Genomic DNA, 57671 nt, shown 5'->3' with positions numbered 1-57671 from the left:
GTTCGGCAAAGTTTTTAGCTTTAAAATCCACGCAAACGGGCAGAGTTGCCTTTGAGAGAAGTTACTACCGAAAAGATTTAAGTTTGGTACAAAACTCTTCTCCAACTGCTACGGGCACGTATCATTTTTGGTTGGCGGTAAACGATGCCGACTTAGCTAACGACTCACACGGGGTTTTGTATGACCAAGCGTACACCAAAGTAAATATCGTCAATGGAACACCTTTTAAAATCAAGGACGGGTATAAGAACAAGTATTCCGCAGGGGAAAAAGTTACTTTTACGTGGGATGTAGATAATAATGTTTTTGCAAACGATAGTAAAGTACGTATTTTAATGTCGGACGATTTTGGTGAAACGTATAAATATACGCTTTTGGCTTCTGCTCCTAACAACGGAACAGCAGAGGTAACCATTCCACATATTACTTTGGGAAGGAAACCCCAATTCGGAACAATCACTTCTGGCTTGGGAATTATTAAAATTGAAGTAATTGACCATATTGCCCACGATATAACGAATAACAACCCTAATAATGGAGGTTTTGAAATTGAGGCTTCGCAAGTTACTTTTCAAAACACGCCCGAACCTACCATCGAGGTAAAAGAGGGGCAAATTCCTGAAAAAGCTGATGTTACAGCAGTTTCTACCTGTGGAGGCGGTTCGCAGCCCATAACTCCAACCTATCAGGAGGAAAAAACCGATACGCTCATCACCCGTACTTGGACGGCTACGGACAGTTGTGGCAATACAGCAACTTTTGTGCAGTATATTCACGTTCGGAAAAATACCCCGTTGTCTTTCGTTGGAGCACTGCCTGAAAGTCAAGTAATCTTGTACGGGCAAAACGTTCCTCAGGCGGCTACCTTAACCGTAAGCGGAGGTTGCCAAACCCCCGAGGTGAAATTTTCGCAAACCGAATTATATGGGCAATGCCTTAGAACCATCACCCGTATTTGGACGGCAGTCAGCCAATGCTCCGACCCTATTTCGCATACACAAATCATCAACGTTATTGACAACATTCCACCTGCCTTTATAGAGACATTGCCCGATGCCAACCTACACGTGAGCGATGAAAATCAAGTGCCAATGCAAGAAAATATTTTGGTGATTGATAAACTTTCCGAAAATAAAAGAAATGATGGGTATCCTTTTAACGCAGAAAAATTCGAAGAAAGGATAAAGGACGAGCAAGGACGATTGGTAAAAGTGATTTACCGATGGAGAGCCAATGATCTTTGTTATAATGTGGTGGAACATACACAAACCATAACCATAGGTTCGAACCAACAAGTAGCGTTTGCCAACTTCCCTGCTAATGTGAATTTATCTTGCGGAAAAGCCAAACCCCAAGCGGAAACCAAGTTACGAATTTCGGGTTGTGGGGGGACTACTGAAATTGCAGTAACCCATACCGACACCGAAACAGGCGATTGCAAAACAGGTAAAACCATCGAACGTACCTACACAGCTTCGGCTTGCGGGCAAACCATTTCACAAAAACAGACCATTACCATTGCGGGGGACAATGAAGCTCCTACTTTTTCGGGTACGCTTCCACAAGATGTTTCAATTACTGAAAATCAGGAAGTTCCTGTACAAGAAGAACTAACCGCTACGGACAATTGTTCGCAAAGGGTTCAAGTAGCCAAGAGCCAAGAGGAAAGGCAAGAAAGCGGAAATAAAATAATTATTTACCGATGGACGGCAACGGACGATTGCGGAAATGAAAAAAGGCACAGCCAAACCATTACCATCGTCCCCGCTCCGAAAAAAAGTTTTATAAATTTCCCTACGGACGTGAATTTATCTTGCGGAGAAGCCAAACCCCAAGCGGAAACCAAGCTACCAATTTCGGGTTGTGAGGGAACTACTGAAATTGCAGTAACCCATACCGACACCGAAACAGGCGATTGTAAAACAGGCAAAACCATCGAACGTACTTACACAGGAGAGGCTTGTGGGCAAAGCATTTCCAAAAAACAGACCATTACCATTGCGGGGGATAGTGAAGCACCTACTTTTTCGAGTACGCTTCCGCAAGATATTTCGGTTGTTGAAGGTCAGAAAATTCCTACACAGGAGGAGCTAACCGCTACGGACAATTGTTCGCAAAGGGTTCAAATAGCCAAGAGCCAAGAGGAAAGGCAAGAAAACGGAAATAAAATAGTTATTTACCGATGGATAGCAACGGACGATTGCGGAAATGAAAAAGGGCACAGCCAAACCATTACCATCGTCCCCGCTCCGAAAATAAGTTTTATAAATTTCCCTACGGACGTGAATTTATCCTGCGGAGAAGATAAACCTCAAGCGGAAACCAAGCTACCAATTTCGGGTTGTGAGGGGACTACTGAAATTTCGGTAACTCATACCGACACAGAAACAGGCGATTGCAAAACAGGTAAAACGATTGTGCGTACCTATACAGCAACCATTTGCGGACAAACGATTTCCCAAAAACAGACCATTACCATTGCAGGGGATAATGAAGTTCCCGTTTTTTCAGAAGAATTACCAAAAGATATTTCGATTAATGAAAATCAAGCAGTACCAACGCATATAAATTTAACCGCTACGGATAATTGTTCTGCTGTTCAAGTGACCAAGAGCCAAGAAAACAAGGTAGAAAACGGAAATAAAATAATTATTTACCGATGGACAGCAACAGACGTTTGTGGAAACGAAACAAAACACAGCCAAACCATTACCATTACTCCTGCACCGAAAGTAACTTTTATAAATTTCCCCGCGGATGTGAATTTGTCTTGTGGAAAAGATAAACCTCAAGTGGAGAGCAAATTACAGATTTCCAATTGTGATGGAACTACTGAAATTTCGGTAACCCATACCGACACAGAAACAGGCGATTGCAAAACAGGTAAAACGATTGTACGTACCTATACAGCAACCATTTGCGGACAAACGATTTCCCAAAAACAGACTATTACCATTGCAGGGGATAATGAAGTTCCCGTTTTTTCAGGAGAATTACCGAAAGATATTTCGATTACTGAAAATCAAGAAGTGCCAACGCAAGAAACGCTAAGCGCTACGGATAATTGTTCTGAAAAGGTTCAAGTGACTAAAAGCCAAGAAGAAAGGCAAGAAAACGGAAATAAAGTAATTATTTATAAATGGGAGGCTTCCGATGAATGTGAAAATAAAGTTCTTCACGAACAGAAAGTTACGATACGAAAAACTTCACAGCCCACACCTCCTTCGGGTGGAGTGCAACCACCTACAGGAACAGAGCCGACCCAACAAATAATTGTTTACAATGGTATTTCTACCGAGTCAGGTTCCGAGAATTACTTGAAATTTGAGCCTATCGAAAATTATAAAAATCTTCAAATTGAGATTTTTAACGAATTAGGTCAGAAAGTGTATGAATCGAAAAATTACCAAAAAAATGGCGAAGTTTTCCGAGGATATGCCAATGTAAAAGGAGTTTTCCGAAAAGGTAAACGTCTTCCAACAGGAACGTATTTCTATGTATTTAAATATCAAAACATTACAGGAGAATCTAACACAAAACAAGGATATTTATATGTAAGATAATATTATAATGGCTGTCCGAAAAAGTACATTTTAAACAAAAGTATATTTATAACACATTGATTATTAAGGATTATTTTTAAAATTATCAAAATTAGGCTTTTCGAACAGAATCCTAATTTTACAAAAATGATAAAACATGTTATATTTGCAAAAAAATAAATGAAATATGAAACATCTTGCCTTTGTACTCCTTTTAGTAGGACTTTCTCAGACTTTTGCCCAAACCGATACTTCGGGGAGAACCCTTCACCGAGCGACTCCCGAAATGAAAACCAAACTCCAACATACCAAACTCAAAGTAGGCTTTAACTTTGAGAATCAAACCCTAAATGGTGAAGAATGGCTCACGGCTTCGCCTTATTTTTATGCCACCGATAGCCTGATTTTAGATGCCAAATCAATGCTCATCCACGAGGTAAAACTCAATGACCAACCGCTGAAATATGCCTATGAAAAGGATTTTCTGAAAATAAAATTGGATAAAATCTATCAGAAAAACGAAAACTACACCGTGTACATTCGCTATACGGCACAGCCTGAAAAAGTCATTGAAAAAGAGGGGGCAAGAAGTGATGCCAAAGGCTTGTATTTCATCAATCCGAAAGGAGAAATTCCTGATGTGCCTACCCAAATTTGGACGCAGGGTGAAACCGAATCTTCATCGTGCTGGTTTCCTACCATTGATAAGCCCAACCAAAAAACCACGCAGGAAATTTATATGACCGTTCCCGATAAATTCGTGACCCTATCCAACGGGATTTTAAAATCTTCCGTAAAAGAAGCCAATCACCTACGCACAGACCATTGGGTGATGGATAAACCTCACGCTCCGTATCTCTTCTTTATGGGCGTGGGCGATTTCGCCGTAGTGAAAGACACCCCGTGGCGAGGCACTATTCCCGTGGATTATTATGTGGAAAAAGAATACGAATCGGTGGCAAAAAAAATCTTTGGTCACACGGCGGAAATGATGGAGTTTTACTCTAAAAAATTCGGATATGATTTCCCTTGGCAAAAATATGCACAAATGGTAGTTCGCGATTTTGTGGCAGGGGCAATGGAAAATACCACAGCGGTGAGCCACGCTGAGTCTGCCCATCAGCCGAGCGAAGTTTTGGCAGACGAAAACTATTGGGAAGCCATTATCGCTCACGAAATGGGGCATCATTGGTTTGGCGATTTGGTAACCACCGAAAGTTGGGCAAACCTTACCATCAATGAATCTTTTGCCAATTATTCCGAGTATCTGTGGTACGAATACAAATACGGAAAAGATGCCGCCGACTATCACCTCAACAATAAAGTGGGACAATACCGCCACCGCTCAACGGATTTTCTGAAAAATTTGGTGCGTTTTGGCTACAACGACAAGGACGATATGTTCGATTTGGTATCGTACAACAAAGGCGGTGCAATTTTGCATATGCTTCGTGATTATTTGGGCGATGAGGCTTTTTTTCAAGGGATTACAGATTTTTTGAAAACTTATGAATTCGGCACAGGAGAAGCCCATCAGCTAAGACTTTCCTTTGAAAAAGTCAGCGGAAAAGACCTCAATTGGTTTTTCAATCAGTGGTTTTTCTCTCACGGGCATCCTTTTGTAGCTGTAGAAAAAAATTACGATGCAAAAATGCAAAAAGTTCATTTGAAAATCATTCAAAATCAGGAGGAAGATGTGCTTTTTGAGTTTCCTTTGGAAGTGGATATTTATGAAAACGGAACTTACCACCGACACCAAGTTTGGGTGAAAGCTCAAAAGGAAAACGAATTTTATTTCTCGGCGAAAAACAATCCTAATTTGGTGAATATCAATCCGCGAGGTGTTCTTATTTTGGTAGAAGAATCGTACAAAACTCCTGCCGAATATACTTTTCAGTACCAACACGCCAAAGATTTCAAAAGCAGATGGCAAGCGGTAGAATTTGCAGAAGCCAATCAAGACAATCCGTTGCTAATGAGAGCGATAAAAGACCCTTTCTATCAAGTTCGCATTAAAGCCTTGAATGCTTTGGCAGGTCAGAAATTGAGCAAAAAAGAATTTGCCGAGATAGAAAAAACAGCCAAAACCGACCCTAAAAATTTGGTAAAATCGGCAGCAATGTGGACTTTGGCAGCAACCCAAAACCGAAAATATTTACCTGTTTTCGAAAATGCTTTGGGCGTACATTCGGCAGCCATACAAAATGCAGCACTCAACGGCATCGGCAAAATAGACCCTACACGAGCTAAAAACTTCCTATTAAAATCCGCTCCCGAAAATTTCACTTCCGACCAATTGGTTTGGGTATTTTCCGTAATCGTGGACAACAAAATGGAGAAATATTTACCGAAAGTGCTTCCGTACATCATTTATTATCCGTTCATAGAAAAGGACAACCCGAAACAAGCCGAAATTTTCCGTAAGGGCTACCTATGGGCGATGAGCTTAGACGATAAGGCTTTGGTAGAAATTATTGCCAAATCTTTCAGAGCGGCGGCTCCGTATTCCGATAAAGGTTCAGAAGCCAACAAAGCCACTATCAGAGTTCTAGACGAGGGCATCGCCGCCAAACGAAAACTCCCCCCAACCGCCTCCCTGCAACAACAAATACAGTTATTGGAAGAAGTAAAAGCCTTGTTTTAATTGGAAAAAAATCCTTGTATTAAAGGGATTTTGAAACAGCTTTAAAGCAACTTTAAACCAAGTAAAATGATTCAATGGAGCGACATCAAATTTTAAGGTGTTGCTCCATTTTTTTGATTTTTAGAAGTTTATGTTGAAAGGTGGTTTTTCTTCACTATTGAGAATCTAAATGATAAGATTCGGAAATACACCAAAAAGTGGTGGATACCTATCCAAAATTGGGGAATTGTTTTAAACCAAACTTTTTAACTTACACACTTTGAGGGATAATGTCTGAAATGCTCAATTACTTAACGCGTTTGTAAATGGATATTAAACCAGTTTTCTCATCAGATGTATCCTCAAAAAATTCAAAAGTATCATTATCTATAAATTTGAATCCAAAATCATTTTCTCCATACTGACTTTCTTCTTTATACCATCTATTGTAAATTCTACCATTTTCTATTCTGTATGATCCCTCCTCACTCATACATCTTCCACCTTCTTCATCATTTATGAAAAAATAAGTCGATACCTTGTCCGTAAAAACATATTTTGTACAACCATCATCTTTTACTTCTCGTGGGTCAATTCTTTTTCCGTCTTCTACTCTTTCTATTTTAACACATTTCCAAGTACCTACAAGACGAACATTTTCCGGTTGGGTGTCATCGTTATTTTTCCCACAAGAAATAGTTAACATACTCACGGCTATTAAAGCCAACATAAAAAATTTCTTCATTTTTGTTTGTTTTTAAATTATATGCAAAAATAAATCTCAATTTTGTTCTTTTTGGGTACAATTCGGTACAATGATATTCCTTTCAATGTTAATTGAATACCTTTGCAAAATCAAAACTAATGAATTAATGCAAGATTTGGAATTAGACCTAATTCTACAAAAAGAAGTAGAAAAAATATTTGGAAAAACAATTGATGATAAATTTGATTGCGAACAACTTTCGGCTCAGATAAGTACAGAGATTAATGAATATATTAGTTATCAGACAATTAGAAGATTTTGGAGGTTAATTGAAAGTAAAAATAAAGTTTCGTTGCAATCAAAAAATATACTTTGTCGTTATATAGGATTTAATGATTTTAGTACTTTTACCGAAAATATACGAAATAAACATACAGACACCTATAATTTTTCTTTTTTAGCTAATTGGCAAAATATAAACAAATACGATAATCCTCTTGATGATTCCGTTTATTGGCATAATAAATTGAGCCAAAGTTTTGCGTCGTTTGTGCTGACAAATCCGCCTATTTTTGAGGAATTTTCAAAAGTAATGAATAAAAATGAGGTAATCTTAAAGTATATTATATCGTATCACCCAATGTATGACAATCTTGCAAAGGAATGGTATTTTAGAGGATTAAACCTTTTTATCAGAAATGCAAAAGAGTTACATTATCATTTATTTTATGCAAATATCCAATTTATGAGATGCGTTTTAACTATGCAAAACAATGATTATAAGTATTTTGCTAATCAAATCGAGAATCTTTTGCCAAAAATCAGAGACAAATACGGTGTTATTTGGTCTTTGGAAGCGAGGTCTTTGAGTGCTTTACTTCATTATTATGATACATTAGGAGATGATGAAAAAGTCTCGCAATTAGAAAGAGAAATCCTAAATTTTGTACAAATCCATCGAAATCTAAAATTTGAAATTGACGACTACAAAATATTTGTTTTCTTTATCTCGGATATGCTAAACATATATGGTTTTCATCATTTGTCGCATCGTATTCAAGAAAAATATGTTTTTAAAGAATCGCCAAGTATTTTATGGGAAAATGGGTATGAAGAAGCAGGTAAAATAGTAAAAAGTTTGACCTTATTTTATCAGGAAAATTATACGGAGTCAAAAAAAATATTTCAAACCATCGATGTAAATAAATTAAATTTTGATTTCAAAAAATATTTTACGATTCAATATCTTCTATTGGCTTTTGGGTTTTGTCCTCAAAATAACAACACAAAACGCCATAAAATCAGAAAGCAGTTGACACAGATAATTGATGAAACAGGATTGATTTATTTCGAGGATTTTTTGAAAGGCACATTTGAAAAACACTCATTTTCGACTAAAACATAACAGCAATAAAATCAATATATTAAATACTTTTTAGAAATTTGTGCTGACAGGTGATTTTTCTTCCCGTACGAACCACATTTGACAAACCTTTCCCGAAGCGAAAGTTACAGGGCGTACGAACCTTATGCCGTGTTTTTCGGGCTTTATACCGTTAATCCAACCTAAATCAATACGACAAATAATCGGTTGGAGGGCGGTTCGCTCTAAGCGTTGTAAAGTTTGATGAAAAAGACATTTTTTGATGTGTAAAACATAACCAAATTCATCATCAATGGGGCGTTCAAAGTTAAAACTGCTTCCAAAGTAGGTTTGTTCTCTCATTTTTGACGACTGCACCAAAGATGCAAACGGATTTTCGGCATTGTCGAGCATTTTTTCCGTTCCTTCAACCACGAAATCGTAAGTGGGAGCGTTGATTCTTTCTTCCACCCATCGCAGGGCAGTTTTTTGGCAAATCCCAACTTCCAAAAAAGCTTCGTACAGCGAAACAACTAAAACCGCAAAGGACACATTTCCTTTATCTAAATCATTGTTTACAAATGATTTTACTTTTTGAAAATTTTCGGAAAATCGGATTTTAAAGATGTTTTCAAACTGCTCAAAAACGGATTTTTCTAACCAATTTTGTTTTTTGATATGCCGAAACGCCTCATTTTGTATCCACTGAAAAACTTCGTAAGGTGAGAGGCTATCTTTCTGATAATGTGTATTTTTACTTGCCATAAAATAAATTTTGTCCTACGGCAAAAGTATGGGGTTGGTGAGTGAAAAAAGTTGCGAAATGACAATTAATTACAATTAATTTATCTACACTTTATTTCCGCAATAAGGACAATAAGCATACATTTTTTCTAACTGACTAAAACATTTATCACACAAAATAATTTTATCAACCACTTGTTTGAGAGGATTGGTAGTCTGTACGGTATAAGAATCTGGAATTTCTTTCAAAAAACTGGACTCATTACCTTTTTGAGTAATTAGAAATAATTTATCTTTTGCTCTTGTTAAAGCAACATAAAATAACCGTCTTTCTTCTTCCATCAAGAGGTCGTGATTGGCTTTTTTGATAACTTGAAAAATTCTGTCTTCAAGCCATATATCTGGAAAACCACCATTACCTTCGGTAAGTCCAATAATAAAAACTACTTTGGCTTCTAATCCCTTGGAGGCGTGTATGGTTTTACCCTGAACATATATTTTATTATCTTTAAAATGATAGAAATAAGGAGAGAACATCTTGTTTCTTCGGTATAGGAATAAAATATCATCATTAGTCATACCTTCTTCTAAAAGTTCTTTTACTTTTTCAAAACAGAAACTGATATTTTCTTCTTCTGTATTTCCTGCAAAAACTACTATTTTGTGTTCAGATTTTTTAGAGGCTTGGACATCTTTATCTACTTTGAATTTATTATGTTTGATGACTTCATTACTTGCTCCTACAATATTTTGAGTACTTCTGTAATTTAGATTAAGTTTTATGGTTTTTGCATTCTCAAAATGTTTTTCAAATTCAATGATATAGCTTATATTAGAACCTCTAAAACCATAAATGCTCTGCCAGTCATCTCCTACACAAAATAGTTGAGTATTTTCAGTAAGTAATAATTTGATGAGTTCTACTTGTAGATTATTTACATCTTGAAATTCATCTACCAAAATATATTGATACTGATTCTGAAATTTGGCTATGATATCTTCATTCTTTTTCAGTAAAGAAATTGTTCTTAATATCAGGTCATTAAAATCAAGAAAAGATTTATCGGTACAATATTCATTATATCTTTTTACGATAGGAATTGCCAATTCGTAAAACTCCCGAACTCGCTCGTGCTGGTCGCCTTTTGCATTCTCTAAAACGGAGTCAATATCAATATTTTCAACCTTTATCATATCGGTTATACGCAAAACCTGTTGTACAAAGTCTTTTACTTCCTCCATATATCCATAAAATTCTTCCTTAAAATTAACCGAAATGGTTTTATTATAATCAATAGGAAGTCGATTTTTTACAATTTTATCAAGAGTGTGATTAAATAAGGCAGAATCTTGGGTCATTGGCTCAAAAGTTTTAACATAGAGGAGCTTACCTTTTTTAAATTGCTCTTCTTTGTCTTTCATCGGATAGCTTTTGTTGGAAATATGCTCTATGTATAAATTAGCCGCAGGAATGTAAAAATCAGGGTTGAAAGAAAAATCCTTTACATTTATAGTAGGTTCATATTCAAATTTGATATTATGCCGATAGAGCCAATCTGCTATGAATTGCTCTGATTTTGAGCTTACTTTGGTGCCATTGAGCGATGTAAAAAATTTTTCGTATTTTGGAATGTGATTAGAGTCAATCTCTTTTAAATGGATCTTATCAACAAGATAATCAAGTATATATCGTTTTAGTTTTAATAAATATTCCGCATTTTCACATTGTTCTATTACTAATTTATGTGCTATTTCAAAAGCGGATTCTGGTGCTGTTGTATGTGAGAATCCTTCATCGTTGTTCTGTTTTTCATCACCGATGATTTTAAATTTATTATCAAATTCCTTAACTCCCCAGTTTCTCATTACAGTATAGCAGAAACTATGAAAAGTTTTTATAGTGAGTCTATCAATCCAAGGATATTTTTTTTGTTGTAGAAATCGTTCTTTATCTTTTTCAGCAAGAGTTTTTCGTTTGTCAAAAAGTTGTTTTTCGTACTCGCCACTTTCATCAGCACAGATAATAAGTCTGTCTATCATTTCGTTAGTAGCATTTTTGGTAAAGGTAATAGCGAGAATATTCGAAGGGTTTACTCCTTTTTCTTCTATAAGATAAATAAGTTTTTGCAAGAGGGTTTTTGTTTTTCCTGAACCTGCTCCAGCTAATACTAATAGGCGTTTTTCATCACTAATTACAGCTTCTTTCTGCTTATCATTCAATGCACTTAAATCAACTTTTGGCTTCATTATATTTTGTTTTTTGGTGGTTAAATAAAGACAATTCCTATTTTTTGCAAAAATATAAAAAAGGTTGTACATTGTTTACATTGAAAAATAATTGCTGAAATAAATATTTTTTTTGAAAAATCAAAAAAATCTATTCACTCATCATCTCACCGCTCCTTCCTCACCCTACTCATCGAATATTTACTCATTCCGAGCATTGAGGCAAGGTCTTTTTGTTTTACTTTTTGAATAAAATCGGGGTGTGAGAAAAGAGCTTTGTAACGGTCTTTGGCGGATTGGTTTTGGAACAATTCTATGATTTTCGTTAGGTTTAAAATCGTTTCTTGTTGGTTGTAAAATAGAAACTTAGCAAACCAATCGTATTTTTCAATCAGTAAATCAATGTGTGCTTTGTGGATTTGCAAAACTTCGGTGGTTTCGGTAGCGATGATTTCGTATCGAGAGGGTGTACCTTTTATAAAACTTTCCAATTCCGTGAAAAAATAGCCTTCAAAAGCCACCCAACTCGTGCGTTCTTCTCCCAAATCATTAAAATAATAAATTTTCAAAACCCCTTGATTAACAAAATAATAATGTTTGCAAATACTTCCCTTTGATAATAAAATTTCGCCTTTCGCCAACGATTTTAAAGAGAAAAAATCTTCCAAATCCGAGGGGACTACGGAGCAGTTTGGAACTAAGGCTTGTATATAATTGATAAATTTTTCCATTGTTATCATCTGTGATATTGAGGTTTCAGCAAAAGTAAAGTGTTTTTGTTAGATACTGAAATATTTAATCTCTTGATTCCAAAACCATTCGAAACTTGATACCTTTGCAAAAAAAAGCTAATCGAAAAATGAATCTCCATACGATTTTTACGGAAAACTTTTCCTTGGGAAAGGAAATCGTTATCCCAAGAGGAGTGTTTTTAAAAACTCCCGATACGAAAGACACGCATATTTATCTTGTGAAAGAAGGGAGTTTGAAAATCGGATATTTTGTGAGCGAACTAATGCAAAAAGTTTCTCTTTTGACTCTCTATTGGGGCATCGCGAAACTGTACCTCGTACAAATTTCGGTAGTATCCGTTTTCGAGTTTCAAAAGTTCGTCATGTTTACCCATTTCTACAATTTTTCCTTTATCGAGTACAATGATTTTGTCTGCTTTTTTCACTGTTGTTAATCGGTGAGCGATGATGATGGAAGTACGTCCTTGAGTGATTTTTTCTGTGGCTTCCTGTATCAGTCTTTCGGAATGTGAATCGACGGATGAGGTGGCTTCATCAAGGATAAGTATCTGAGGTTTATTTACATAGGCACGAAGAAAAGCGATGAGTTGTCGCTGTCCTGCCGAAAGCATGGTACCTCGTTCTTTGACGTTATAGTGGTAACCGTTTGGCAATTGCATAAAGAAATCGTGTACTCCAATGCTCTTTGCAGCTTCGATTACTTCTGCTTCCGTGATATTCGTATTTCCGAGGGTAATATTGTTCAAAATACTGTCCGCAAATAGCAGTACATCTTGTAGTACGACTGCAATATGACTACGCAACGATGTTAACTGAACATCCTTTATGTTTGTATTGTCAATATAGATTGCCCCTGCTTTAATATCATAAAATCGATTTAACAGATTGATAATCGTACTTTTACCTGCTCCCGTAGCCCCGACGATAGCAATGGTTTCACCTTGTTGCACCTCAAAACTGATTCCATGCAAAATTTCCTCTCCTTCAACATATTCAAAGTATACATCTTCAAAACGTATTTGCCCTTTAACTTCTGTAAGAATTGTAGTACCATTAACTTCACTGTCTTGTGTCGATTCCAAAATTGCAAACACACGTTGCGATGCTATGATTCCCATCTGCAAAGTATTAAACTTATCGGCAATATGTCGCAACGGACGAAAAAGCATCTGTGTCAGTTGAATGAATAAGAAAATAGTCCCTAAATCAAAAGTACGTTCAGTAACAGCGTTATAACCTCCATACCATACAATTAACGCAATGGTTACGGATACCGCCAAATCCCCAACAGGAAAGAAAATAGAGTTGTACCAAATGGTTCGTAACCACGCTTTTTTATGTTTTTCGTTGATGGCTTTGAACTTGTCTAACTCGACTCCTTCTTGGGAAAATAATTGCAATATTTTGATTCCTGAAATACGTTCCTGCACGAACGAATTCAGATTTGCCACCTCTTTCCGCACTTCCACAAAGGCTGATTTCATCGATTTTTGAAACCAACGTGTCATGTATAAAATGAAAGGCATTGTAACAAAAGATATGAGTGCTAATCGCCAATCAATCACAAACATAACTACTGAAATCACTACCATTTTCAGCAGATCACTCACAATTTCAAACAACCCTGAGCTAAAAACCTCACCGATACGTTCCGTGTCATTCACCGTACGAGTAACCAACACTCCTACCGATGATTTATCATAGTATTTCATTTTGAAACCCAGCAAGTGAGCAAACAATTTTTTACGAATATCACGAATAACGGATTGTCCTGTCCAATTAGCAAAATAAGAAAATAAAAACTGAATGAACACCTCTAAAAGTAGTAGTCCTAATAAAATATAAGTAACAACCAACAACCCTTCATAATTTTTAGCCGTAATATAGTCATCAATAGCTATTTTTATCATATACGGTTGGGCAGCAGAAAGTATTGATGCCATTATGGCAAAAAGAGCTACAAGAAAAAACGTAAGACGGTAAGGTTTTACGAATTGATATAATTGTATTAAAGTTTGTTTATTATTTTGATGTATTTTTGACATTTTCTTACTTCATTTAAGAAATCATATTAAATAAGTTATCTTAAAATTTTGATTACAAGCTCTTTAAGTAAATCAGATTGTGACATGTTTACCGAACCAACTCCTTTACTTTTCATATCAATTTCTCGCAACTTTTCAATGATTCCACTGACAGTTTTCATTGGATAGTTCCGAGCAGCAATGTGATATTCTTTCACAAAATATGGGTTTTTACCGAGAACCTTTGCCACATTTTGGTCAGATTGATCCGTAAGTCCGTGATAAGCTAGTAATTCTTGAAAAAAAGTATAGAGTGTTCCAAGTGTAACCACAATTGGGTTATCTTTCGGATTATCAGCAAAGTAGTTAATAATACGCATGGTTTTCAACTCATCACGCTCACCTAAAGCTCTACGAAGTTCAAAATTGTTAAAATCCTTACTGATTCCTATATTTTTTTCAATTATCTCAGGAGTAATTTCTGAGTTTTGTGGTACAATGATAGCTAACTTATCCAATTCATTAGCTATACGACTCAAATCGGTTCCTAAAAATTCCACCAACATTTGAGTTGCTTTGGGTTGTATTGTGTATTTTTTTTCTTTTAACACTTCTGAAATCCAAGGAATTACGTCTTTTTCATAAAGTTTTTTACTCTCAAGAAGCACACCGTTTTTTGCTAAACTCTTAACAAGTTTTTTGCGTTTATCCAAAGTTTTGTACTTGTAGCACATTACTAAAACCGTAGTAGGTGTACAATTCTCAACATAAGGAACCAAATCTTCAATAGAATTCCCTAAATTTTGAGCTTCTTTAACTATTATTACCTGATGAGAAGCCATCATTGGGAAGCGTTTGGCATTATTCACAATATCGCTTACCGACACATCTTGCCCATAGAGTATCATTTGATTAAATCCCTTTTCATCTTCCGATAGTACGTTGTTTTCGATATAGTTAGCAATTTCATCGATGAAATAGGGCTCATCTCCCATTAGGAAATAAATAGGGGCAATCTGTCCTTTTTTTATATTTGCGATAATGGATTTAGATTCTTTCATTTGTAGATAAATAGTAGAGTGCAAAGATAGTGAAAACTTCTTCGCAAACCCTCGCTGATTTCTAAAAATGTATATTAGACTTCTAACAAAACAAAAAGGCCAACAAACAAAAGTTGTTAGCCTTTTTTATTATTCTTTCAAACTGATGATTACATCATTCCAGGCATTCCTCCGCCCATTGGTGGCATTCCTGCTCCTGCTTTCTCATCTTTTATATCAACCAAAGCACATTCAGTTGTTAAAATCATTCCTGCTACAGAAGCTGCATTTTCCAAAGCTACACGAGTTACTTTTTTAGGATCAATGATTCCAGCTTTGAACATATCAGCGTATTGATCTGTTTTGGCATTATATCCAAATGTGTCACGCGATGATTCCGTCACTTTAGCTACAACTACTGAACCTTCAACACCGGCATTTTCCACAATCGTTCTCAATGGAGCTTCCAATGATTTTGCTACTATTTGGATTCCTGTTGCTTCATCTGCATTCACAGGTTTAAGTTTTGCTAAAACAGATTTTGCACGAAGTAAAGCAATTCCTCCACCAGCTACGATACCTTCTTCAACAGCAGCACGAGTTGCGTGAAGAGCATCATCAACGCGGTCTTTTTTCTCTTTCATCTCTACTTCCGAAGCAGCACCAACGTAAAGAACAGCTACACCTCCAGAAAGTTTTGCTAAACGCTCTTGCAATTTTTCACGGTCATAATCAGAAGTTGTTACTTCAATTTGAGCTTTAATCTGATTTACACGAGCTTTTATTTGTTCAGCATCACCAGCTCCATTTACAACAGTTGTATTATCCTTGTCGATAGAAACTTTTTCTGCTGTACCAAGCATATCGATAGTTGCATTTTCAAGAGTAAATCCTCTTTCTTCAGCGATAACTGTTCCTCCTGTTAAGATAGCGATATCTTCCAACATTGCTTTTCTTCTGTCACCAAATCCAGGAGCTTTTACAGCTGCAATGCGAAGTGTACCTCTCAATTTATTAACTACCAATGTAGCTAAAGCCTCTCCGTCAATGTCTTCTGCAATGATTAACAACGGCTTACCTGATTGAGCAACAGGCTCTAACACAGGAAGTAAGTCTTTCATTGTGGAGATTTTCTTATCGTACAATAAGATGTAAGGTCTGTCCAATTCAGCAACCATTTTCTCTGAATCTGTCACGAAGTAAGGAGATAAATATCCTCTATCGAATTGCATTCCCTCCACCACATCTACGTAAGTGTCAGTACCTTTAGCCTCTTCAACAGTGATAACACCTTCTTTTCCTACTTTTTCGAAAGCAGCAGCAATCAACTCACCGATAGTATCGTCGTTGTTTGCTGAAATAGATGCTACTTGACGAATTTTCTCAGAAGAAGAGCCAACTTCTTTGGCTTGTTTTGCTAAATTCTCAACGATTTTTGTAACAGCTTTGTCAATTCCGCGTTTCAAATCCATTGGGTTTGCACCAGCAGCAACGTTTTTCAAACCTTCTTTAACGATGGCTTGAGCCAAAACAGTGGCAGTAGTAGTTCCGTCACCAGCCAAATCATTGGTTTTTGAAGCGACTTCTTTTACCATTTGAGCTCCCATATTTTCAAGAGCATCTTCTAACTCAACTTCTTTTGCTACAGTTACACCATCTTTGGTAATATGAGGAGAACCAAATGATTTACTAATAATTACATTTCTTCCTTTCGGACCTAAAGTAACTTTTACTGCGTTTGCTAATGCATCAACGCCACGTTTTAAGCCTTCACGAGCTTCTATATCAAATTTTATTTCTTTTGCCATTTTATTTCTTTGCTTTATGCAATAAGCTTTAAGCTAACTTATTGCGGATTGATTTTTTGTTTTAAATTGAAGATTTTACTCTTAATTTGATTGATGTTTTTTAGCAAACTCTCAGAAGTTTCTGCATCAATAAATTGTAAGTCTGTTGAAAGAATAACCAGATACTCTGCTTCAGAAGCAGAACCTAGAGCAATGTTCAAAAAGTGAGAAAACTCTTTATCAGAACTTCTTCCACATCCTTCACTAATATTTGTAGGGATTGAGGTAACAGCTCTGCGCAATTGAGATGTTATATTAAATAGTTCATCTTTCGGAAAATTCTTAGAGATTTTGTAAACTTCCAATACTAATTTATGACTCAATTGCCAAACATCATATTTTTTGAATTCTCTCATTGCTTACAGCCTATCGCCTATAGCTCTTCTTAGATAACAGCTAACACATCATTCTCTCTCATAATGAGATAATCTTTCCCTTCTAATTTAAGTTCAGTTCCTGCATATTTACCATAAAGGACTACATCTCCTACTTTCAAGGTAATAGGATTGTCTTTTGTTCCTGCTCCTACCGCAACCACAGTACCTTTTTGTGGTTTTTCTTTTGCAGTGTCAGGAATGATAATACCTGATGCCGTAGTGGTCTCAGCTACCGCTGGTTCAATGACAACTCGGTCAGCCAACGGTCGAATATTTACTTTTGCCATATTTTTATATTATTTTTGTGTTTAAATTTTATTTGCTTAAAGTCAGAAAGTATGCCAAATTAAAATATACTGACATAAAGTCAGTTTACTGCCCAAAACATTCCTCTCTTGATATTTTATTCAACTTCCTTAAATTCTGAGAAAAATCCGAAAAGCACCTTACAAAAATGCGAGGTGCTTGTAAAATAGATAAGACTTTTATACTTCTTTTAGTTCGCTGTTTCAGAAGTAGTTCCCGGTTGCTCTGAGCTGTTAGCAGGGGCATTCAAGATGTTATTTTCAATCGGAGCTCCGTCTAATAATCTTGAATCAGAATCTGTTCCTGTTTTGGACTGTAACAAAGTGTTAGCAATCAAAATCAAAGCTGCCAAAAGCGTTGCAAAAGTCCAAGTACTACGCTCTAAAAAGTCACCTGTTTTTTTAACTCCTCCAACTACTTGTGTGTTACCACCAAATGTTGAAGAAAGTCCCCCTCCTTTTGGATTTTGAACCATAATAACCAATCCAAGTAGCAAACATACTACTACGATAAGAACTAAAAAAATGTTGAATGCTGTCATTTTTTATAAATTATTTTGTTGTAAATTTTTTATTTTTTGTATTTGGGCTGCAAAGTAAGCACTTTTTTCTGGATTTTTCAAAATTAATATTTCATAAGCCTGAATTGCTAACTTAAATTTTCGCTGATTTACGTAAACCTGAGCTAATGTTTCGGTCATCAGTTGCTGTGGATCACTCTTAACTTCATCAGCTAAATTCACGTTTGATACATAATCTTTTGACGGCTCTATTTTAGGATTGTTTTCCAAAAATTTGTCAATGAGACGAAACTTTTCTGCTATCTTATCTTCCTTATTTTCAACCTGTTTGTCATGATCTCGTTGCAAAACCTCGTTTTCTTCGGAAATTTGCTCTATCCACTTAGGAATAGACTCAAATGGCTTGCCCGTTTGTTTGTTTTGTTCTTCTTGAGATGAAGTTGTTTTAGCCTCTTGCTTGGGGACGAAGGTTGGATTAAAATCTTCCATTTTCCCAAATGGATTTGCAAAATTTTGATCTTGCTTTTCATTTTTTGGAATTTGAGGCATAAAATTCGGCACATGTGAGAATCCTTCTTGTCGCTTTGGAGGATTCATTGACTGTGGCTGTTGTGGTAAAATCACTGGTTGAGACAGCGGAATTTCTTGTTGTGAGGGCTTAACTATCGATTGTGGCTGCTCAATTCTACGTTCAAACAATTGCCTTGTAAATTCTTGAATTTGAGTGTTTTTGTCTGTTGAATGAATAAAATCATATAAAATGGAACGGTCCAACACGTGAACCGATGCTAATTTTAGTGCTTTGGAATAACGGTAATCTCCTTGTGTATGCAACAACTTTAGTTGCAACATTCGAGCCGCTTGAAAAAATGGATATTCCTGCACGATGTTATCTAACTCGTGTGCTTGCCGTTCATTAATGGTATGCGGATTTTTTAATATTTCAACAAACTCTTTGACAGTCATTGCGTTACCAATCTGCTAATGAGGCGTTAAAGATATCCTGAGTGATACGTTCAAAAATTTCAGGGATGGCTGTTCCTTTTACGGCACTGAGTTGACTATTCCCTGGATAGTCATAGTAATGAGAAAAACGTTTTTCAAAATCTTTATTCTCTTCGGTGTTGTTTGTGAAACGCACATTAACCGAAATTGTCAATCGGTTTTGGGCTGCTGTTTGTTGAGCTGTTGCCGTCATTGGGGCAATACTGAAATCAATAATTTCGCCCTCGTAAACCAAATCAGCATTCCGATCGGTCAAAGACAAATTCGTCTGATTGTTAATCAAATCCTGTAGTGCAATAGTGAAATCCCTATCTAAGCCAGGCTCTACAATGGGAGCATCATTACGAAAAAAATTCACTTGAAAGGTTTTCGCGTTTCCAGTACTACCTCCCGTAAAATTGTAAATTCCACAGCTAACCATGGCTGTTAGACACAGGGCAAATATCAAAAACTTTTTCATCAATCTACCTAAATAAGTTTCGCAAGGTACACCTTTTTTTTAAATTACACAAGATGTAATGCAAAAAATAGGCGTAAAAAATAAGGATTCATAGTGTTTGTTTTACTTTTTGTTGTATTTTTGCAACTAACAATTATTCCTGAATACAAATCCATGTCACTTCAAAAACATACAACCTTATTTGTTCGTCTTCTGCAAAAAGTGTTTTTTTTGTTGTTTTTCGTTTTATTTTCACCTGGAGGAACGGCTCAAAATAAACAGAAAGAGTTGGAAGAACGCAAAAAAGCACTCATTGAACAGATAAAACAGATGTCTGTACTGCGTTCACAACAGGCAAAACAGCATAAATCGACCGTTTTGCAGATTGAAGAAACCAATGAAAAAATCCAGATGCGCTCACGCCTTATTCAAATTACACAACAACAGGCAAATTTACTGTCGAAAGAAATTGATGAAAACGAAAAACAATTGGGCTCACTCAAAAAAGATTTGGATTTTCACAAATCAGAATACGCTAAACTCATCGAACAATCGTACAAAAGCAAATCCTCTCAAAATCGATTGATGTTTTTATTATCGTCGGAAAGCTTTTGGCAGGGATACAAACGTTTATCCTACATGAAGCAATATGTGGATTATCGGAAGAAACAGGTTTTTCTCATTCAAGACAAGTCGAAAAGAATCAAGGAAGTAAACCAAAAATTGGTTTCGCAACACCAAGAGAAAAAGGTAGTTTTGGAGGAAAATCGGCAAGAACAACAAACTCTTAAAGGTGAAAAAAAACAACTAGAGGAGTTAGCAACAACCATACGCAAAAAAGAGCGTGATTATGAAAAACAAATCCGAGAAAAACAAAAACAAGCTGATGCAATTGACCGAGAAATTCAACGATTAATTCGCCTAGCCATTATCGAAGCAAACCGAAAAGAGCGAGAGCGATTAGCAAAAAACAACAAAAACGCGAAATCTTCATCAGAAAACGCGGTTTTTATGCTTACACCTGAATCAAAAAAAGTTGCTGATAGTTTTGAGGCTAATAAAGGAAATTTGATTTGGCCTGTGGTGAAAGGATATAAATCACAAGGCTTCGGGGAGTATAGCGACCCTGTGTACCCAAGTTTGAAACACTACAATAATGGGGTAACCATAGCTACTGAACCTGGGGCTGAAGCAAGGGTAGTCTTTGAAGGTGAAGTGTCTGCTATTCAGTCTATTCCAGGAAGTAATAAAGTGGTACAGGTACGACACGGAAATTATATAACCATCTATTATAACCTAACTGATGTATATGTAAAAAAAGGAGATAAAGTCAAAGCTCGTGATTTTTTAGGAAAAATATTCACCGACAAAAACGGAAAAACGGAAATGAAATTCTTCCTTTATAAAAATACAACTCGTTTAAATCCAGAATTTTGGATACATAAAATGTAAGAAAATGATAAAAAGAATTGTAAATAGAATTACTAATAATCCTTTTATTAAACTATTAAAAACTTCGGGAATGGAATTCATGGATGATAATTGCCTCAAATTGAGTGCATCACTGTCCTATTCTACCATATTTGCATTGCCCTCATTAGCTATTTTGTTAATCTCTTCCGTAGGACTGTTTCATGATTCCAGAGAGGTTTCGGATGAATTCTTCCTACAGATAGCCAATTTGGTAGGCGAAAAATCGGCAGAGCAAATACAAGAAGTCATATTAAACATGAACTTTGATGGGTCAAATCAAATTGCTTATTGGGTAAGTATTGGAACTCTGTTGTTTACCGCATCAGCTGTTTTTGCGGAAATTCAAAGTTCTATCAACTATATTTGGGAACTAAAGGCTAAACCTAAAAAAGGAATAATCAGATTCATTATCAATCGATTACTTTCTTTTGCCATGATTGGAGCCTTAGGGTTTGTACTATTAGTGAGCTTGATTATCAATACGGTCATCGACCTCCTATCTAGGCAACTTGTTAGATTATTTTCTGAAAATACGGTTTATATTGCTCAACTAATTAATGTTGGTATCGTATTTTTGATCGTGACAATCATCTTTAGCTTTATATTCAAAACACTCCCCGATGGAAAACTAAAGTGGAAAGATACGTTTATCGGCGCAGCTTTCACTTCTGTTTTGTTTATGTTGGGTAAATTCATTATTGGAAATTATTTGGTAAATACAGCTAAATTAGACGTTTACGGGGCTGCAGGTTCAATTTTAGTATTGTTGCTTTGGGTTTATTACTCAGCAATGATTCTCTATTTTGGAGCTGTTTTCACGAAAAACTACTCCGAGCAGTACGGAACTCCTATTGAGCCAAGCAATTACTCTGTACGAGTAATCATAAAAACGGAGGAAGTTACCTATGCAAAAGAGAAAAATAAATCAGCCTAAGGGAAATGACTTGAAGATTATCTTACCTTCTGCAATTGATCTGTGCATTTATTTTTTTTATAATCGGATGCTTTTGGGAGAAATGAGCCTTTCAAAGTCGGAAAAGTAAAATATTAAAAAAAACATGGTTATTTTATATACAATAAGTATCTACTTTTTAGGATTTATTTTGCATATAGTAGCATTGTTTAATCCCAAAATACGCCTCTTTATCAATGGAAGAAAGGATGTTTTTGACATATTACAGTCAAAAATAGCTAAAAATCAGGATTATGTATGGGTTCATGTTGCCTCTCTTGGTGAGTTTGAGCAAGGATTGCCTGTGATTAAAGAACTCAGAAAACATTATAAGGTTGTGGTGACTTTCTTTTCTCCTTCAGGTTATGAAGTACGGAAGAATAGTCCTGAAGCTGATGTGATTGTCTATTTACCATTGGACACACCTCGGAATACAAGAAAATTCATAGATATTATACAGCCCAAGATGGCTGTCTTCGTGAAATATGAGTTCTGGTATCACTATCTTATTACTCTGAAAAAGAGGAATGTACCTACTTTCTTATTGTCAGGAATATTCCGTGAAAAGCAGATTTTTTTCAAGCCTTACGGTGGCATGATGCGCAATGCACTACATTGCTTTAGCCATTTTTTTGTACAAAATCAAAAATCAAAACAATTATTACAATCGATTGGTTTTGAAAACATTACAGTTAGTGGAGATACACGATTTGACCGAGTTACTGAAATTCTACATCGAGATAATCACTTGGATTTCATTGAAAAATTTGTAGGTAACTCCCTCTGCGTGGTATTTGGTAGCTCTTGGGAAGAGGACGAAAGTATCTATGTGGATATAATCAACTCAGGCAAGGAAAACATAAAATATATCATAGCACCTCATGATATACATACTGAAAAAATTAATGCTTTACGAGAAAAAATACATCTGAAAAGCGTTTTGTTCTCTGAGAAAAAAGACTTTAACACATCTGATTTTCAAGTGTATATTCTAGATACGGTGGGTATTCTAACCAAGGTGTATAGCTATGCAGATATTGCTTATGTGGGAGGGGGTATGGGCAACAGTGGTCTGCATAATGTTTTAGAACCTGCTGTGTTTGGAATTCCAGTCATCATCGGGAAGAATTATGAAAAGTTTAATGAAGCTAAAGAATTGGTTGAAAAAGGTGGAGTCATTTCTGTAGATAGTAGTGAAAAACTCGAAAAAATATTATTCTCACTAATTGATTCTCCCATTAGACGAGCTGAGATAGGAAATATTAATAGAACATATATCCAAAATCAAAGTGGAGCAACTCAAAAGTTTATGAATTTCGTTAAAAAAAACATATGTAAATCAGATAGTTATAAAAATTAACACTTTTTAAGATTGATTTTTTTTGATTATTTGTTGCAGAAATCAAAATTTGTTGTACCTTTGCAATCGCAAATCAGAAATGAAAACAAATTCCTCCTTAGCTCAGTTGGTTAGAGCATCTGACTGTTAATCAGAGGGTCACTGGTTCAAGTCCAGTAGGGGGAGCGAATAAAGAAGCACTTACAAAAATGTAAGTGCTTCTTTATTTTTACGTGTGAAATACAGGCATGTTTGTCTAAAAAACTATTTTCAAAAGGACGTAATTTGCTTGTTTTGAAAGAGGTTATAAACTTCCAAAACTAAGCCTAGAATAGGTTATACGCATACATAATGTCCAACGTTTTTCAGTGTCTTTCAACGTCTTGTGACCCCGTTTTTCTCTTCTTTAATAATGCTTACAATCCCAAAAATAGTTTTTCGGCTTATGCAAGACATTTTTCAGCGAACACTTCTCAGTTCTATAAAATTCTTCTTCAAAAAGAATTGATGTTTTCAAAAAACATAAATAAATTATAGCGGTTTTATTGGGATTCTTTTCAAGTCATTTTCTTTTAAATGAAAACCTTTATGCTAAGTGATATTTTTTTATTTCAAAGAGAATTTGCTCCGATGTAGGAGTGTCGTGATGAGTGATTTCTTTCAAATAAAATCCGAAAATAAGTGAGTTTAGTTTTCTCATTGCTGAGAAGAATTTTTACTGTACTTTCTCTCTTTGAGGAGAATCTTTATCTTTTAGGAAAACAATATTTCTCATTCCCACAAATTCGTATGTAGTTCTTGATTTTAGGTGATACAACTCAATGGTTTGGTCATTAATTACTCCTAGTTCAAAAACCTCTGTATCGCGACCGTACAGCAAAATCAATCGCTTAACATCTTTAAAGTTAGTACTTTCAATGCGGTATGTTCCAAATCCGATTAAGTTACTGTTGTAAAGCGAATGTTTAGTTTCAAAGGCATATGCTCCTTTATTATTAAAAAAGAATAAAAAGTTTTCTTGATCAAACGGATTTTCTAATCCCTGCACACTAGTATGTGATTTTTGCCAAAATTCATACTCTTGCAGAAAATATGCGATATTATCGAAAAATAATTGATTGTAGTCAAATTTAGCTTTTCGGTAGCCGATCAATCGATATACTGCATCGGAATCCAAATCAATCAGATCAATTTCATTGGAAGATATTTGTACTACTTTGAAGTGGAAAACACCATCTCTGTCGTGCGAAATGGTCAGATGATCACCCGAAGTATTGTAACGACCAATCCTAAGACCATAGCCGTTCCCTATAGTGCCTAATCCTACCAAATTGTTATTTGCAGTCACTTCTGTGTTGTAATGAAATGTCATTGTAAAGGCACGGCTAAGCATCGGAATACGAGCATTACCCATTGTTTGATTAATATCAATATGCCACAAATCAAATGAATGTAAAAACTCATGCAAATGTAGTCTATTGTCGTATTTGTCGTCTACAGAGCAACTTGACAGAGTTAGTAACATTAAAATAGGTATGATGAATATTTTTTTCATATCACAACGTATTAAGTAATTCTTTCTTAAATCGTTATATCAATAGGTATGCCAAAGTTGGAGGTGATTATTTTTTTTTACAGTTCGCAAATCTATCATTTTTTTCGTATATTTGCCTATTACAATTCTATTTTTCATTACATTATGAAACAGTTTCGTTTTGCATTATCCTTGCGGAAATCAACTATATTTAAAACTTTCCTCTTTTTGGTGGCCTTAATTTTAATTGTCCAAGTGTTTCCAAAAAAAGCTAAATTTAAATATGAATTCCAGAAAGGTAAGCCATGGCAACATGAAACGCTCTACGCTCCATTTGATTTCTCTTTGAAGAAATCGGACGAACAAATCACAGCTGAAAAACGTGCAATAGAAGAGAAATCTGCGGTTTACTATAAAAAGGACACCACTGTTTTCCAAATTTCACAAGTAAAATTTGATGACAGAAAAAATCAGTACTTCCGGAATATTTCACAAGAGAAAAAAGAGAAGTTATTCAGCAAAGGTGCGGATTTTTTGAAATTTGCATATCAAAATGGAGTAATGATTTCTTCAGAATATGTCAAAGGAAGCAACCTAACAATGATTCAGCACAATAATGAAGTTTGTGAGTTGCCGATTGAACAAGTATTCTTTTTGGATGAATTAAATGCCAAAATCCGTAATTTTTTTGAAGAGAATGAATACGCTAATTTTACAGATACGTATTATGATTTATTTTTCGAAGTTCTGCAACCCGATATTAAAATTGATCAGAATTTCACACAAAAAGCCTTGGAGGAAAACCTTAAAGAAATTGTTTATACACGTGGATGGATAAAACAAGGTCAACTTATTATCGCCAAAGGAGAAATGATTGAGGGTGAAAAACTGAATGCTCTTAATTCGTTACAAGCTGAATATCAGTCAGAAAACTGGAATCAAAGCAACTACTATTGGTCGTTACTTGGCTATTATGTTTTGGTTGGGATGGTACTATTTCTAATGGGATTGTATTTGCGAATTTATGAACGCAAAATATTCAAGAACAACACTAAAATTTCAGTAATTCTGTTTAGTGTGTTGTCAATAATTTTGTTGGTAAGTTTCATCGCTCATCGGTTTCCAGACTACATTTATTTGGTACCTGTAGGGATTATTGTGCTGATTCTCAAGTCATTTTTTGATTTGAGAACGGTTATTTTTGTTTTTATAGTTACTGTTTTACTATTGGGCTTTGTTGCTCCAAATAGTTTCCAATTTATTGTAATTCAGATTATTGCAGCATTAACAATTATTATTACCCCAAAAGGACTACATTACCGATTGAATAGTTTTGTGTCGGCAGCTCTCATAACGGGAACCTATTTGATAACTTATATTGCTTTTCATTTTATCACAGAAGGAAGTTATCAGAATATAGACATTTCTTTGCTTACACTCTTTATTCTCAATGGGATAGGAATTCTTTTTTCCCAACCATTGACCTACATTTATGAAAAAGTATTTGGATTAGTGTCCGATGTTTCACTCTTAGAGTTGAGCGACACCAATTCCAAATTGTTACGAGAACTTTCCGACAAAGCACCGGGAACTTTTCAACATTCGATGCAAGTAGCCAATTTAGCTGAAGCCGCCGCAGCCAAGATTGGAGGTAACACTCTATTGGTTCGTGTAGGAGCATTATATCATGACATAGGAAAGATGCTAAATCCAATTTATTTTATTGAAAATCAAAAAACAAGCATTAATCCACATGATAAGTTATCTCCTTTGCAAAGTGCAAAAATTATTATTAATCACGTAACTGATGGTGTGGAATTAGCCCGAAAAAATAAACTACCAAAGCGAGTGATTGATTTCATACGTTCGCACCACGGAACAACACTCACGTACTATTTTTATAAAAAGGAACAAGAGCTGAATCCAGATTGTCAAGAAGCAGATTTTAGATATCCGGGTCCCGCTCCTTTTTCAAAGGAAACCGCTATTTTAATGATGGCAGATTCTGTTGAGGCTGCTACAAAAAGTCTCAAAAATCCAACTTACCAAATGATAGACGAGTTTGTAGATAAAATCATTAAAAAGCAATTGGATGAAAATCAGTTTGCTAACGCAGATATTACACTTAGAGAAATCGAAAAGGTAAAGCAAGTCTTTAAAAATAAATTAACGAACATTTATCACGTTCGAATCGCTTACCCAGAGTAGAAAGATTGTATCTCTTAGGAAATTTAGTAAACAAAAACGTTATTTGTATTTTTTTCAGGTAAGAACATTTTATTTTGCGAATAAGAATCTTTCTTCTATTTTTGCTTGCTTGAAAAATGACTATGGAAGATACAAATAAAAATCAAGAGCTACGCAGGGGACTGTCCAACAGACACATACAGCTTATTGCTTTGGGAGGAGCTATTGGCACAGGACTTTTTTTAGGTATTGGTTCAGCCGCTGTTCTGGCTGGGCCTTCCGTTATTTTGGGCTATGCCTTGGCAGGCATTATAGCCTTTTTCATTATGCGACAGTTGGGGGAGATGGTAGTTGAAGAACCAGTTTCAGGATCGTTCTCCTATTTTGCCTATAAATACTGGGGAAATTTTGCAGGTTATATCTCAGGATGGAATTACTGGGTGTTGTACATTTTGGTTTCCATGGCTGAACTCACTGCCATTGGTGTTTACGTCCGCTATTGGTGGCCCGAAATCCCGTTATGGGCATCAAGCGGATTTTTCTTCTTAGCCATAACGGCACTCAATTTAGGTTCGGTAAAATTATTTGGGGAGGCCGAATTTTGGTTTGCTATTGTGAAAGTAATCGCGATCATTGCCATGATTCTATTTGGAACCTACTTGCTTTTATCAGGTACAGGTGGAGCAGAAGCTACGGTTGAAAATTTGGTAAATAACGGTGTTTTTTTTCCGAAAGGATGGTTTGAAAAAACTGACAGTGGCTACCAAGGACTTTTAGCTGTGATGGCAATCATTATGTTCTCCTTCGGTGGGTTGGAACTCATCGGAATTACTGCAGCTGAAGCCGAAAATCCAGAGAAGAACATTCCCAAAGCTACCAATCAGGTGATTTACAGGATATTATTTTTTTACATTGGAGCGTTGATAATCCTTTTCTCATTAGCTCCGTGGGAAACTATTACCACGAACACAAGTCCCTTTGTGACGGTTTTTGATAATTTGAAAGGATTGAATTTCTCTCTTTTTGGGAAAGAACATTCGGTTACTCATTTGATTGCTAATACGTTGAATATTATAATTTTAACAGCTGCTCTTTCCGTTTATAATTCTTCAGTTTATAGTAACAGTCGTATGCTTTACGGGCTTTCTGAGCAGGGCAATGCACCAAAATTTTTGAAGCATCTGAGTAAAAACGCTGTTCCGATCCGAGCTATCATAGTATCGAGTTGCTTCGTAGCGTTGTGCGTTATCATCAATAAATTTGTACCTGAACAGGCATTTAATATTTTGATGTCGTTGGTAGTTTCATGCTTGATTATCAATTGGGTGATGATTTCATTTACCCATATAAAATTCCGAAAAGTAAAAAACCAAGAACAAGTAAAAGTTAAATTCCCATCAATTTTATATCCTTTTTCTAACTATGTGTCTATTGCTTTTTTGATAGCTATTTTAGGCGTGATGACCCTAACGGGGATGTTGCTTTCTGTGCTATTGATTCCAGTTTGGATTGGAGTTTTAGGACTTAGCTATTTTGTAATCAAGAGGTCGTCAGGTTCAACATCAATCATTGCTAAATGATCTAATTTGCTTATTTGTTTAAAAAACATCTTATAACTTTTTCCAAAATTAGAGAAAGCTATATGTATTTTTTCTTATCTTTGCCCTTATCGGCAATGGTTTTCACACGAATCATCTGTTAGTAATTCAAATTATTTTACAAACTCAGTGTGAGAATAAAAATATCCTATGAAAAAAGTAAAATATTATTACGACCCAGAAACGCTTTCTTACAAGCGTATTGCAAGTAAAAAGCGAACAAAGATTAGAAATATTACCCTTTTCTTGGTAGCTTCGGCTCTCTTTGGAGGGATTACGATGTTTCTGATGATAAATATGCGTTTTTTTTATACTCCTCGAGAACTTTCGTTGCAACGAGAAGTAAAGCAATATGAAACCCAATACCAAATCCTAAATAAAAAAATGGAACAAATGGAAGAGGTGTTAGCCAATATTCAGGAGAGAGACAACAATATGTACCGTTTGTATTTTGATGTAGCTCCTATTCCTGAAGAGCAACGAAAGAGTGGTTTTGGAGGAATAAATCGCTATGAACACCTTGAAAATTTCGACAACTCTAAGTTGCTTATTGCTACCACCAAACGTTTAGAAATTTTACAAAAGCAATTAGTAGTTCAGTCAAAATCCTTAGATGAAATTGCAGGGCTTTCTAAAGAGAAAGAGAAATTCTTAGCATCCATTCCTGCGATACAACCAGTTGATAATAAAGATTTAACACGAATAGCTTCTGGCTTTGGGTGGCGAAATGATCCTTTTACGAAAGCGAAAAAATTTCATAACGGAATAGATTTCACAGCACCCACAGGCACACCTATTTACGCCTCAGGCGATGGGGTTATCACACGAGCCGATGACGCTTCCTCGGGGTATGGAAAGCATATTCGTATTGATCATGGCTATGGCTACATAAGTCTTTACGCCCATTTGAATGACTACAAAGTTAAGGCAGGACAACGCGTTAAACGAGGAGAACTAATTGGCACAGTCGGTAATACGGGACGCTCACAGGCTCCTCACCTGCATTATGAAATCATTAAAGATGGAGAGCATATCAACCCGATACATTTCTACTACGGTAATTTGTCACCTGATGAATATGCCGAAATGTTGAGAGTTTCAACTCATGAGAACCAATCTATGGACTAAGTATCTTTATGGAAATAAATTTACCTGAAAAGTTGTATTACACCATAGGTGAAGTTGCAAAAGCCTTTAATGTAAACACTTCACTACTACGTTTTTGGGAAAAAGAATTTGGAATAATTAGTCCAAAAAAGAATCTCAAAGGAAGCCGAAAGTTTTCTGCCGATGATGTGAAAAAACTACAGTTGATATATCATCTGGTTAAAGAAAAAGGATTTACCCTTGAAGGTGCTCGTCAAAAACTGAAAGAAGGGCACGAGCAGGTTTTATCTAATTACGAAATCATTGAGAAATTGGAGCATATTAAACGCAGTTTAATTCGAATTAAAGAGGAATTGTAGCATGGATGTGCTTATCAACGGCTACTATAATTAGAGTGCTTTTTGGAAGCAAAACTTACATACTTCGTTGTCTCTTAGCTTCAAAAACTAATATGGCGGCGGCTACTGAAACGTTCATTGAGTCGATAACTCCTTGCATCGGGATGATTATGTTTTGGTTGGAATTGGATAGCCACTCTTCTGTAAGTCCTTCGTCTTCTGTGCCGACAACAATAGCAACTCCTTGATTAAAAGAAACTTCTGTGTAAGGTTTTGATGCTGAGAGAGCTGCACAAAAAATATTAATTCCTTGATCTCTCAAAAAATCTATGATTTCAGTAGTTGTTCCCATCGCGATGGTTGTTGTAAAAACGCACCCCACACTTGAACGGATGATGTTCGGATTATATAGATCCGTTTTCGGGTTTGCAATCAACACCGCATCAACTCCCGCTGCGTCTGCCGTACGTAACAGAGCGCCGATGTTCCCAGGTTTTTCAGGAGCTTCAGCAACTAAGATTAGAGGTTTTGTTTTTTTGAGGTGTAAGTCGCTCAATGAATGTGATTTAGCAATGGCTACAGCAATCACACCTTCTGTTGATGAACGATAGGTAAGTTTCTCGTAGACTTCTTTGGATATGCAAATGCACTCAGGGGAGGATTTGGTTTCCAGAAGTAGTGACTTCAGTTGGGCTTCCGAAAAAATATCTTGTTGAAAAAGAATCCTTTGTAAAGTATACCCACCCTTGATGGCCAATGTTATTTCACGAGTCCCTTCAATAACGAAAATACCTTCTTTTTTTCTGTTTCGAGATTTCTCTTGAAGCAAAAGTAATTGTTTAATTAAGCTATTTTGAGTGCTTGTTATCTCTTTCATAAGATGCTATGCTGTTTATTTCTTATTCATGTCCTATAACTAAATAGTAGTCCGAAAACGGAAGGGGTCATTTCAAATGTCAAAAACTCTAAATTATGATTATTTGACCATGCGTAAATCAATTGATATATTTTTTGTGAAGATAAAATCATTGATTTCCGTATTTTTAATTTCCGATGGAGTTCCATTTGATAGGAAGCGGTGCAAAGGTATGAAATATATTTTGTTTCACATTTCTAAAGTTGAATCACTATTTTTGCTATTTCTATTGTTTTTTCTATTTTTGTTGCTTTAAAACAGATATAATGAAAATAGCCATTGGGAATGACCATGCAGGTCCTGCTTACAAAAAAGCCATTGTAGATTATTTAGAAAGCCGAAGTATAGAAGTTATCAATTTCGGTACAGACACCTTTGACAGTGTTGATTACCCCGATTTTGGACATAAAGTGGCTGAAGCCGTGACTACCAAGCAAGTTGATTTAGGTATTGTCATCTGTGGGAGTGGCAACGGAATAGCCATCACGGCTAACAAACATCAGGGAATCCGATGTGCATTGTGTTGGACAAAGGAAATCGCAGCGTTGGCACGTCAGCACAATGATGCCAATGTGGTAAGTATTCCAGCCCGATTTACAGCCATTGAACAAGCTGTTGAAATTGTAAAAACTTTCATAGAAACTCAGTTTGAAGGAGGAAGACATACCAACCGAGTGAATAAAATTAGCTGTGCGTAACATACACCATACGTATATATTGTATGAAAAATTGGTTAGAACGCACAGAACTTTTGGTCAAATCCGAGGGAATTGAACGACTGAAAAAGGCAAACATTCTTGTTGTAGGTTTAGGAGGCGTAGGTTCATTTGCTGCTGAGTTTATCGCTCGAAGTGGTGTAGGTAAGATGACCATTATTGACGGAGACGTGTTTGATGTAACGAATATCAATCGACAGTTACCTGCCTTACAAAGTACCGTTGGTAAATCTAAGGCTGAGGTGTTGGCTTCTCGATTAAAAGATATCAACCCTGAGTTGGAGCTCACTGTTTTAACAGAATTTTTGTCCCCAGAAAGAGCTTTTGAAGTTGTTACCCCCGATTTTGACTACGTTGTAGATTGTATCGATAGTATTACCCCAAAGCTAAACCTAATTCTTTCTGCTCGAGCTAAAAGAATTAAACTCATTAGCAGTATGGGAGCTGGAGGAGCTCTTGATCCTTCCCAAGTGAAAGTCGCAGACATCCGAAAAACACGTGACTGTCCCCTGGCACGAAACATTCGAAAACGACTCAAAAAAGAAGGTATCCACTCTGGTTTTAAAGCAGTTTATTCCTCCGAAGTAGCTTCCAAAGATACTATGCAACAAACAGATGGTACGAATTTCAAAAAATCGTTCTATGGAACCATTAGTTATATGCCTGCTGCATTTGGTTTACATGCCGCTGCTACCGTCATCAACTATTTGCTTGAAGGAAAAAACGAACAGGAAGAGGTGTTGTAATAAAAAATGTAGTAAAATAGTTTAGAAATCTTCTGTTTTCTGAACGCTATTCCTTGACATAAATGAATATAAAAAACGCACAATTAGAAGTTGATAATTGGATAAAAGAACATGGAGTTCGTTATTTTAATGAACTGACCAACATGGCTCAACTTACCGAAGAAGTAGGCGAGGTAGCTCGTATCATTGCTCGTAGATATGGTGAGCAATCCGAAAAAGAAAGTGACAAACAGAAAGACTTAGGCGAAGAACTTGCTGACGTGGTTTTTGTGGTACTTTGCTTGGCAAACCAAACAGGCATAGACCTGCAGGAAGCCTTTGATCGAAAAATGGACAAAAAAACCAAACGCGACCACGACAGGCATCACAGCAATGAGAAACTCAAGTGATTGATTCGCTTACAGTCTAAAGGAAGTGGTTTGGTAAACTTATGATTTTTTAATTTACAAAGATTGAGTCCTTTGCAAGACCCTCCATTTCCTTTTCCTAACTGGTTTTAAATAATTTTTGAAACGATTTTTTAGAAAATCACATATTTAAAAACAGGGTTGTGTTATAAAAAGTATGATGGTAGTTTTGATTGTCAGGCTGAGCGTAGTCGAAGCCTCGTAATTACAGGGCTTCGACTACGCTCAGCCTGACAGAAATATCCATTTTATTAAAGGTATCATACTTTTTACAACACTTCCAAAAACAGAAAACAGATGTTTTTTTGTCAATTTTTCGAGTGTTTTTCCTTAAAAAACAGTCTTTTTTTTACCTTTTTTTTCATTAAAAGGCGTAAAAAAAAGGAGATTTTGGTTAAAATTGCTTCAGAAAAATTGAGAAAAAACGATGAAAAAGAACACAAATTTGAATTTTCAGAAACACATTTTCTAAAAAAAATCATCTTAATACAAAAAAATAGAAAGTAAACGGTTCTTGTAAAGGTCTCTAAATGATTGAAACAATCCTTTAACGAATATATTTTCAAAAAGTCAAAATAAAACCTCGCTCCAAGAGTGAATTTGACGAGGTTTGTTTCACTATTTGTTTACCATTATTGTTAATCCGTAATTTATTTGGATATGATTTACCTAATTCAGTAGCGGAGGCGTATTCTTTTATGCTTTCTTGCTTCTACCACTGATGGCAGCGTTGATGGTATTGATTATTTGTGCCACCGTGTCGGCAAAGTGCGTAAATGCTTGGGGATTGACGAAACTTGCCGAAGTTAAATACGGAATCAGTCCGATGTTGATTTGCTTTAAAAGTTGCTTTTTAAGGTCGGCAGATTTAGGGCGTTTGCTCTGTGTTGCGAGGTTTTTGTCGTGGATTAAACGCTTTTGGTCAAAATCAGCCTGAGCTGTTTTAAGGGCTTCGATGGTGGAAGCGATGCCTTCGAGTGCCGAAATATCGGTTTGTAGCGTAGGTTCGGCAAGGTCCTTCAGAAGCGATTCAATATGTGCCGACTCCACCGCATAGCTTTCGCGAGTAATTCTTACGCCATATTTGGAAAACACCGCGTAGAGCCTTTCGCCCGATTTGCGAAGGTTTTCCACAGGAATGTTAGCATAACTTTTCAGATATTTTTCGAGCTGACGCACCAATTCATCACGCACATCATCGGCTTTATCCACCTCCGAAAGGATTTTGTCACTTTTGATGGCTTGTGAAAGGGCTTCGGCGAGGGGTTCAATCTGTGCGAATACGGGTTTTAGTATGGGGTCGTTAGCCAACGCCGTTTCGCTTTTATAGAGCATCACCAATTGCTTGGCGGTATCTGCCATTTCAGTGATGCGGACGGAAGAATTTAAAATTTTCATATCGTACACAATTTTAAGTTTTTATTCGCCTGAAAGACAGCAATAATAATGCCAATTTTATGAATATTTTAGAATTGTTTTTAAGTCGCTGTGTCATTTCGAGCGAAGTCGAGAAATAATATGAAAAGGGCTTCGACTTCGCTCAGCCTGACAATACTATACAACCTTACAAAGATTTAATCGAAGTTTTACACAATGTTAAAAGATACCATTAAAAAATCGGCAAAGGTCAAAACACTACTGAACTGAGCTTCGCAGAGTCTGCGATGAGTAAAACAATGCTGTTTTAATAAAAACTGAATTAGGTGAAGGTCAAAACACTACTGAACTGAGTTTCGCAGAGTCTGCGATAAGTGAAACACTGATGAAACAGGCTCCGCAGAGTCTGCGAAGGTAAAAATACTGATGAAATGGGAAGTATATAATTTTATTTATACTTTTGTCTTGAAACATAGTAAGCGAAAACTTGGAGCTTAGTATGTCATACCAAAAATTGCCTCCATAAGGTCGGTGAATTTCATTTCAAGGCTTTGGATTTGGACATACTCTGTTCCAAGTTTTCACAGACTATGCTAAAAAATAGCCGTTTTTTCTAAATTTTCCAAACTTGCTCCTTGCGGTCGCTTCGAACAATGGAAAATTCTTAACAAAAACACGACTATTTTTCTTAACGCTTCGTCTTCAATGCCGATGGCTCACTCTTGAAATTGGCGGAGTTTGATTCTGTGAGCTCAAAAATACAGATGAAATCAGCTTTACCTAACTAGATAGGAAGCGATTCAATGTTAATGATAAAATATAAAGATTTATGAAAAATCATATCATAAGAATATGATACTTACATTTCAATTTTACTCAAATATTATCTTTATTATAAGAAAAATCTGAATCTAATATGCTCATAGCATTTCTTATATATTTAATAATATTGTTAGAACTTTTTGTTTGGGTATTTATAAATGGAACTTTTTCTCCAAATTTTAATTCAGGATGAATTGTTTTCATTTGGAAAATGCAGAAGTTAATAAAATCCTCTATTTTCTTTTTTGGTGATTTGGAAAGTGTAACTCTTTTTGAGGCTACATCTCTACCAGCGTAATACAATACTTCTATTATTATTTTATCGTCAGAAGGTAAATTATCTAAATATTTTCTCGTTAAGGTGTATTCACTATTTTCTCCTAGTAATTCTTCCCAATTTATATTAGATGATTTTATTGGTAACTTATCACATTCAAGTTTTGCTTTATCTATGTCTGCAAATGGTTGTATTATTTTAATAAATTCTAAAACGTTATTTTTAGCTAATTTGTATTTTTCTATAAACAAATCAAAATCCTCTTTTGAAGCTTGATAATTAATCTGGTTGTCTATATCACTATCTAATTGAAGAATTGAATTATAAAAACAAAGCATTTGAATGTGGAAATTATGATAGTCAAGTCTTAATTCAGTTTTATTAGCATCTAATTTTTTAGTTATCGGATAACGCATCGTCATAGATTTATCATCGAAATCGTGCATTTGTATTACATAGTTTTCCATAACATTAATATCTATTTTTGAGCCTACTTTATTAATGTTTTGTTCAAGAATTGGTTTTATATCTTTCCATATTTTGTTTAAATTATGATTTGCATTTAGAAAAGACTTTAATCCATTTTCATCTGTTTTTGAATATTTTATGTATAGGTATTTCAATAACATTTCCATACAATGACGATAATTAAAGCACAAGGGATAAATAAGGGTGTCGATGTCGGCATTATTCCCTGTTTTCATTTTTTCGTAAAGTAATTCGGCAGCAGATTTGTAGGATTCTGCATAAAGAAAAAAAGCAAAAGCTCCTTTTCCTTCCCAACCAAAATGGCTAAATTGTTTTCCATTGATATTTATGAGGTCTTCTGGTTCATAAAATTTAAATAATGTATTTGACTTCATAATGTAAGTAATTTTTTAATAGAATTATATTAAACCCCACCCAATTACTATCAGGTGGGGTTGTATTTATTGCCTGTCCGTGCTACGGACTATTTTACCTCTTCAAAATCTACATCTTGCACGTTGTCGCCGTTTTGTTGCTGTTGGTTTCCGCCTGTGTTGGCTTGCGATTCACCCCCAGCTTGTTGTGCTTTGTAAAGGTCTTCGGAGGCTTGCTTCCAGGCTTCGTTGATTCTGTCCAAAGCAGGTTGTATCCGACCTAAATCCTGACTTTGATGGGCTTTTTTAAGCTCCTCCAATGCCGATTCAATGCCCGACTTCTTATCCGCTGGAAGTTTGTCGCCAAACTCTTTGAGTTGTTTCTCGGTTTGGAAAATCATTGAGTCTGCCTCGTTGATTTTGTCAGCTTTCTCTTTGGCTTTTTTGTCCGCCTCGGCGTTGGCTTCGGCTTCGCGTTTCATCTTTTCGATTTCCTCTTGTGAAAGTCCTGACGATGCTTCGATACGAATGTTTTGCTCCTTGTTCGTGCCTTTGTCTTTTGCCGTTACGTTGATAATTCCGTTAGCGTCAATATCAAAAGTTACTTCGATTTGAGGCACGCCTCGTGGTGCTGGTGGAATGCCGTCCAAGTGGAAACGCCCGATGGTTTTGTTATCGTTTGCCATTGGTCTTTCACCTTGCAACACGTGGATTTCCACACTCGGCTGATTGTCGGCAGCGGTTGAAAACACTTGTGATTTCTTGGTAGGAATGGTGGTGTTAGCATCGATAAGTTTGGTCATCACACCGCCCATCGTTTCAATTCCAAGCGAAAGCGGTGTTACGTCCAAAAGCAGTACATCTTTCACATCTCCCGTTAAAACGCCCCCTTGAATAGCCGCACCGATAGCCACTACCTCGTCGGGATTTACGCTTTTATTAGGTTTCTTTCCGAAGAATTTTTCTACCGCTTCTTGCACCGCAGGAATACGTGTAGAACCTCCTACTAAAATCACTTCGTCAATATCGCTTGTTGAAAGTCCTGCATTTTTAAGGGCAGTACGACAAGGCTCGATGGTTCTTTTTACCAAATCGTCAATCAATTGCTCGAATTTTGCACGAGTAAGGGTACGCACCAAGTGTTTTGGACCTGTTGCCGTAGCCGTGATGTATGGCAAGTTGATTTCGGTTTGTGTAGAAGAAGAAAGCTCGATTTTGGCTTTTTCCGCAGCTTCTTTAAGACGTTGCAACGCCATTGGGTCTTTACGCAAATCCATTTGCTCTTCTGCCTGAAACTCTTCGGCTAACCAATTGATGATTTTTTCATCTACATCATCACCTCCAAGGTGTGTATCTCCGTCAGTTGCAAGTACTTCGAATACGCCATCACCTAACTCCAAGATAGATACGTCGTGCGTACCACCACCGAAGTCAAATACCACGATTTTTTGGTCGTTGTGTTTTTTGTCCAATCCGTAGGCCAAAGCAGCGGCGGTAGGCTCGTTGATGATACGACGAACTTTAAGTCCTGCAATCTCTCCTGCTTCTTTGGTTGCCTGACGCTGTGCATCGTTAAAGTATGCAGGAACGGTGATAACGGCTTCGGTTACGGTTTGTCCTAAGAAATCTTCGGCTGTTTTTTTCATTTTTTGAAGAATCATTGCTGAAATTTCTTGCGGAGTGTACAATCTTCCATCGATATCCACACGTGGCGTATCGTTATCGCCTTTTACTACTTTGTAAGGTACGCGACCTACCTCTTTGTCTGACTCTGAAAATTTGTTCCCCATAAAACGTTTGATTGAGTAAACCGTTTTATTTGGGTTGGTAACCGCCTGACGTTTGGCAGCGTCACCTACTTTTATTTCGCCTCCTTCTACAAAAGCTACAACAGAAGGAGTGGTTCTTTTACCTTCGGCATTGGTAATTACCACAGGGTCATTACCTTCCATTACAGAAACACACGAGTTGGTTGTTCCTAAGTCTATTCCAATAATTTTGCTCATATTCTTAATTTATTTTTAATTCAACATTTATTTATCACCTTAGGCGGAACTGCTCCGCTTTGGGCTTCGAGCATCTAATAGTCAATGATTGTGCCAAAGGAAGAAATATGACAAAATGTCACTCAGAAGAGGTGTCCGGATTTTGAAGTTTAAAATTTACGCCGAATTATTGCTGTGACAGAAGAAAAAAGTTTTGTAGAGTCACACAGAAAGGAGAAGGATTAAGAATAAAAACTGTCCGAAAAGTTGAATTCTTCGGACAGTTCTCTCGTTAAATTTCAATTATTGAACAAATTGTTCAGCCCACTCACTCCATTTTTTGAGGTCTTCGGACGAAACTTTCTTTCCTTGTTCTTCAATTTTTTTTGCCCATTCCTCCGACTTTGCTTTTAATTGATCGATTTTTTCTTGACTTCCCGCTTTGGTAGCTTCTTCTAACTCAAGTAAATATGCTTTATAGTCTGCAGCCATTTTCTGTAAATCACTGTCTTGAAAAGAAGGCACTTCAAATTCAGAAATTGATTTTTTTACTTGATCAACGGCTTTTTCAGTCTCTGTCTGTAGCGTTTCAACAACATTTTCTACAGAGTTTTGAGTTTCTTTCTTAATTTGTTTTACGTTCTCACAGGAAACTATTCCTGATAGAGCAATAACGGATAAACTTACTAAAATTTTCTTCATAATTACAGATTTATTTAATTAAACAATTGTCGAAAGATCGACGTACAAATTTATTCGCAAATATACATTAAAGTTCTGTAACAAAAAACATATCATTTTGCTATTTCGCAGATTGACCTCGTAAGACCAAAGATTCCTGCTCAAAACTGACGGAATTTTGTACTTAGAAACAATCTCTTTGTTTTTTGTAGGTATGAAAATAACAATAAGAAGAAGGCTCCTAAAAAATGGAATAATACGATGTCATTATTTAAAAGATAGATGTATACTTTCTAATCTGAACGCAGTAAAATAAATCCTCGTTTTTAGTTATTTTGTTAAAAACGAGGATTTGATGAATAAAACTAAGATTGATTATGCAAAAAAACTATTTAAAAATAGCTTTGTAGATGTCATTTCCATTAGCAAAAAGTAGTAAGCCTATCAAGATGAAAAAACCTACCATTTGTGCATATTCCAAGAATTTATCACTTGGTTTGCGTCCTGTAACCATCTCATAGAGCAAGAACATGACGTGTCCGCCGTCTAACGCAGGAATTGGCAATATGTTCATAAAAGCTAACATGATGGAAAGCAATGCTGTAGTATGCCAGAAAGCGTGCCAATTCCATTTTTCAGGAAACATCTTTCCGATAGCAGCAAATCCACCCACTTCAGTAGCTCCTTTTTTAGTAAATATAAACTTGAATTGAGAAATATAATCACGGAGAGTCCAATAGCCGTAAGAAATCCCTTCCGACAAAGCTGATGCAACTGTATATGTTTTGTGAGTATATTCTACATTAGCGAGCTGGGTAGCAAAAAAACCTAATTTACCCTCGTCATTAGGCGTTACTTCTAAAAATTCCTTTCTTCCGCTACGTTCCACACCCACAATTATCGTTGATTTTGTCGGAAAAACCTTAATAATGTCTTGCACATCGCTGTAATAGGTTACAGAAATATCATTGATAGAGATAATTTTATCTCCTGCTTGAAGTCCTGCTTTTTCCGCTGGGAAACCTACTAAAACTGAATCGACAATAGGCTTCAATCGTGGACGAAATGCCATCATTTCTCCTGCGTGAAACAATTGTTTACCAATAGAATCCGGTAAATGAACCATACGTTCATCACCATTTAACCCTTTAACTTTCAAATTGCCAACGTCTCGCAATAATACATATCGATTGATATCCAATAAATTTCCTAAAGGATTTCCATTAACTTCTGTGACGATATCTCCATTTTGGAATCCGTAAGTTTTCATAACTTCACTCACAGCAAACCCTCCTGTAAGTCCGTCTTCCTTAACTTGTTTTTCACCCCAGGTAAACAGAATAGCTGCGTAAATGAAAAAAGCTAACAACAAGTTCATGGTAACCCCACCAACCATCACAATCAGTCGTTGCCATGCAGGTTTAGAACGAAATTCCCAAGGTTGAGGCGGTTGAGCCATTTGCTCCTTGTCCATACTCTCGTCAATCATTCCTGCGATTTTGACATATCCTCCCAAAGGCAACCAACCGACACCATAAATGGTCTCGCCAATTTTCTTTTTGAAAAGAGAAAATTTGACATCAAAGAACAAATAGAATTTCTCTACACGCATTTTGAAAGCCTTGGCAGGAATAAAATGCCCTAACTCGTGTAAAACAACCAATATCGAAAGACTCAGAATCAACTGAGCAGCCCTTATCATAAAAATCTCCATAGTAAACTTTTTAAAATTTCGGGCAAAAATACAAATTAACAATGAATAATTTATAATTTATAATTACAAATTACGAATGACCAATTACGGGTTGATGATTAGCAATTTACAATTAATAATTACGAATGACCAATTACGGATTACAACAATGAATATTTACGAATTAATAATTACGGGTTAGCAATTAGCGTAATTATTAATTCGTAATTAACTTTGGACTTTGAACCTTGAATCTTGTCACATCACTCGTTTTCTAAGTTTTTGGAGTTCAATAAAATAACCTGTGTATATTTCTGTATATGAATTAAATGTTCTATCTTTGCGTTTTCTAACATAAAAAAGATTCGAAATGAATAAAGGACCTATTTCTCAATTTATAGAGAAAAATTTTTTGCATTTCAATGCTGCTGCATTGGTGGATGCTGCTAAAGGATACGAAACGCACCTTTTGGAAGGCGGGAAAATGTTGGTTTCACTTGCTGGAGCCATGAGTACTGCAGAGCTTGGAATTTCTCTCGCTGAAATGATTCGTCAGGGGAAAGTGGATATTATTTCTTGTACGGGAGCAAACCTTGAAGAAGATGTGATGAATTTAGTGGCACACTCACACTATAAACGCGTACCTAACTACCGTGACCTCACTCCACAAGATGAATGGGATTTACTTGAGAATCATTACAATCGTGTAACTGACACCTGTATCCCAGAAGAAGAAGCTTTCCGTCGTTTACAAAAACACTTGGAAGAAGTATGGCTCAAGGCAGAAAAGAATGGAGAACGTTATTTTCCACACGAGTTTTTATATCAAGTCGTAAACTCAGGCGTATTGGAGCAATATTACGAAATCGATCCAAAGAACTCTTGGATTATAGCTGCTGCTGAACGTAACTTACCTATTGTTTGCCCAGGTTGGGAGGATTCTACTACAGGAAATATTTTTGCTTCAAACGTTATCAAAGGAATTTTGAAGGCTTCCACAGTCAAGTCGGGTATTGAGTACATGGTGTATTTAACCGAATGGTATAGAGCTAATTCAGGAGGAAAAGGTGTCGGCTTCTTCCAAATCGGAGGAGGGATAGCAGGGGATTTTCCTATTTGCGTTGTTCCGATGATGTACCAAGATTTGGAGTGGACTGATGTACCTTTCTGGGCATATTTCTGTCAGATTTCAGATTCTACAACTAGTTATGGGTCATATTCAGGAGCAGTTCCCAACGAAAAGATTACATGGGGTAAATTAGATATTAACACTCCTAAGTTCATTGTAGAGTCGGACGCAACTATCGTAGCTCCACTTATTTTTGCCTATATATTAGGACAGTAATGAATCATTGTAAAGTATGAAAACTTCAAAAGCCCTAAACTTTAGTAAAACAAAGTTTAGGGCTTTTTATTTCCATAAAAATCAGGTCAATTTCCTTAGATATTTATTGTCAGTTTTATAAAGCTATCAAAATTTAGTAAAAATTACTCCTCTTTGATTAGCGACTTTTCTCTCGTGGAAAAGGTTTTCTTAATTATATTCTGACTTTATTCGTTTCAATTGATTTTTAAGTAATTACTCCACATGGTAGCGTTTGTAATATCCGAAGAACAAAATGTATCCGTAGCAAACTACTAAGGTTAAAAAAGCCATTCTGAAACCTATGTTATCCGTGAAAAAGCCAATTACAGGAGGAATAATAGCCCCTCCAAAAATCATTGTACACAAAATACCTGAAGCCTGAGGACGTAAATCGGACAATCCTTCAGAAGCCAAAGTGAAAATGGTAGGAAACATAATTGAATTGAATAAACCAACCGCTAAAATACTCCACATAGAGAGCAATCCGTCGGTGTTTATTGAAACAAGAATCAGTAGAATAGCAATCAACGAGAATGCTATTAACACCTTTGATGGAGCTATTTTTTGGGTTAGATATGCCCCGATGAAACGTCCAATCATGGCTCCTCCCCAATAGAACATCACAAAAATCCCTACAATGGATTTTGGATCGCCATGAATTAGGTCAGCTTTACCTAAAAGTCCTCCCATGCCACTCACCAGCGATCGCATTGTGCTATTTTCGAGGATGTCACGAACGATATTTATATCTATAAAATAATTTACTAAATAACTTCCAATTGCTACTTCTGCACCTACGTAAAGAAAAATACCAATTGCTCCAAGCATCAACCCTCGCTTTTTAAATAACTCTCCATAACTGTGACGTTTTGCATCCAAACTAATTACCTCTGGCAGTTTTACAAAAGCAAAAACAGTTGCTAATATTATGATACACGAAGCTATCCAAATAAACGGTGTTTGCACGGAAGCTGCTTCTGTCAAATAATAGGCCTCTTTTTCAACACTAGAGAGTACAGCAATTTCTTCCTCCGTTTTCACACGATCACTTAGGATGAATACAGCTCCAATAATAGGAGCTATCGTTGTTCCCAATGAATTAAAGGCTTGAGACAGGTTCAATCGGCTCGAAGCTCCCGATTCATCTCCCAAAATGGAAACATATGGATTGGCGGCTACTTGTAAAAATGTTATACCACTTGCCAAAATAAAAACGGCTAACAGGAAAACACCTAAAATGCGCTCAGATGCCGCTGGATAAAACAAAAAACATCCAGTTGCCATGGTTAACAATCCTAAGATAATACCTCGTTTATATCCAATTTTCGACAGAATAATACCTGCTGGAATCGACAATAACAAATAGGCCGTGAAAAAAGCAAATTGAACCAAACCAGCTTGAAAATAATTCAAGGTAAAAACATCTCGCAATCGAGGAATCAGCGAGTCAATTAGTACGGTCAAAAACCCCCAAAGAAAAAAGAGTGCAGTAACAAATATAAATGCTTTTTTATAGTTTTGTTTTGTGCTCATAGTGTTATGCTGTTAGAAACTAAACACAAAGCTACATAATTACTTATAACTTCGTTAATTTTTAACATTTTATTTTGTTGTATTTAAAACAAAATAAAATATATACTTGATTTACAATGATGTACATAAAAGAAAGTAAGGTTCAATGTTATACATCTTCAATCCAAGAAGCGTATTTAACATAGTTATCGGCGGTTCTTTGAATACCTTCTTTTTGTTCATTCGAAAGCGTTTTTATTTTCCGAGCAGGGACTCCTGCATAAATACTTCCTGATTCAACATGAGTATGCTCTGTAACTACCGCTCCTGCTGCTATGATACTATTGCTTTCAATAACACAACCATCCATAACGACACTTCCCATTCCAATAAGTACGTTATCGTGAATAGTACAGCCGTGAACGATGGCATTATGTCCAATTGAAACGTTGTTACCAATGGTTGTGGCATATTTTTGATAGGTTGCATGAATGACGGCTCCGTCCTGTACATTAACTTTATCTCCGAAACGAATGGTATTCACATCACCTCGAATTACAGCATTATACCAAACAGTACACTGATTACCTAAAACCACATCTCCTGTAATCGTAGCATTTTCAGCAACAAAACAATTCAAACCTAACACGGGTGCTACTCCTTTAATTTTCTTTAGTATCATTTTCTTATTTGTTTTTACGTATACTTAACATCTTTTTCTAATTGATTTTATTTGTAATAGAATAATTAGAGTTAAAACATTAGATGTATTCAAATATTTTTTTAACTACAAAAACAAAAAAACCTTAAAATGTTGTTTATCAACAAATTAAGGTTTTTACACTGTACCTGAGGAGGGAATCGAACCCTCACTCCGAAGAACACGAGTTTGAGTCGTGCGCGTCTACCAATTCCGCCACTCAGGCTTATTTCCTCATCATTTCGGGTGCAAAGATACACAAGATTTTTAAATGTGCAAAAAAAATATAAAAAAAATATCAATGTTTATTTTTAAATTCATACCTTTGCACCCACGATAAAGAGACTACGATTAAAAGTACAACACATCTATTTACTATTATGGCATATATTGTACCAGAATCTAAGATTTTTGCATGTACACAAAGTGTTGAATTAGCAAAAAAAATTGCTGAAAAATACGGAACTCACTTAGGAGAAGTAAATATTTCTCGTTTTAGTGATGGAGAATTTCAACCTTCATTTGAAGAGTCTGTACGTGGAACCCGAGTGTTCATTATAGGTTCAACCAACCCAAGTTCTGAAAATTTGATGGAAATGTTGCTAATGTTGGATGCGGCCAAAAGAGCTTCGGCTCGTCACATCACTGCGGTGATGCCTTATTTCGGATGGGCTCGTCAGGACAGAAAAGACAAACCGAGAGTGCCCATTGCAGCAAAATTAGTGGCTAACCTTTTGGAATCGGCAGGAGCTACACGTATTATCACAATGGATTTACACGCGGATCAAATCCAAGGTTTTTTTGAACGTCCTGTGGATCATTTGTATGCTTCGACCATTTTCTTACCTCATCTTCAGAGTTTAGGACTTGAAAATTTGTGCATGGCATCACCCGATATGGGAGGTTCAAAAAGAGCTTACGCTTACTCTAAGTACCTGAACAGCGATGTGGTGATATGCTACAAACAACGCAAGAAGGCAAATGTCATAGAGACGATGGAGCTTATTGGAGAGGTGAAAGGAAAGAACGTAATTTTAGTGGATGACATGGTTGACACTGCAGGAACCTTGGTAAAAGCAGCTGAAATAATGAAAGAACGGGGAGCTATCAGCGTTCGTGCAGTCGCTACACATGGTCTTTTGAGCGGTGGAGCTTATGAAAGAATAGAAAAATCTGAATTAGAGGAACTTATCATTACAGATTCTATTCCTTTGAAACAGGAAAGTCCCAAAATTAAAGTATTGAGTTGTGCCGATTTGTTTGCTGAAGTGATGCACCGCGTACATGAAAACAACTCTATTAGCTCAAAATTTATTATGTAAATAATTTAATAACTAAATATTTTTTAAATGAAATCAATTACAATCAAAGGATCTCAAAGAGAAAGCGTGGGCAAAGCAGCAACAAAAGCCTTACGTAATGCTGGACAGGTACCTTGCGTGTTATACGGAGGAGACAATGTTTTGCATTTTGCTGCACCAGATTTAGCATTCAAAAGCATCGTTTACACTCCAAACGTGTACACTGCTACGATTGAATTAGAGGGAAAAACGTATAGTGCTATTTTGCAAGATATTCAGTTTGACCCAGTTACTGACAAAATACTTCATATCGATTTCTATCAATTACATGAAAACAAAGAAATCACTATTGAGGTGCCAATCCAAATTACTGGAACTTCTCCAGGAGTTATGGCAGGTGGGGTGTTGCGTGTTGTTAACCGTAAACTGAAAGTAAAAGCTCTTCCTTCTAAATTGCCAGATTTCGTAAACGTTGATATTTCTGGTATGGAAATGGGGCAAAAATTCTATGTTACGAAATTACAACAAGACGATTACAAAGTAATGCATCCAGACAATACGGTTGTTTGTCAGGTGAGAATCTCACGTGCTGCAATGAAAGCTGCTCAAGAGGCTGCAAAAGCAGAAAAAGGAGGCAAGAAAAAATAATCTCCAAAATTGAATATAACGAAAAACCTCTCTTAAAAAAGGGAGGTTTTTTTTCATTTCATAAGAACTTGTTTTTCTGCAATGTTTACTAATCACTCATAATACTCTCTACATCGCTCCAAAAATCAGGGTACGACTTGGAAACCACCTCTGAATTATTGATTGTAATATTGCTTTTTAAACACAATGGGGCAAATGCCATCGCCATTCGGTGGTCATCGTAGGTATCTATTGCTATATTAGAACGAATTTCTTTACATCTGTTCAAATGGAAAGATTCAGCGGTAACTTTAACAACACCTCCAAGTTTGGTAAGCTCTGTTTTTAAGGCCTGTAAACGGTCAGTTTCTTTGATTTTAAGCGTATGCAAGCCCGTCAAATCACACGAAACCCCTAAGCCAAAACAGGTCACTGCAATCGTTTGTGCAATGTCGGGAGCGTTTCGCAAATCACACGAAAAATGGCTTTCTTGGGGAGCATATTTTTTTTGCAAACGGATTTCATTTTCCAAAAAAGTGGTTTCTACTCCAAAAAACGCATATATTTCTGATAAAACGCTATCTCCCTGTAAACTGTGCTGTTTGTAGCTCTGTAAATGTATGTTCGTACCAACTTCCGACAAGGCGATGAAAGAATACCAATAGGAAGCTGAACTCCAATCAGATTCCACAACCATCGTCTTTTTTACAGTCAATTGCAATGGATGTATCACTATTGTAGCATTTTCAAAAAATGCCGTAACCCCGATTTCTTCAAGTAGTTTCAAAGTCATTTTGATATAAGGCACGGATGTCAATTTCCCTATTAAGTGGATTATCAGCCCATTAGGCAAAGACGGAGCTACGAGCATCAACGCTGATATGTATTGACTACTGACTTCCGCTGGAATGCTAACCTCATTGCGAATGAGTTCTTTTCCTACAACTTTCAACGGGGGAAATCCTTCTTTTTCAAGATACGTAATTTCTGCTCCCAAGGATTGTAATGCCTGAATCAAAATGTGTATCGGACGTTCTTTCATCCGTGATGAACCTGTCAAAACCACTTCTTTTCCTTCTTGAGTAGCAAAAAAAGCCGTCAAAAAACGCATTGCTGTCCCTGCATGGTGAATGTCAATGGTTCCATTTCCTTTTTCAAGAGCAGCAATCATCACTTGGGAATCATCAGAATTGGACATATTTACAATTTCTAACTGCGGAAAAAGAGCTTGTAGAAGCAATAATCGATTGGTCTCAGACTTTGAGCCTGAAATAAAGGCAGTCTTCCCTGATTTTAGGTATGTTTTATTTAGCTTTTTATTCATAACTAAAACCACATAAATTTTACCTTACTACCTTTGTTACCTCCTACTTTATTGAGTTTATAGGTAAAAGTAAGCATAAAATATTGCTTCAACATGAGCCTTTGAGAATCCTGTACGTAATCCTCTGTAATAATTCGAGACGAATCGACAGTTTGATTCAAAATATCAAAGGCTTTCAACTGAATCGTTGCTTTATCTTCTAGGAATTTGTATCCAACACTCGCATTCCAATAGAGGTACCCTTTGCGGAAACCTTCGCCCATATAAGGCAAATAGGAGTAGGAAAAATCGCTTCCGACGACCACATTTTTAGGTACATAGGAGGTTATTCTCAAACCTGTACGATGTTGTGTGTAATTCTGATTTTCAAACACTTTCGAATCATAGCGAGCTACATTAAACACAGGATTATAGGTCAGTTCTATATTAATTTTTTCATCATAATCGTATCCCAAAGAACTTCTTAAACTTAAAGAATAATTGGTCAAAGCATAGCGAGTCCCATTACTGAATTGATTATTTTCTCGAATACTTGAAAAAGTACCCAAGCCGTATTTCAACTTATTTTTATCCCACTTATTGGATTTATTATAATCAATTCCAAACATGAGGGAATAATCGCCATCAATGTTGGTGTAAGTGGTTCTCCGGGTCAAATCATCATTGGTTAATGTGATGGAAGTAATCTTATCTTCGTTTAAATAAGCATTGAACCATAGAAAATATCCTGTACGGGTTTCCCAGTTGAAGTTACTAAAATCTGCTCGAATACTATGTTCAAAAGTTGGTCGTAAATCGGGATTTCCTGTGAAGGTGTGCAAAGGATTATTCACATTATCAATGGGTTGTAGCTGATTTACGGACGGCACTTGGGTACTGGAATCATAGCGAACCGACATATTCTTTCCGCGTTGAAACTCATAGCGAAGACTGGTTTCTACTGAGAAATTGGTAAAGGTCCTATCTAAGTCCAATTCTCTCAAGAAATCTTGATTTTCAATACGATTACTAACCAAACTCACTCCTCCACTCCATCGAACTTTATCCTTATTCCACTCTAATCCTACCGATGGGCGCTGTTGGGTGTTTTGGGTAATAAAGTCAGAACTCAACGCCGTATTGAAGTTCACATAGTTACCACTCAGATTTGCATCATAAGTGTCTACATCGTTTTTAATATTGGTTTTCGAAAAAACATATTCCCCTCTTACAAAAAAAGTCTTGGCTATGGGATAACGAAAGCTCGTTCGAAGTCTATACTGGTCACTTGTGTTGTTAGCTTCTTGTTGTTGATCACGAACTTGCACCGAAGGATTAGCCCCAAATACCTCTGTGCGATTATCAATTTGTTGGAATCGTTCCGAGCGACTGTTTGAGTTTTCAAAGCCAATTCCCCAAAAACCACGTCCTTTGAAACGACGACGCAGTGAAACATAGTTATTAAAATTCACATTGTTTGTCTGAGCTTGGTTGGTGGACTCACTGCTATTGACAAGGGTACGATTGCTGTTCAACGATTGCTCCACACTTCGGCTACCGCTATGTGCATTGTTAATCCCTAAATTAGGGCTTACCTCAATCTGTGTGAGTGAATCTAATTTGTATTCCAAGGAAGCTCGTACCGAATGATTATCATTCCACGAATTACCCCAATGTTCTCTATCTGAAAAATAATGACGATTGGGCAGAGTTGTTTCTCGCAGACTCTTGGTGTGATTTTCATTATCTGAATGTGTAAAAAGGTAATTTGCATCTACTTCCATATTTTTTGCATAAGTATCTGCATAATTCATACCCGCGGAGTGCGAAACATTAAGACCTTCGCTACTTCCTCCAAAAGAAACTCCATTAATCGAAAAACTTGATCCCGACATCGAAATGGTTCGTGTTCCTCGAAATCCACGTGACATCATTCCGTAAATTTCATCAAACTCAAAACCTGCGGAATTGATATTGTTGGAACTTGCTAAAACCGACACCCGAGTTTTATCTTTAAAATAATTCCCAATGCCACTGAATTCATAACGATCTTTGGTTCCATAACCTGCCGTTACACGTCCAAAAACACCTTTATTTTTATCTTCTTTAAGTACAATATTAATTGATTTATTATCGGAAGTACTTTCCTGACGAGTAAATTTCTGCTCTTTAGTTTTGGTGTCACTTACCTGAATTTTCTTCACAATGTCCTTTGTAAGATTTCGTGTAGCTGTTTTTACATCATTAAAAAAAGGCTTCCCATTTACCAAAAGCTCGTTCACCGCTACCCCATTTACAGTTATATTTCCACTGGCATCAACCTCTACTCCTGGTAAATTTTTAAGTAATTCCTCCACGGTAGCGTCGGGTCGCAATTTAAATGCGTCAGCGTTAAATTCTAATGTATCTTTTTTTACGGTAATAGGAATTGCCTCCGAAGTTACTGTGACACTTTCTAATTCAAAAGCTTTTGCTTCTAACTCTATTTTTCCTAAATCAAGGCGTGGCTTCGGAGTTTCGATACGCTTTTTAAACGTCGCATTTCCGACATGGGAAATTATCAAATTCAAAAAATCATCACTTGACTTTCCTTTTAATGTAAATTTACCTTTGGCATCTGAAATAGTATAATTCACTAAGATAGAGTCTTTTACCGTCCTCACAAAAACCGTTGCGGCTTCCACAGGCTTTTGGGTTTCTTTGTCATAGATTTCTCCCACAATGGTAAATTGCTGAGCTGACATTCCTATGCTCAGTAAAAAAAAACATATTCCGATCAATTTCTTCATAGTAAAATGTTTTTATTGGTAATTTGATTGTTTAAAATATAGATTTTGCAAAATAAATGAATTTAAATGATTTCATTGTATTGCAATTCATTTTTTTTGTTACATTCACAACAAATAGTATTTTTTTAAACTGTATACAAATTCCAAAGAACTCTTACTTTCCATAGAACCCCACTTTTTGTAATTCAAAAAAGCTCTGGAAAACAATCATTGAAGCATATTTTGTTTTTACAGTCAAAAATATTTCATTAAACTTAATGTCAAACTTTTTATTTGATTATTAGCTTCCAAACTTTAGCAAATAAAAAAAGAGATTACCCATTTAGGATAATCTCTCTTTCACTTATTCTGTCAGTGGTTACTTCTTAATATACAACCAACTTCCTTTCGTATGTTTCTTGTTGTTGTTATCGGTGTATTCAATGATATAGTAATACGTACCTTGTGGCAATTTCTCAGGAGCTTCAATCGTTACTCGTCCGTTTGAAATCGCTCGGAATACTCTATTAACATTATCATAGCCCTTCGTCTCAAATACCTTAACTCCCCAACGATTGTAAATACGAACCGTATTATTAGGATATCTCTCTATACCTTGAATATGGAAGTAATCATTCAATCCATCTCCATTCACAGAAATAGCATTATAAGGTATAACTTCATCCAACACCGTTATCGTTACCTTAGCTATAGAACAGTTACCCATCGTATCGCAAAGCTCATACTCGAAACTGTCTACTCCTGCATAACCTCGGTTAGGTGTGTAAACAACCTCATCATCCGACGGAGCATTAGTCGTTCCATTGTCATTGATAACAACCGTTCCGTTTTTAGGTTGCGTAACAATAGTCAAAGTTCCTTGCGTAGGCACATGCTCATCATTAGATACTACTTTAACCGTAACAGGTGTATCAACTACCGTCTGTTCAACATCATCTTTCGCTACTACAGGTGTCGTTGGAGTTGTTACCTCTGTAACTACTATCGTTACTGTAGCAGTATCACAAGTAATCGTTACTGATTTCGTACAGATTTCATAACCTATAACATACGTTCCCGTTGGCGTACCTGATGGTACCGTAACATTTCCTGTTACAGGGTCTAAGTTCGGTACGATTGTTCCCGTTGGGGTTGACGTTACAGTTATCGTTACATCAGATGTTGTTGGTGTGTTCGTGCCAAGCCTATCGTTATCCAATACGTTTCCTACTGTTTGCGTATTGGTCGAAGTCGTGGCTGTAAACGTATCTGTATTCGCTGTAGGCGTAGCTACAACTCCTTTAACCGTAATGTAAACCGTAGCTTCATCACATGCCTGTGGAGTTCCACTATCACAAACTCTATACGTAAAGGAGTCTGTCCCTACAAAGTTCGTAGTCGGTGTATACGTAAACGTTCCATCTGTACTCAAACTCAACGTTCCATTAGAAGGAGTTGTTACCACTGTAGTAGTTACTGTATCGCCCTCTGGGTCGGTGTCATTATTCAACACATTTCCTACTACTGCTACATTAACATCTGTATTGTAAGCATCGTCATTAGCAACTGTAATATTAGTTGTTGTAGATACCACAGACACATGTACTCTCGCTGTTCTACAAGTAGACGTTACATTACCATCACAAATGATGTAAGTGAACTCATCTTCTCCTACAAAGTCTGTTGTTGGTGTATATGTGAATGTTCCGTCAGCATTCAAAACAACTGTTCCATGAGATGGATTCGTATGTTTCGTTACACTGAAAGTATCTCCTTCTGGATCAAAGTCATTCGACAACACGCTTATCAAAACACCTGTATTTACTTTAGTAACAGCTGTGTCATCATTCGCAACCAAACTATTGATTCCTTTCGGTAATACTTGGATACTTATCGTAGCTGTTGCACATGCCTGCGGTGTTCCGTTATCACATACTTCATACGTATAAGATACCGTTCCTACAAAGTCTGTCGAAGGAGTAAACGTATATGTTCCGTCTGCGTTCAACACAAAGCTATGTCCTCCTACTGTATTTGTTTGTATTGTCCATACTTGCGTATCTCCCTCAGGATCTAAATCGTTCGTTCCTACACTTCCTGAAACTTGAGTATTTACATAAGTATTATTAATATCATCTTTCGCTACGGTCGTATTTGTTGGTGTTACTACCTCTGTAACTGTAATCGTTACTGTGGCTGTACTACAAGTTACTGTACCTACTTTTGTACAGATCTTATAACCAATTGTATATGTTCCCGTTGGCGTTCCTGATGGTACGGTTACGTTTCCTGTCGATGGGTCTAATATCGGTACGATTGTTCCTGTTGGAGTTTTCGTTACCGTTATTGTTACATCAGATGTCGTTGGTGTGTTCGTGCCAATTTTATCATTATCCAACACGTTAACTACAGTTCCACTTTGAGTGGTCGTTACAGTTACTGGGTCGTCAGTAGCGATTAACACTGTTGGTGTTACTACCTCTGTAACTGTAATCGTTACTGTGGCTGTACTACAAGTTACTGTACCTACTTTTGTACAAATCTCATAACCAATTGTATATGTTCCCGTTGGCGTTCCTGATGGTACGGTTACGTTTCCTGTCGATGGGTCTAATATCGGTACGATTGTTCCTGTTGGAGTTTTCGTTACCATTATCGTTACATCAGATGTCGTCGGTGTGTTCGTACCGATTCGGTCGTTGTTCAGTACGTTACCTACTGTCTGCGTATTCGTCGAGGTCGTTGCTGTAAACGTATCTGACGTCGCGGTAGGCGTAGCTACTTGCTTCACTGAGATGTAAACCGTCGCCGTTGCACATGCCTGCGGTGTTCCGTTATCACATACTTCATACGTATAAGATACCGTTCCTACAAAGTCTGTCGAAGGAGTAAACGTATATGTTCCGTCTGCATTCAACACAAAGGTATGTCCTCCTGTGGTATTTGTCTGAGTCGTCCACACTTGGGTATCTCCCTCAGGATCTAAATCGTTCGCTGCTACACTTCCTGAAACTTGAGTATTTACATAAGTAGTTCTAAAGTCATCCTTCGCTACAGTCGTATTTGTTGGTGTTACTACCTCTGTAACTGTAATCGTTACTGTGGCTGTACTACAAGTTACTATACCTACTTTTGTACAGATCTTATAACCAATTTCATATGTTGCCGTTGGCGTTCCTGATGGTACGGTTACATTTCCTGTCAATGGGTCTAATATCGGTACGTTTGTTCCTGTTGGCGTGCTTGTTACCGTTATCGTTACATCCGACGTCGTTGGGGTGTTCGTTCCAATGCGGTCGTTATCCAGTACGTTTATTACAGTACCGCTTTGCGTGGTCGTTACCGTTACTGGGTCGTCATTAGCAACTAATACAGTAGGTGTTGCTACCGCTGTAATTGTCACTGTCACCGTAGTGCTTGTACAGTTGCTCGTATTCACTCTATCACAAATCGTATAAGTACCTGTGTACGTACCTGATGGCGTGTTCGGTGAAATCGTAATGTTTCCGTCCGTACCCATTGTGATATTAGGATGTGTAAACGCACCCGGAGTTAAGGTCACCGTTGAAGTGCTTACTGATACTCCGCCTAAACTATCATTATCCAATACATTACCTACCGTTTGGGTCGTGGTCGTTGTCGTTACCGTATAGGCATTTGGCAATGCCACTATCTCAGGTGCGGATACTGTCACTGTCACCGTCGCTGTTTTGCAAGATGCTGAACCCGTAACAATACCCTTAGGACACAATTCATACACTATCGTATAAACTCCTGCAGGGGTATTGGCAGGTACTTCTACATCTCCCGTAATGGTTGATAAAGTAGGCGTCACTCCCGCTCCAATAGGGGTCGCCGGTTGTTTAACTCCTATATTCACAAACGAAGGCAATACAGGGGTATGACCATTAATCGCGTCATTGCTCAACACATTACCCACTACCCTAGGAGTAGCAATTGTCGTAGCCGTATAGGTATCGTTAGCAACTGTTAACGTAGGTGTTCCAACTACAACTTGTACTTCCGCAGTATCACAATCCGTAGAACCTCCTGACAAGCATATCTCATACGTTATCGTATAAATATTCGGTAAAGTTCCTTGAGGGATCGTGATATTTCCATTTGTATCCAAAGCAGGTACATTCGAACCCGTAGGATTTTGGATATTGCCGATAGTTACCAAAGTAGTCGTAGCCGTTTGCGTCCCTACCTTGTCATTATCCAATACGTTACCCACAGTTTGAGTTACCGTGGTATCCGTGATTGAGTAAGAATCATCCGTAGCTACTACTTTCTTAATCGTAACAGTCGCCGTAGCTGTATCGCAAATACCTGTATTTGCCTTATCACAAATAGTATAAGTAAACGTATGTGTACCCGATGAAGCTGTATTTCCTATCGTTAACGTACCATCCGAATTAAGTGTTACTCCAATTGGTAAATTATTTGGGGTTACACTTACCGTCGCACTCGTTGGTGATACTCCATTCAACTTGTCGTTTTCAAACACTGTCTTGGTGGTCGTTCCTACAGTTTGAACTCCAAAATCATCATCAACAGCGTCGATATTTTTAACAGTGAAAATAACTTTTGCTGTATCACAGTTCGCTGGTGTGACGCCTTTTTCACAAAGAGTGTAAGTAAACGAATGTAATCCCGTAGGGGTATCACTACCAATGGTTACTTTTCCGTTAACATCAATAGTTACTCCAACAGGCAATGACGTATGTGTGGTTATGGTGACAGTTTGTGAACTCACTCCTTTTCCGTCTAACCTATCATTAGCAAAAATATCTATCGTACTGTTAGGTACTAAATTATAACCGTTTACAGAATCTCCATTGTCGTCATCATTGGCTTCTATCCTATTTTTTACTGTTATAGTTACAGTCGCCGAATCACAAACGTCCGTAAATACTTTCGAACAAAGCTGATACGTAAAGGTATATATTCCACTTTTAGCGTTACTTACAAGAATATCTCCCGTTGGACTTACTGTTATTCCCGCTGGTGGCAAAGTAGTTAAAGTTACTTCCGCCGGTATGCTCGGAATCGTTCCGTTATACTTATCATTATCCAATATATTTCCACTTCCTGAAAGAGATCCGTTTTCATACGTAAATTCATCATCTCCTGTCTTGATGTTTATTACTTTCACCGTTACCGTTGCTGTATCACAAGGCGTACCGTTTACTTTTTCACAGATACGATAAGTAATCGTATATATTCCTGTAGGAACAGAATCACTGTTCACTTGTACTTTACCCGTTGCCGTGTCAATTGTTACACGCGGGTCGGTAGTGGCTATTTGTGTAATAGTTACATTGGTAGACGTTGCCGATGCAGTTCCTAAAGTATCATTCGACAATATCGTCGTTGTAGACGTACGCAAAGGACTAAGTGCATCAACCTCTATAAGCAAATCATCAACAGCATCAATAGTACAAGTGTTACTTACTACGAAATTTTGTATAGCACTACAACCTCCATTGGTTACTTTTACTTCATACGAGGTTCCGTATGTATATCCTGTAATTGTACCATCCGTTGCTATGGTCAAATTCGGTGTTATGGTATATGTAAATGCTGTATTATATCCATTAATTTTTACAGATGGTGCTACACCACAAGAAGCATCCGTTTTAGTTATATTTAGTACAGGTGATTCATAAATGATTATATTTAACTTATCGCTTTCGCATTTACCGTTTTCGGTATTGGTAATCTGATAGTTTCCTACGCCTAAATTACCCGATGTAACCTCAGAAGCTCCATTATATACTTTGATAGTTGAAGGTGTTGGGAATTTGGCTTTTAACTGATCAACGGTCATCTGTCCACAAAGAACTTCTGATAATACAGGTGTCGGTGTTTTTCCTATAATAAGCGTAATATCTCTACGATCACTCTCGCATTTCCCAGCTTGAGTACGAGTGTACTGATATAATACACCTGGGGTTAAAATATCAGTGTCTAACTTAGCCGTACTTCCTCCATTATCATAAACTTTAATAAGACCTTCTTCATCAAGGTTTATAGTTTCTTTTAATTTTTGAACTGTCAGCGAAGAAATATCACAGAATTGTCTTCTACTAATACTAATATGACCTCTTTCAGAGATTTCTTTCACAGTAACCGTGACAACTAATCGCTCTGCACTTTCGCAATCCGTAAGGGCATCTTTAAGTGCTAAATAATAGCTTGTTGTTCCGGTAGGAATTTGAACGTTAGTTGCCAAAGGAACTCCTCCTGTTTGCGTAGCATACCAAACTAAGTTTGCATTTCCTGTAACCAAAGTATTTAAATCGGCTATAGTTTTAGTGCCACACAAATCAGTATTTGCATCCGTTTTCAATTTAGCCTTTGGTACTTTATTTACTAATAGCTGTTTACGGTCTACAATAACTGTTTTCAAATTACACGTTGGTGCAACGCTACAATTAGAACCGAAAGTTCCTGCATCCACCACGTAATACAATTGTGTTTGTACCTCCCCTGTATTATCGCAATTCATGGCACCTGTAAACTTCATCGAAATATCGTTTATTTCCAGAGCCTGACCTTTAGGCATTGAGGTCAGTAATTTATATACATAGAAACCATCCTCCAAGCTCTCATACTGTAATTTGCCACCCGATTTAGTTTCTATTTCTTGTTGATCAACAAACGTCCAGCCTGTCGGTAATTTAACAGCAAACTTAGCATTGGCATTTATAGCATCAGAGTTAATATCACTTCCCTTATTAACAAATTTCACCTCATATTTAGCCATTGGAGATCCCGTAGCCCCTATTTCAGCGAAAGTCACGGTTGCTGTTGCTTTTTCTATAACTACGATAGGTCTGTTAGAATTATCTCCTTGGATAATGATGTTATCACTGGTAGCACTATTAATATCAATTATATCGCTACCACAGAAATTTCTTCCTTTCGGAATAAATTGTAATTTTTGATGACTTGTAAATCTACAATCACTCGTGGTTTGTACCTTGAAACGTACTCGGATTTTCTCTCCAATAGACAATGTATTGGTTGCCAGTCCAATAGAAATAATATCATTAGCACTTGTTACGTTAGCATTTGCCCAACTTCCAGTAGTACTTTGTGTTCCTGTTGTATACTTTTGAGAAATATAGGCACTTCCAGAAACAAAGAATAATCCTTGATCAGTTCCTAAGGGGATATCTAAATGAATATCCTTTGCCAAACCTGCTCCGGAATTGTTAATCTCAATATCGTATTCAATTTGATCACACAAATTCGGGCGATAATCTGCCGGTGGTTGGCTTATAATTTTCACTTGAAATGCGGCTTCCGTTTTTGCGTATTTTACAGGTAACTTCTTCACACAGGGCGAGTCTGCATCAATAGCATTCGGATAGCCCTCACAACCTTGTCCAAACAAAATAGTCCTATCTCCTTGTCCACAATCAGATATATTGGATTTTACCAAGAAGAAACGCGTCTTAGTAGTAGCTAATTCTCCTAATTTAAAAATACCCGAAGTCTCTTTTGTTAAAGGAGCTCCTATAAGAGAATTTCCTGTAGCATCTGTAACTTCTTGTACCGAAGTGATATTCATATCCGTAG

The 57671-nt window shown here is 36.7% G+C and carries 40 protein-coding genes and 2 tRNA genes (2 of these 42 cut by a window edge); 17 read left to right on the top strand and 25 right to left on the bottom strand.

Going from position 1 to position 57671, the window contains the following annotated elements; translation table 11 throughout:
* Together CGC52_RS06800 and CGC52_RS06795 are read left to right on the top strand one after the other, a co-directional pair.
* Positions 1 to 3563 carry the 3' portion of a reprolysin-like metallopeptidase gene (locus tag CGC52_RS06800; RefSeq protein WP_198540557.1) on the top strand. Its footprint begins 1303 nt before the window's first position, so 3563 of the gene's 4866 nt are visible here — the last part of the coding sequence; its start codon lies off the left edge, out of view; its stop codon occupies positions 3561 to 3563.
* A gap of 166 nt (positions 3564 to 3729) precedes the next feature.
* Positions 3730 to 6186, top strand: a complete 2457-nt coding sequence (locus tag CGC52_RS06795) for a M1 family metallopeptidase (protein ID WP_095893849.1) — start codon at positions 3730 to 3732, stop codon at positions 6184 to 6186.
* Between the two features lie 286 nt (positions 6187 to 6472).
* Here the strand turns inward: CGC52_RS06795 and CGC52_RS06790 are convergent, their stop codons facing one another.
* The gene (locus CGC52_RS06790; RefSeq protein ID WP_095893848.1) at positions 6473 to 6910 is read right to left on the bottom strand and encodes a lipocalin family protein; all 438 of its coding nucleotides are present in this window, start codon (positions 6908 to 6910) and stop codon (positions 6473 to 6475) included.
* Between the two features lie 85 nt (positions 6911 to 6995).
* Between CGC52_RS06790 and CGC52_RS06785 the strand changes: the two genes are divergently transcribed.
* Positions 6996 to 8276, top strand: coding sequence for a hypothetical protein (locus tag CGC52_RS06785; protein WP_157909115.1), 1281 nt, complete (start codon positions 6996 to 6998; stop codon positions 8274 to 8276).
* 30 nt (positions 8277 to 8306) lie between these two features.
* Here CGC52_RS06785 and CGC52_RS06780 read toward each other — a convergent pair whose 3' ends face one another.
* From CGC52_RS06780 to CGC52_RS06725, 11 genes are all read right to left on the bottom strand, one after another.
* Complete coding sequence (locus CGC52_RS06780) at positions 8307 to 8999, bottom strand: L-2-amino-thiazoline-4-carboxylic acid hydrolase (protein WP_095893845.1); 693 nt, start codon at positions 8997 to 8999, stop codon at positions 8307 to 8309.
* A gap of 84 nt (positions 9000 to 9083) precedes the next feature.
* Positions 9084 to 11225 (bottom strand): ATP-dependent helicase, encoded by a 2142-nt coding sequence (locus tag CGC52_RS06775; RefSeq protein ID WP_095894485.1) that lies wholly within the window; start codon positions 11223 to 11225, stop codon positions 9084 to 9086.
* Positions 11226 to 11371: 146 nt separating this feature from the next.
* Positions 11372 to 11935 carry a Crp/Fnr family transcriptional regulator gene (locus tag CGC52_RS06770; RefSeq protein ID WP_095893844.1) on the bottom strand — a complete coding sequence of 188 codons (564 nt, stop codon included), beginning with the start codon at positions 11933 to 11935 and terminating at the stop codon, positions 11372 to 11374.
* A 281-nt stretch (positions 11936 to 12216) separates the two neighbouring features.
* Entirely contained in the window at positions 12217 to 14001 is a 1785-nt protein-coding gene (locus CGC52_RS06760) for an ABC transporter ATP-binding protein (RefSeq protein WP_095893842.1), read from the bottom strand.
* Positions 14002 to 14036: 35 nt separating this feature from the next.
* Positions 14037 to 15041, bottom strand: a complete 1005-nt coding sequence (gene holA / locus CGC52_RS06755) for a DNA polymerase III subunit delta (protein ID WP_042010528.1) — start codon at positions 15039 to 15041, stop codon at positions 14037 to 14039.
* A 149-nt stretch (positions 15042 to 15190) separates the two neighbouring features.
* Complete coding sequence (gene groL / locus CGC52_RS06750) at positions 15191 to 16828, bottom strand: chaperonin GroEL (protein WP_042010526.1); 1638 nt, start codon at positions 16826 to 16828, stop codon at positions 15191 to 15193.
* Positions 16829 to 16866: 38 nt separating this feature from the next.
* Entirely contained in the window at positions 16867 to 17223 is a 357-nt protein-coding gene (locus tag CGC52_RS06745) for a four helix bundle protein (RefSeq protein ID WP_018278858.1), read from the bottom strand.
* A 29-nt stretch (positions 17224 to 17252) separates the two neighbouring features.
* Complete coding sequence (gene groES, locus CGC52_RS06740; RefSeq protein WP_095893841.1) at positions 17253 to 17531, bottom strand: co-chaperone GroES; 279 nt, start codon at positions 17529 to 17531, stop codon at positions 17253 to 17255.
* Between the two features lie 209 nt (positions 17532 to 17740).
* On the bottom strand, positions 17741 to 18091 hold the full coding sequence (gene secG / locus CGC52_RS06735) for a preprotein translocase subunit SecG (RefSeq protein WP_042010518.1): 351 nt from the start codon (positions 18089 to 18091) through the stop codon (positions 17741 to 17743).
* 3 nt (positions 18092 to 18094) lie between these two features.
* A complete protein-coding gene (locus CGC52_RS06730) occupies positions 18095 to 19036 on the bottom strand; it encodes a hypothetical protein (protein WP_095893839.1) in 942 nt (313 codons plus the stop codon).
* A 4-nt stretch (positions 19037 to 19040) separates the two neighbouring features.
* Positions 19041 to 19535 carry an LptE family protein gene (locus CGC52_RS06725; RefSeq protein ID WP_172914758.1) on the bottom strand — a complete coding sequence of 165 codons (495 nt, stop codon included), beginning with the start codon at positions 19533 to 19535 and terminating at the stop codon, positions 19041 to 19043.
* 153 nt (positions 19536 to 19688) lie between these two features.
* Here CGC52_RS06725 and CGC52_RS06720 point away from each other — a divergent pair, with 153 nt between their 5' ends.
* The 4 genes from CGC52_RS06720 (at position 19689) to CGC52_RS06705 (ending at position 23464) form a co-directional block, all read left to right on the top strand.
* Entirely contained in the window at positions 19689 to 20966 is a 1278-nt protein-coding gene (locus CGC52_RS06720) for a murein hydrolase activator EnvC (protein ID WP_095893836.1), read from the top strand.
* Positions 20967 to 20970: 4 nt separating this feature from the next.
* Positions 20971 to 21921, top strand: coding sequence for a YihY/virulence factor BrkB family protein (locus tag CGC52_RS06715; RefSeq protein ID WP_232745164.1), 951 nt, complete (start codon positions 20971 to 20973; stop codon positions 21919 to 21921).
* Between the two features lie 124 nt (positions 21922 to 22045).
* Positions 22046 to 23299: a 3-deoxy-D-manno-octulosonic acid transferase gene (locus CGC52_RS06710; RefSeq protein ID WP_095893835.1), complete on the top strand. Its 1254-nt coding sequence runs from the start codon at positions 22046 to 22048 to the stop codon at positions 23297 to 23299.
* A 91-nt stretch (positions 23300 to 23390) separates the two neighbouring features.
* Positions 23391 to 23464 (top strand) — tRNA-Asn (locus tag CGC52_RS06705).
* A gap of 529 nt (positions 23465 to 23993) precedes the next feature.
* Here CGC52_RS06705 and CGC52_RS06700 read toward each other — a convergent pair.
* Positions 23994 to 24833 carry a hypothetical protein gene (locus tag CGC52_RS06700; RefSeq protein WP_157909114.1) on the bottom strand — a complete coding sequence of 280 codons (840 nt, stop codon included), beginning with the start codon at positions 24831 to 24833 and terminating at the stop codon, positions 23994 to 23996.
* Between the two features lie 144 nt (positions 24834 to 24977).
* On the opposite strand from CGC52_RS06700, the gene CGC52_RS06695 reads away from it, so the two are divergent.
* The 4 genes from CGC52_RS06695 (at position 24978) to CGC52_RS06680 (ending at position 30063) form a co-directional block, all read left to right on the top strand.
* Positions 24978 to 27020 carry an HD family phosphohydrolase gene (locus CGC52_RS06695; protein WP_095894483.1) on the top strand — a complete coding sequence of 681 codons (2043 nt, stop codon included), beginning with the start codon at positions 24978 to 24980 and terminating at the stop codon, positions 27018 to 27020.
* Positions 27021 to 27142: 122 nt separating this feature from the next.
* On the top strand, positions 27143 to 28579 hold the full coding sequence (locus CGC52_RS06690; protein WP_095893832.1) for an amino acid permease: 1437 nt from the start codon (positions 27143 to 27145) through the stop codon (positions 28577 to 28579).
* Between the two features lie 168 nt (positions 28580 to 28747).
* Positions 28748 to 29725: a M23 family metallopeptidase gene (locus CGC52_RS06685; RefSeq protein ID WP_095893830.1), complete on the top strand. Its 978-nt coding sequence runs from the start codon at positions 28748 to 28750 to the stop codon at positions 29723 to 29725.
* 8 nt (positions 29726 to 29733) lie between these two features.
* A complete protein-coding gene (locus CGC52_RS06680; RefSeq protein WP_042343296.1) occupies positions 29734 to 30063 on the top strand; it encodes a MerR family transcriptional regulator in 330 nt (109 codons plus the stop codon).
* 55 nt (positions 30064 to 30118) lie between these two features.
* Here CGC52_RS06680 and CGC52_RS06675 read toward each other — a convergent pair whose 3' ends face one another.
* The gene (locus CGC52_RS06675) at positions 30119 to 30919 is read right to left on the bottom strand and encodes an RNA methyltransferase (RefSeq protein WP_095893828.1); all 801 of its coding nucleotides are present in this window, start codon (positions 30917 to 30919) and stop codon (positions 30119 to 30121) included.
* Positions 30920 to 31224: 305 nt separating this feature from the next.
* Here CGC52_RS06675 and rpiB point away from each other — a divergent pair, with 305 nt between their 5' ends.
* From rpiB to CGC52_RS06660, 3 genes are all read left to right on the top strand, one after another.
* Positions 31225 to 31656 (top strand): ribose 5-phosphate isomerase B, encoded by a 432-nt coding sequence (rpiB, locus tag CGC52_RS06670; protein WP_042005786.1) that lies wholly within the window; start codon positions 31225 to 31227, stop codon positions 31654 to 31656.
* 23 nt (positions 31657 to 31679) lie between these two features.
* Positions 31680 to 32420, top strand: a complete 741-nt coding sequence (locus tag CGC52_RS06665) for a ThiF family adenylyltransferase (protein ID WP_042005788.1) — start codon at positions 31680 to 31682, stop codon at positions 32418 to 32420.
* A gap of 62 nt (positions 32421 to 32482) precedes the next feature.
* Entirely contained in the window at positions 32483 to 32809 is a 327-nt protein-coding gene (locus tag CGC52_RS06660) for a nucleotide pyrophosphohydrolase (protein ID WP_042005791.1), read from the top strand.
* Between the two features lie 714 nt (positions 32810 to 33523).
* On the opposite strand, the gene CGC52_RS06650 is transcribed toward CGC52_RS06660, so the two are convergent.
* The 5 genes from CGC52_RS06650 to rseP all read right to left on the bottom strand — a co-directional run bounded on the left by CGC52_RS06650 (position 33524) and on the right by rseP (position 40525).
* On the bottom strand, positions 33524 to 34225 hold the full coding sequence (locus tag CGC52_RS06650; RefSeq protein WP_095893826.1) for a DUF6261 family protein: 702 nt from the start codon (positions 34223 to 34225) through the stop codon (positions 33524 to 33526).
* 855 nt (positions 34226 to 35080) lie between these two features.
* Entirely contained in the window at positions 35081 to 36166 is a 1086-nt protein-coding gene (locus CGC52_RS06645) for a hypothetical protein (protein ID WP_095893825.1), read from the bottom strand.
* An 89-nt stretch (positions 36167 to 36255) separates the two neighbouring features.
* Complete coding sequence (gene dnaK, locus CGC52_RS06640) at positions 36256 to 38151, bottom strand: molecular chaperone DnaK (RefSeq protein ID WP_095893824.1); 1896 nt, start codon at positions 38149 to 38151, stop codon at positions 36256 to 36258.
* 282 nt (positions 38152 to 38433) lie between these two features.
* Entirely contained in the window at positions 38434 to 38832 is a 399-nt protein-coding gene (locus CGC52_RS06635) for a hypothetical protein (protein WP_042005802.1), read from the bottom strand.
* Positions 38833 to 39199: 367 nt separating this feature from the next.
* A complete protein-coding gene (gene rseP, locus CGC52_RS06630; RefSeq protein WP_095893823.1) occupies positions 39200 to 40525 on the bottom strand; it encodes an RIP metalloprotease RseP in 1326 nt (441 codons plus the stop codon).
* Positions 40526 to 40874: 349 nt separating this feature from the next.
* Between rseP and CGC52_RS06625 the strand changes: the two genes are divergently transcribed.
* The gene (locus CGC52_RS06625) at positions 40875 to 41849 is read left to right on the top strand and encodes a deoxyhypusine synthase family protein (protein ID WP_095893822.1); all 975 of its coding nucleotides are present in this window, start codon (positions 40875 to 40877) and stop codon (positions 41847 to 41849) included.
* A 234-nt stretch (positions 41850 to 42083) separates the two neighbouring features.
* On the opposite strand, the gene CGC52_RS06620 is transcribed toward CGC52_RS06625, so the two are convergent.
* From CGC52_RS06620 to CGC52_RS06610, 3 genes are all read right to left on the bottom strand, one after another.
* Complete coding sequence (locus CGC52_RS06620; protein WP_095893821.1) at positions 42084 to 43403, bottom strand: sugar MFS transporter; 1320 nt, start codon at positions 43401 to 43403, stop codon at positions 42084 to 42086.
* 148 nt (positions 43404 to 43551) lie between these two features.
* Positions 43552 to 44064, bottom strand: coding sequence for a gamma carbonic anhydrase family protein (locus tag CGC52_RS06615; RefSeq protein WP_042344083.1), 513 nt, complete (start codon positions 44062 to 44064; stop codon positions 43552 to 43554).
* 164 nt (positions 44065 to 44228) lie between these two features.
* Positions 44229 to 44308: transfer RNA gene (locus tag CGC52_RS06610), tRNA-Leu, on the bottom strand.
* 154 nt (positions 44309 to 44462) lie between these two features.
* Here CGC52_RS06610 and CGC52_RS06605 point away from each other — a divergent pair.
* Complete coding sequence (locus tag CGC52_RS06605) at positions 44463 to 45404, top strand: ribose-phosphate pyrophosphokinase (RefSeq protein ID WP_042008274.1); 942 nt, start codon at positions 44463 to 44465, stop codon at positions 45402 to 45404.
* Between the two features lie 27 nt (positions 45405 to 45431).
* Positions 45432 to 46031, top strand: a complete 600-nt coding sequence (locus CGC52_RS06600; protein ID WP_042008273.1) for a 50S ribosomal protein L25/general stress protein Ctc — start codon at positions 45432 to 45434, stop codon at positions 46029 to 46031.
* An 88-nt stretch (positions 46032 to 46119) separates the two neighbouring features.
* Here the strand turns inward: CGC52_RS06600 and CGC52_RS06595 are convergent, their stop codons facing one another.
* The 3 genes from CGC52_RS06595 to CGC52_RS06585 all read right to left on the bottom strand — a co-directional run.
* Positions 46120 to 47334 carry a 3-phosphoshikimate 1-carboxyvinyltransferase gene (locus tag CGC52_RS06595; RefSeq protein ID WP_095893820.1) on the bottom strand — a complete coding sequence of 405 codons (1215 nt, stop codon included), beginning with the start codon at positions 47332 to 47334 and terminating at the stop codon, positions 46120 to 46122.
* A 2-nt stretch (positions 47335 to 47336) separates the two neighbouring features.
* Positions 47337 to 50102 (bottom strand): outer membrane beta-barrel protein, encoded by a 2766-nt coding sequence (locus CGC52_RS06590; protein ID WP_095893819.1) that lies wholly within the window; start codon positions 50100 to 50102, stop codon positions 47337 to 47339.
* Positions 50103 to 50460: 358 nt separating this feature from the next.
* A protein-coding gene (locus CGC52_RS06585) for an Ig-like domain-containing protein (RefSeq protein WP_157909113.1) crosses the window boundary here: on the bottom strand, positions 50461 to 57671 show its 3' portion. The gene runs 3217 nt beyond the window's last position; the window shows 7211 of its 10428 coding nt (coding positions 3218-10428); its start codon lies beyond the right edge, outside the window; the stop codon is at positions 50461 to 50463.

This window comes from Capnocytophaga sp. H2931 (assembly GCF_002302535.1).
Lineage (GTDB): Bacteria > Bacteroidota > Bacteroidia > Flavobacteriales > Flavobacteriaceae > Capnocytophaga > Capnocytophaga canis.
This window is presented reverse-complemented; position numbering and strand designations above follow the sequence as displayed.

What these genes read in the sequence shown, in the direction of transcription:
- CGC52_RS06645 (WP_095893825.1), bottom strand. Translation starts at nt 36,166, where the DNA reads ATGAAGTCAAATACATTATTTAAATTTTATGAACCAGAAGACCTCATA.
- CGC52_RS06710 (WP_095893835.1), top strand. Translation starts at nt 22,046, where the DNA reads ATGGTTATTTTATATACAATAAGTATCTACTTTTTAGGATTTATTTTG.
- rpiB (WP_042005786.1), top strand. Translation starts at nt 31,225, where the DNA reads ATGAAAATAGCCATTGGGAATGACCATGCAGGTCCTGCTTACAAAAAA.
- CGC52_RS06690 (WP_095893832.1), top strand. Translation starts at nt 27,143, where the DNA reads ATGGAAGATACAAATAAAAATCAAGAGCTACGCAGGGGACTGTCCAAC.
- CGC52_RS06680 (WP_042343296.1), top strand. Translation starts at nt 29,734, where the DNA reads ATGGAAATAAATTTACCTGAAAAGTTGTATTACACCATAGGTGAAGTT.
- CGC52_RS06695 (WP_095894483.1), top strand. Translation starts at nt 24,978, where the DNA reads ATGAAACAGTTTCGTTTTGCATTATCCTTGCGGAAATCAACTATATTT.
- CGC52_RS06775 (WP_095894485.1), bottom strand. Translation starts at nt 11,225, where the DNA reads ATGAAGCCAAAAGTTGATTTAAGTGCATTGAATGATAAGCAGAAAGAA.
- CGC52_RS06665 (WP_042005788.1), top strand. Translation starts at nt 31,680, where the DNA reads ATGAAAAATTGGTTAGAACGCACAGAACTTTTGGTCAAATCCGAGGGA.
- CGC52_RS06715 (WP_232745164.1), top strand. Translation starts at nt 20,971, where the DNA reads ATGATAAAAAGAATTGTAAATAGAATTACTAATAATCCTTTTATTAAA.
- CGC52_RS06785 (WP_157909115.1), top strand. Translation starts at nt 6,996, where the DNA reads ATGTTAATTGAATACCTTTGCAAAATCAAAACTAATGAATTAATGCAA.
- groL (WP_042010526.1), bottom strand. Translation starts at nt 16,828, where the DNA reads ATGGCAAAAGAAATAAAATTTGATATAGAAGCTCGTGAAGGCTTAAAA.
- CGC52_RS06660 (WP_042005791.1), top strand. Translation starts at nt 32,483, where the DNA reads ATGAATATAAAAAACGCACAATTAGAAGTTGATAATTGGATAAAAGAA.
- CGC52_RS06730 (WP_095893839.1), bottom strand. Translation starts at nt 19,036, where the DNA reads ATGACTGTCAAAGAGTTTGTTGAAATATTAAAAAATCCGCATACCATT.
- CGC52_RS06595 (WP_095893820.1), bottom strand. Translation starts at nt 47,334, where the DNA reads ATGAATAAAAAGCTAAATAAAACATACCTAAAATCAGGGAAGACTGCC.
- secG (WP_042010518.1), bottom strand. Translation starts at nt 18,091, where the DNA reads ATGACAGCATTCAACATTTTTTTAGTTCTTATCGTAGTAGTATGTTTG.
- holA (WP_042010528.1), bottom strand. Translation starts at nt 15,041, where the DNA reads ATGAAAGAATCTAAATCCATTATCGCAAATATAAAAAAAGGACAGATT.
- CGC52_RS06685 (WP_095893830.1), top strand. Translation starts at nt 28,748, where the DNA reads ATGAAAAAAGTAAAATATTATTACGACCCAGAAACGCTTTCTTACAAG.
- CGC52_RS06615 (WP_042344083.1), bottom strand. Translation starts at nt 44,064, where the DNA reads ATGATACTAAAGAAAATTAAAGGAGTAGCACCCGTGTTAGGTTTGAAT.
- CGC52_RS06725 (WP_172914758.1), bottom strand. Translation starts at nt 19,535, where the DNA reads ATGAAAAAGTTTTTGATATTTGCCCTGTGTCTAACAGCCATGGTTAGC.
- CGC52_RS06760 (WP_095893842.1), bottom strand. Translation starts at nt 14,001, where the DNA reads ATGTCAAAAATACATCAAAATAATAAACAAACTTTAATACAATTATAT.
- groES (WP_095893841.1), bottom strand. Translation starts at nt 17,531, where the DNA reads ATGGCAAAAGTAAATATTCGACCGTTGGCTGACCGAGTTGTCATTGAA.
- CGC52_RS06600 (WP_042008273.1), top strand. Translation starts at nt 45,432, where the DNA reads ATGAAATCAATTACAATCAAAGGATCTCAAAGAGAAAGCGTGGGCAAA.
- CGC52_RS06625 (WP_095893822.1), top strand. Translation starts at nt 40,875, where the DNA reads ATGAATAAAGGACCTATTTCTCAATTTATAGAGAAAAATTTTTTGCAT.
- CGC52_RS06635 (WP_042005802.1), bottom strand. Translation starts at nt 38,832, where the DNA reads ATGAAGAAAATTTTAGTAAGTTTATCCGTTATTGCTCTATCAGGAATA.
- CGC52_RS06770 (WP_095893844.1), bottom strand. Translation starts at nt 11,935, where the DNA reads ATGGAAAAATTTATCAATTATATACAAGCCTTAGTTCCAAACTGCTCC.
- CGC52_RS06720 (WP_095893836.1), top strand. Translation starts at nt 19,689, where the DNA reads ATGTCACTTCAAAAACATACAACCTTATTTGTTCGTCTTCTGCAAAAA.
- CGC52_RS06790 (WP_095893848.1), bottom strand. Translation starts at nt 6,910, where the DNA reads ATGAAGAAATTTTTTATGTTGGCTTTAATAGCCGTGAGTATGTTAACT.
- CGC52_RS06675 (WP_095893828.1), bottom strand. Translation starts at nt 30,919, where the DNA reads ATGAAAGAGATAACAAGCACTCAAAATAGCTTAATTAAACAATTACTT.
- CGC52_RS06745 (WP_018278858.1), bottom strand. Translation starts at nt 17,223, where the DNA reads ATGAGAGAATTCAAAAAATATGATGTTTGGCAATTGAGTCATAAATTA.
- CGC52_RS06620 (WP_095893821.1), bottom strand. Translation starts at nt 43,403, where the DNA reads ATGAGCACAAAACAAAACTATAAAAAAGCATTTATATTTGTTACTGCA.
- rseP (WP_095893823.1), bottom strand. Translation starts at nt 40,525, where the DNA reads ATGGAGATTTTTATGATAAGGGCTGCTCAGTTGATTCTGAGTCTTTCG.
- CGC52_RS06605 (WP_042008274.1), top strand. Translation starts at nt 44,463, where the DNA reads ATGGCATATATTGTACCAGAATCTAAGATTTTTGCATGTACACAAAGT.
- dnaK (WP_095893824.1), bottom strand. Translation starts at nt 38,151, where the DNA reads ATGAGCAAAATTATTGGAATAGACTTAGGAACAACCAACTCGTGTGTT.
- CGC52_RS06590 (WP_095893819.1), bottom strand. Translation starts at nt 50,102, where the DNA reads ATGAAGAAATTGATCGGAATATGTTTTTTTTTACTGAGCATAGGAATG.
- CGC52_RS06780 (WP_095893845.1), bottom strand. Translation starts at nt 8,999, where the DNA reads ATGGCAAGTAAAAATACACATTATCAGAAAGATAGCCTCTCACCTTAC.
- CGC52_RS06700 (WP_157909114.1), bottom strand. Translation starts at nt 24,833, where the DNA reads ATGAAAAAAATATTCATCATACCTATTTTAATGTTACTAACTCTGTCA.
- CGC52_RS06795 (WP_095893849.1), top strand. Translation starts at nt 3,730, where the DNA reads ATGAAACATCTTGCCTTTGTACTCCTTTTAGTAGGACTTTCTCAGACT.
- CGC52_RS06650 (WP_095893826.1), bottom strand. Translation starts at nt 34,225, where the DNA reads ATGAAAATTTTAAATTCTTCCGTCCGCATCACTGAAATGGCAGATACC.